At 55.2% G+C, this 57671-nt stretch carries 41 protein-coding genes (2 of these 41 cut by a window edge); 11 read left to right on the forward strand and 30 right to left on the reverse strand.

From position 1 onward, the window contains the following. Positions 1-527 carry the 3' portion of a TraB/GumN family protein gene (locus tag ACYVHB_RS19365; protein WP_461053430.1) on the forward strand. It extends 340 nt beyond the left edge of the window, so the window shows 527 of its 867 coding nt (coding positions 341-867); the start codon falls outside the window, past its left edge; the stop codon is at positions 525-527. Positions 528-600: 73 nt separating this feature from the next. On the opposite strand, the gene ACYVHB_RS19370 is transcribed toward ACYVHB_RS19365, so the two are convergent. Further along, entirely contained in the window at positions 601-1857 is a 1257-nt protein-coding gene (locus tag ACYVHB_RS19370) for an ABC transporter permease (protein ID WP_461053431.1), read from the reverse strand. Positions 1858-1970: 113 nt separating this feature from the next. Continuing rightward, positions 1971-3416: an alpha/beta hydrolase family protein gene (locus ACYVHB_RS19375; RefSeq protein WP_461053432.1), complete on the reverse strand. Its 1446-nt coding sequence runs from the start codon at positions 3414-3416 to the stop codon at positions 1971-1973. A gap of 140 nt (positions 3417-3556) precedes the next feature. Here ACYVHB_RS19375 and ACYVHB_RS19380 point away from each other — a divergent pair, with 140 nt between their 5' ends. Together ACYVHB_RS19380 and guaA are read left to right on the forward strand one after the other, a co-directional pair. Beyond that, positions 3557-4756, forward strand: a complete 1200-nt coding sequence (locus tag ACYVHB_RS19380) for an exo-beta-N-acetylmuramidase NamZ family protein (RefSeq protein WP_461053433.1) — start codon at positions 3557-3559, stop codon at positions 4754-4756. A gap of 172 nt (positions 4757-4928) precedes the next feature. Further along, positions 4929-6461, forward strand: a complete 1533-nt coding sequence (guaA, locus tag ACYVHB_RS19385; RefSeq protein ID WP_461053434.1) for a glutamine-hydrolyzing GMP synthase — start codon at positions 4929-4931, stop codon at positions 6459-6461. A gap of 104 nt (positions 6462-6565) precedes the next feature. On the opposite strand, the gene ACYVHB_RS19390 is transcribed toward guaA, so the two are convergent. The 13 genes from ACYVHB_RS19390 to ACYVHB_RS19450 form a co-directional block, all read right to left on the reverse strand. Next, positions 6566-8896: a S8 family peptidase gene (locus ACYVHB_RS19390; RefSeq protein WP_461053435.1), complete on the reverse strand. Its 2331-nt coding sequence runs from the start codon at positions 8894-8896 to the stop codon at positions 6566-6568. 322 nt (positions 8897-9218) lie between these two features. After that, positions 9219-9773, reverse strand: a complete 555-nt coding sequence (locus tag ACYVHB_RS19395; RefSeq protein ID WP_461053436.1) for a DinB family protein — start codon at positions 9771-9773, stop codon at positions 9219-9221. Between the two features lie 111 nt (positions 9774-9884). Next, positions 9885-10886, reverse strand: a complete 1002-nt coding sequence (locus tag ACYVHB_RS19400; protein ID WP_461053437.1) for a hypothetical protein — start codon at positions 10884-10886, stop codon at positions 9885-9887. 106 nt (positions 10887-10992) lie between these two features. Next, complete coding sequence (locus tag ACYVHB_RS19405) at positions 10993-13779, reverse strand: hypothetical protein (protein ID WP_461053438.1); 2787 nt, start codon at positions 13777-13779, stop codon at positions 10993-10995. A 118-nt stretch (positions 13780-13897) separates the two neighbouring features. Beyond that, positions 13898-15289 (reverse strand): protoporphyrinogen/coproporphyrinogen oxidase, encoded by a 1392-nt coding sequence (locus ACYVHB_RS19410; protein ID WP_461053439.1) that lies wholly within the window; start codon positions 15287-15289, stop codon positions 13898-13900. 95 nt (positions 15290-15384) lie between these two features. After that, positions 15385-16146 (reverse strand): glycosyltransferase family 2 protein, encoded by a 762-nt coding sequence (locus ACYVHB_RS19415; protein ID WP_461053440.1) that lies wholly within the window; start codon positions 16144-16146, stop codon positions 15385-15387. Positions 16147-16620: 474 nt separating this feature from the next. Beyond that, positions 16621-16800, reverse strand: coding sequence for a hypothetical protein (locus ACYVHB_RS19420; RefSeq protein WP_461053441.1), 180 nt, complete (start codon positions 16798-16800; stop codon positions 16621-16623). A gap of 303 nt (positions 16801-17103) precedes the next feature. Further along, positions 17104-18258, reverse strand: a complete 1155-nt coding sequence (locus tag ACYVHB_RS19425; RefSeq protein WP_461053442.1) for an acyltransferase family protein — start codon at positions 18256-18258, stop codon at positions 17104-17106. A gap of 57 nt (positions 18259-18315) precedes the next feature. Then, positions 18316-20208 (reverse strand): hypothetical protein, encoded by a 1893-nt coding sequence (locus tag ACYVHB_RS19430; protein WP_461053443.1) that lies wholly within the window; start codon positions 20206-20208, stop codon positions 18316-18318. Continuing rightward, positions 20205-21119 carry a transketolase family protein gene (locus tag ACYVHB_RS19435; RefSeq protein WP_461053444.1) on the reverse strand — a complete coding sequence of 305 codons (915 nt, stop codon included), beginning with the start codon at positions 21117-21119 and terminating at the stop codon, positions 20205-20207. Before ACYVHB_RS19435 ends, ACYVHB_RS19430 begins: the two co-directional genes overlap by 4 nt. 133 nt (positions 21120-21252) lie before the next feature. Continuing rightward, a complete protein-coding gene (locus ACYVHB_RS19440) occupies positions 21253-23250 on the reverse strand; it encodes an NAD-dependent epimerase/dehydratase family protein (RefSeq protein ID WP_461053445.1) in 1998 nt (665 codons plus the stop codon). Positions 23251-23402: 152 nt separating this feature from the next. After that, positions 23403-24227 carry a transketolase gene (locus ACYVHB_RS19445; RefSeq protein WP_461053446.1) on the reverse strand — a complete coding sequence of 275 codons (825 nt, stop codon included), beginning with the start codon at positions 24225-24227 and terminating at the stop codon, positions 23403-23405. Between the two features lie 44 nt (positions 24228-24271). Continuing rightward, positions 24272-26071 (reverse strand): glycosyltransferase family 39 protein, encoded by a 1800-nt coding sequence (locus ACYVHB_RS19450; protein ID WP_461053447.1) that lies wholly within the window; start codon positions 26069-26071, stop codon positions 24272-24274. 605 nt (positions 26072-26676) lie between these two features. Here ACYVHB_RS19450 and ACYVHB_RS19455 point away from each other — a divergent pair. The 3 genes from ACYVHB_RS19455 to ACYVHB_RS19465 all read left to right on the forward strand — a co-directional run bounded on the left by ACYVHB_RS19455 (position 26677) and on the right by ACYVHB_RS19465 (position 32652). Continuing rightward, a complete protein-coding gene (locus ACYVHB_RS19455) occupies positions 26677-29328 on the forward strand; it encodes an SGNH/GDSL hydrolase family protein (protein WP_461053448.1) in 2652 nt (883 codons plus the stop codon). A 500-nt stretch (positions 29329-29828) separates the two neighbouring features. Then, positions 29829-30191, forward strand: a complete 363-nt coding sequence (locus tag ACYVHB_RS19460; protein ID WP_461053449.1) for a hypothetical protein — start codon at positions 29829-29831, stop codon at positions 30189-30191. A gap of 25 nt (positions 30192-30216) precedes the next feature. Continuing rightward, on the forward strand, positions 30217-32652 hold the full coding sequence (locus ACYVHB_RS19465) for an ABC transporter permease (RefSeq protein ID WP_461053450.1): 2436 nt from the start codon (positions 30217-30219) through the stop codon (positions 32650-32652). A 196-nt stretch (positions 32653-32848) separates the two neighbouring features. Here the strand turns inward: ACYVHB_RS19465 and ACYVHB_RS19470 are convergent, their stop codons facing one another. Genes ACYVHB_RS19470 through rpe form a run of 3 tightly spaced genes read right to left on the reverse strand, consistent with a single transcriptional unit; the run spans position 32849 to position 37070 of the window. Further along, a complete protein-coding gene (locus ACYVHB_RS19470) occupies positions 32849-34867 on the reverse strand; it encodes an OmpA family protein (protein ID WP_461053568.1) in 2019 nt (672 codons plus the stop codon). 41 nt (positions 34868-34908) lie between these two features. Continuing rightward, entirely contained in the window at positions 34909-36318 is a 1410-nt protein-coding gene (locus tag ACYVHB_RS19475) for an alpha-amylase family glycosyl hydrolase (RefSeq protein WP_461053451.1), read from the reverse strand. A 59-nt stretch (positions 36319-36377) separates the two neighbouring features. Next, on the reverse strand, positions 36378-37070 hold the full coding sequence (gene rpe, locus ACYVHB_RS19480; RefSeq protein ID WP_461053452.1) for a ribulose-phosphate 3-epimerase: 693 nt from the start codon (positions 37068-37070) through the stop codon (positions 36378-36380). 193 nt (positions 37071-37263) lie between these two features. On the opposite strand from rpe, the gene ligA reads away from it, so the two are divergent. Next, a complete protein-coding gene (gene ligA, locus ACYVHB_RS19485; RefSeq protein WP_461053453.1) occupies positions 37264-39351 on the forward strand; it encodes an NAD-dependent DNA ligase LigA in 2088 nt (695 codons plus the stop codon). A 24-nt stretch (positions 39352-39375) separates the two neighbouring features. On the opposite strand, the gene ACYVHB_RS19490 is transcribed toward ligA, so the two are convergent. From ACYVHB_RS19490 to ACYVHB_RS19520, 7 genes are all read right to left on the reverse strand, one after another. Beyond that, positions 39376-40152, reverse strand: coding sequence for a DUF2490 domain-containing protein (locus ACYVHB_RS19490; protein WP_461053454.1), 777 nt, complete (start codon positions 40150-40152; stop codon positions 39376-39378). Between the two features lie 91 nt (positions 40153-40243). After that, entirely contained in the window at positions 40244-41173 is a 930-nt protein-coding gene (locus ACYVHB_RS19495) for an NAD-dependent epimerase/dehydratase family protein (RefSeq protein WP_461053455.1), read from the reverse strand. A gap of 151 nt (positions 41174-41324) precedes the next feature. Continuing rightward, positions 41325-42188, reverse strand: coding sequence for an NmrA family NAD(P)-binding protein (locus ACYVHB_RS19500; RefSeq protein WP_461053456.1), 864 nt, complete (start codon positions 42186-42188; stop codon positions 41325-41327). Positions 42189-42262: 74 nt separating this feature from the next. Beyond that, complete coding sequence (locus ACYVHB_RS19505) at positions 42263-42961, reverse strand: helix-turn-helix transcriptional regulator (protein WP_461053457.1); 699 nt, start codon at positions 42959-42961, stop codon at positions 42263-42265. 129 nt (positions 42962-43090) lie between these two features. Further along, the gene (locus ACYVHB_RS19510; RefSeq protein WP_461053458.1) at positions 43091-44230 is read right to left on the reverse strand and encodes a DUF3179 domain-containing (seleno)protein; all 1140 of its coding nucleotides are present in this window, start codon (positions 44228-44230) and stop codon (positions 43091-43093) included. Between the two features lie 3 nt (positions 44231-44233). Beyond that, the gene (locus tag ACYVHB_RS19515) at positions 44234-46384 is read right to left on the reverse strand and encodes an outer membrane protein assembly factor BamB family protein (protein ID WP_461053459.1); all 2151 of its coding nucleotides are present in this window, start codon (positions 46382-46384) and stop codon (positions 44234-44236) included. Positions 46385-46447: 63 nt separating this feature from the next. Next, positions 46448-47194, reverse strand: a complete 747-nt coding sequence (locus ACYVHB_RS19520; RefSeq protein WP_461053460.1) for a TIGR04283 family arsenosugar biosynthesis glycosyltransferase — start codon at positions 47192-47194, stop codon at positions 46448-46450. A gap of 126 nt (positions 47195-47320) precedes the next feature. On the opposite strand from ACYVHB_RS19520, the gene ACYVHB_RS19525 reads away from it, so the two are divergent. The 3 genes from ACYVHB_RS19525 to ACYVHB_RS19535 all read left to right on the forward strand — a co-directional run bounded on the left by ACYVHB_RS19525 (position 47321) and on the right by ACYVHB_RS19535 (position 49703). After that, positions 47321-48892 (forward strand): hydroxymethylglutaryl-CoA reductase, encoded by a 1572-nt coding sequence (locus ACYVHB_RS19525; protein ID WP_461053461.1) that lies wholly within the window; start codon positions 47321-47323, stop codon positions 48890-48892. A 179-nt stretch (positions 48893-49071) separates the two neighbouring features. Continuing rightward, on the forward strand, positions 49072-49293 hold the full coding sequence (locus tag ACYVHB_RS19530; RefSeq protein ID WP_461053462.1) for a hypothetical protein: 222 nt from the start codon (positions 49072-49074) through the stop codon (positions 49291-49293). 2 nt (positions 49294-49295) lie between these two features. Beyond that, on the forward strand, positions 49296-49703 hold the full coding sequence (locus ACYVHB_RS19535) for a putative toxin-antitoxin system toxin component, PIN family (RefSeq protein WP_461053463.1): 408 nt from the start codon (positions 49296-49298) through the stop codon (positions 49701-49703). Positions 49704-49732: 29 nt separating this feature from the next. Here ACYVHB_RS19535 and ACYVHB_RS19540 read toward each other — a convergent pair whose 3' ends face one another. Continuing rightward, positions 49733-52963 carry a WD40/YVTN/BNR-like repeat-containing protein gene (locus ACYVHB_RS19540; protein WP_461053464.1) on the reverse strand — a complete coding sequence of 1077 codons (3231 nt, stop codon included), beginning with the start codon at positions 52961-52963 and terminating at the stop codon, positions 49733-49735. Positions 52964-53258: 295 nt separating this feature from the next. On the opposite strand from ACYVHB_RS19540, the gene ACYVHB_RS19545 reads away from it, so the two are divergent. Beyond that, entirely contained in the window at positions 53259-55664 is a 2406-nt protein-coding gene (locus ACYVHB_RS19545) for a TonB-dependent receptor (RefSeq protein WP_461053465.1), read from the forward strand. 138 nt (positions 55665-55802) lie between these two features. Here the strand turns inward: ACYVHB_RS19545 and ACYVHB_RS19550 are convergent, their stop codons facing one another. The 4 genes from ACYVHB_RS19550 to ACYVHB_RS19565 all read right to left on the reverse strand — a co-directional run. Beyond that, positions 55803-56585: a phytanoyl-CoA dioxygenase family protein gene (locus ACYVHB_RS19550; RefSeq protein WP_461053466.1), complete on the reverse strand. Its 783-nt coding sequence runs from the start codon at positions 56583-56585 to the stop codon at positions 55803-55805. Between the two features lie 99 nt (positions 56586-56684). Then, positions 56685-56885: a DUF4177 domain-containing protein gene (locus ACYVHB_RS19555; protein ID WP_461053467.1), complete on the reverse strand. Its 201-nt coding sequence runs from the start codon at positions 56883-56885 to the stop codon at positions 56685-56687. A gap of 76 nt (positions 56886-56961) precedes the next feature. Next, the gene (gene arr / locus ACYVHB_RS19560) at positions 56962-57408 is read right to left on the reverse strand and encodes an NAD(+)--rifampin ADP-ribosyltransferase (protein WP_461053468.1); all 447 of its coding nucleotides are present in this window, start codon (positions 57406-57408) and stop codon (positions 56962-56964) included. 143 nt (positions 57409-57551) lie between these two features. Further along, a protein-coding gene (locus tag ACYVHB_RS19565) for a PepSY domain-containing protein (protein WP_461053469.1) crosses the window boundary here: on the reverse strand, positions 57552-57671 show its end. Its footprint extends 471 nt past the window's final position; only the last 120 of its 591 coding nucleotides appear in the window; its start codon lies beyond the right edge, outside the window; the stop codon is at positions 57552-57554.

A 57671-nucleotide genomic window follows, 5' to 3' on the forward strand; every position in this document is an offset into this window, starting at 1 on the left:
AGAAAATGAACATGAGCCTGGCGCAGCTTGGTATGATGAAACCCATTGGCCTGATGTCGATGATGTACATGACGGTGCTGCCCTGTCAGCCCGCTTCCTACGACATGACCTTCGCGCAAATGGCGGGTAAAGACCAGAAAGAAGTGCTGGGGCTGGAAACCATTGACGCGCAGTTAGCCGCTCTGGACAAGATTCCGATGGAAGAGCAACTGAAAGGATTGGTGGATATGGCCCGCAAACCCGACGAAGCCAAAAAAGAGTTCAATGAGCTGCTTACCGCTTACAAAGCGAAAGACCTGGCCAAACTGATGAACATGATGAAAACCAGTCAGTTCAGCGGGGGCGACTTTGCGCAGTACGAAGACGCGCTGCTCGGCGAACGCAACACCAATTGGATTCCGGTGATCGAAAAAGCCGCCAGCCAGAAACCCACGTTCTTCGCCTTCGGAGCCGGTCACCTCGGCAACGACAAAGGCGTCATTAATCTGCTGCGCAAGAAGGGGTACACGGTAAAGGCGGTAGAGTAACTCAGTCAGTCAGTTAGTCAGTGGCTGACGCATATAAATAAGACGCGTCAGCCACTGACTAACTGACTGACTTTTACTTCTTAAACGCCAGCGCTTTCACCGGCTGAATGCGGTTGATGATAATCGTTGGCAGCCACAACACCAGCGCGATGAGTCCAATCGTAGCCGCGTTCAGGGCCAGAATTGTCGGCCAGTTCCACGAGATTGGCACGTAGGTGACGAAGTAATTTTTAGGGTCGAGCGGAATGAGCCTAAACTGCCACTGAAGCCAGCAGAGCGTCAGGCCGACAACGTTGCCAATAAGCAGTCCCCAGCCCACCATATTCAGGCCGACGTAGAGGAATATACGCCGGATGAGCGGGTTAGGACCACCGAGGGCTTTGAGCAAACCAATCATCGGCGTCCGTTCCATCATCAGCACCAGCAGCACCGACACCATGTTGAACGACGCCACAAACGTGATCAGAGCCAGCAGAATAACCATGTTCCGGTCCAGCAACACCATCCAGTCGAACAGCGGGCGGTACTGATCCGTGACGCGGACCAGACGCATGTCGGGCGTCATCAGGTCGAAAACGGTGGCTGCCGTGGGTTCAAGCTGGTTGAAGTTATCCACGAAAATTTCGCAGCTCCCAACCGAATCCGGTCCCCAGTTGTTCAGCCGCTGAACGAGCCGGATGTCGCCTATCGCAATCGTCTTGTCAACCTCTTCTAAGCCGGTTTCATAAATGCCGACCACCGTCATTTTGCGGACACGGGGCGGATTGCCCAAAAAATACATGGGAAGGCTGTCACCAACCGTTACCTGCAATTGCTTCGCCATATACTGGCTGATGAGCAACTGCGTGGACCCCCGACTGACCAGGGTTTGGCTGGATGATGCATCAACCGAATCAGCGCCTACCACCGGTACCGTACCGGCCACGAGTGATTCGCGGAGCAGATTCCAGTCGTAGTCGCGCCCAACGCCTTTCAGCACCACGCCCATCAGTTCGTCTTTGGTCTTGAGAATGCCCGCTTTCAGCGCCACCGCCTGCACGTGCCGAACGCCGGGGGTGCGGTCCTGCTCCCGATACAGCTTGGTACTGAGTGGGATGGGTGACTCTTCGTAGGAGTAGTTATTGGTGAATTTACTTACCTGAAGGTGCGCCCCGAACAGAAAAATCTTTTGCTGAATGGTATCCTTATACCCGAACAGTACGGCAAAAGCCACGATCAGAATTGCCAGACCAAGCGCAATACTGGCCACACCAACGCGCGTAACGGTGGCCGAAAAAGAACCCTGGGGCGCGTGACGCACCTTGCGGGCCAAAAAAACAGGGACGTTCAAAGCAGTGAGCAGTTATTAGTAAACAGCCAACAGTACGTATGCATCAGCCACTGTTGGCTACCCGCTACTACCTGCTCACTGTTTTGTTCCGGTGCGTAAAAGTAAGGGTTTTGTCAACGCAGTCCATCGAACACCAGCCAGTCGCCAATGAGTCGCAGGGCTTCGGGCGCGAACGTTTCGGTGAGTTCGGCGTATTCAGTTACCGTACAGGTTTTGCAGTGCTGAAATAGATGGTTCAAACCGGGCATGACCTGAGTCGTTACCCGCTTGTTGTCGGCCCGGATTGCCCGGTCAATACCCGCCAGATTCAGGACCGCATCCACCTGAATATCTTTCTCACCGTTTAGTGCCAGAACAGGACACTTTATTTCGCTGATGTTGGCGGCTGGTGTGTAAGCTAAAATGTAGTTCATCCACGGACTGCGAAACGCCTTCATGAGCACGTCTATGAACTGCGGAATTAGTTTATCGTCTTTTGCGCCCGTTAGTTCAACCACTGTTGCGGGCGGCACGGATGACTGCCAGCTCACGAATGCAGCCGTTGCGTTTCGGTAAGCCGCTGCTGAGTCTGGAATCTTAATGGCTGCTTGGGCTATTGCTCCGCACAGCGAACCATACGACTGGGCTATTGACGAGTCGATACCGGTGGATTTGAGTATCGCTTCGTTCTGTTTCGCAATAAGGTCGACACCTGGTACGCCCGGCGCGGCCAGCAGGACCATAAACGCCACGTCGTCGGGACGCTGACTGGCTACCATCGGCGCAATCATACCGCCCTCGCTATGGCCAATCAGCCCAATTTTCTTCGGATTTATATCAGCGCGGCTCTTCAGGTAGTCGATACCCGCGACGACGTCCATCGCAAAATTGGCGGTGGTCAGGCCGTAGGTTTCGCCCGATGAGTTACCTGTTCCCCGGTCGTCGACGCGCAGCACGGCAATGCCGCGCCTGGTGAGGTAATCGGCCAGAACCGCGAATGGTTTGTGGTCGAACAGCGTCTCGTCGCGATCCTGCTGGCCACTGCCCGTAATCAGTAGGGCTACCGGAAACGGACCGCGACCGCTAGGTTTGGTGAGGGTTCCGCTGATATGAGCGCTGTACCGGGCAAGGGCGTGATCGTAGGCAATCTCCTCGCTGACGTACGGAAAAGGCGGTTTGGGCGTTTGTGGGCGGTCGGCTGGCTTCTCAACGGTGATCGTGTCGCTTTTCACTAAGTTCAGGGGGAGTACCATACCATTCTGCCGCCATGTTCCCGTGGTGCGGCTCCGGCTGGGATCAAGTTTACCAGCGTACGTACCGTTGATGGTGTTGATGGCAATCAGCATACTGTCGGCCTGCACGGTGATTTGGTCGCAGGCTATAGTACCGGGCATCTGGGCCGGAACGGCCAGTTTGGCGTCGAAACCGCCCCGTCCGTTGGGCGTTACCGCGAAAATAAGCTGGAGTTTCGTGCTCCCAACGGCCAAACTGCCTGACCAGTGACCCGACACAATGGGCTGGGAATGAGCACCGGTGAGCGTCAGCAATAAAAGCAGAATGAATAAGACAGGTCTTTCCATAATCCGTTGCGGGGTAATGAATGTTCGGTGGGCATGAAAAACCCGGTTGCTGCTGCGGCAACTTCATCACAAAGAATCATTTTTCCAATTGCCCCATCCGGTTAGTTTTGGCTATTTTTACCGATTCACAACGTACCATCATGCCCACCGCCCTCTGCCCGACCCGGCTATTGCTCTCCGGCGCTATTCTCCTCTTGACAATGAGCTGCTGCCCGGCGCAGTCCGCAACGAAAGATGCGTCCGTGCCGGTTATGCAAACCGGCGCGGCTCAAACCAACCTATACGTGAAAGACCTGAGGGGCAAGCGCGTTGGGATGGTTGTCAACCACACCTCCACCATTGGCCGGACGCATCTGGTTGACAGTCTGCTGGCTCTCGGCGTGACCGTCAAAACGATCTTCGCGCCCGAGCACGGTTTCCGGGGCGAAGCCACCGACGGCGAAAAAATTAGTGACAGCCGCGACCCGCGCACGGGCGTTCTGATTGCGACGCTCTACGGGCAGAACCGCAAGCCGTCGCCCGCGCAGATGGACTCGCTCGACATGGTTATTTTTGATATTCAGGACGTAGGAACCCGGTTCTACACCTACATCAGCACCATGCACTACGTAATGGAAGCCTGCGCCGAAACGAAAAAGCCGCTCCTCATCCTCGACCGGCCCAATCCCAATGGCCACTACATTGACGGCCCGGTGCTGGACCCCAAATTCAAATCTTTCGTAGGTATGCACCCGATCCCGGTCGTGCACGGCCTGACGGTGGGCGAACTGGCCCGGATGATTAACGGCGAAGGCTGGCTTGGACCGGGTAAGTCCTGCCCGCTGACGGTGGTGCCGGTTAAAAACTATACCCACCAGACGCCCTATGTGTTGCCCCTGCGCCCGTCGCCCAACATCCCCAATCAGCAGGCCGTCTTGCTGTATCCGTCCCTTTGTTTCTTTGAGGGAACCGTCGTGAGCGTTGGGCGCGGCACCGACAAGCAGTTTCAGGTAATTGGATCGTCCTACACCCAGTATGGTCCATATCAGTTTACGCCGGTCGACAAACCTGGCGCCGTGAACCCGCCCCAAGAAGGAAAGCGTTGCTACGGGCTGGACCTGTCCAAAATCAGTGTACCAAAACAGGGGCTGATGCTGACTTACTTCTTTGACTTCTTCCACCGCGCTTCCGATAAGGGCAAGTTCTTTCTGAGCACCAACTACATTGATAAACTGGCGGGTACGGACCAGCTCCGGCTGCAGATGCTGGCAGGCGTTCCAGCCGACAAAATCCGGGCAAGCTGGCAACCCGCGCTCAATGCCTACAAACAAACCCGGCAGAAGTATTTGCTGTATCGGTAAGAGAATGAATAATGAGTAACGAGTAATATAGAACGCATAATGAACCGTGCGGCTGACCCCAAATCAGTGCTCAACCCGCCCCGTTGCCATTATTCATTCTACATTATTCATTCGGGGTCGCCCGTGCGATCCATTCGCTTAAGGTCTTAACTTTGCATTTTAGAGACCCCTCATGGCCACCGAACAGATTCTGATTCTTGATTTTGGTTCGCAGTACACCCAACTCATTGCCCGCCGGGTGCGCGAACTGAACGTCTACTGCGAAATTCACCCCTACAATAAAATTCCCGATATCAGTCCCGACGTAAAGGGCGTCATTCTGTCCGGCAGCCCATCGTCGGTGCGCGACGCCGACTCGCCGGACGTGCACTTGGCCGCATTCCGGCACAAACTGCCCCTGCTGGGCGTGTGCTACGGAGCGCAACTGCTGGCCCACAGCAGCGGGGGCGAGGTGAAGGCTTCGGCTATTCGTGAGTATGGCCGCGCTAAACTCGGCACCGTCAATACCGATAGTCCGCTGATGCACGGTCTCGATCCGCACTCGCAGGTCTGGATGTCGCACGCCGACACGATCACGAGCGTTCCTGATAATTTTCGCATCATCGCTTCCACCGATACCGTTCAGGTGGCCGCTTTCGAGGTGGAGGGTGAACCAACGTACGGGATTCAGTTTCACCCCGAAGTGACGCATTCGCTACAGGGTAAGGTGCTGCTCCACAACTTCGTGGTCGACATCTGCGGTTGCTCCCAGAACTGGACCGGCGAGTCGTTCGCCGACACGACCATCGCGCAGTTGAAAGACAAATTGGGCGACGACCGGGTCGTGCTGGGGCTGTCGGGCGGGGTCGACTCGTCGGTGGCGGCTACGCTTATTCACCGGGCCATCGGCAAAAACCTGTACTGCATTTTCGTCGATAACGGGCTGCTGCGGAAGGACGAGTTCGAAGGCGTGCTGGAGTCGTATAAAACGCTGGGACTGAATGTAAAAGGCGTTGACGCTAAGGAACAGTTCTACACGGCACTTACCGGCCTGACCGATCCCGAAGCCAAGCGCAAAGCCATCGGCCGAACGTTTATTGAGGTGTTCGACCACGAAGCGCACCGCATCGAGGGCGTATCGTGGTTGGGGCAGGGGACCATCTACCCCGACGTGATCGAGTCGGTGTCGGTCAAAGGCCCGTCGGCTACCATCAAGTCGCACCACAACGTGGGTGGCCTGCCCGATTTTATGAAGCTGAAAGTTGTGGAGCCGCTCAACACGCTCTTTAAAGATGAGGTACGAGCCGTGGGCCGGACGCTTGGGTTGCCCGAAGCCATTCTGGGACGGCACCCGTTCCCCGGACCGGGCCTGGCGATCCGCATTCTGGGCGACATCACGCCCGAAAAGGTCGATATTCTGCAACAGGTGGACGCGCTGTTCATCGACGGCCTGAAACGCGAGGGCCTGTACGACAAAGTCTGGCAGGCGGGGGCTATGCTGCTGCCGGTGCAATCGGTAGGCGTTATGGGCGACGAGCGGACGTATGAACGTGTAGTAGCGCTACGCGCCGTCACGAGCGTCGACGGCATGACCGCCGACTGGGCGCACCTGCCCTACGAATTCTTAGCCGACGTATCGAACGAAATCATCAACCGCGTCAAAGGCGTCAACCGCGTGGTGTACGACATTTCCTCCAAACCCCCCGCCACCATTGAGTGGGAGTAAGGTAAGTCAAGCTATTCTTAACGTTGCGATGTGCGAATGTACTGAACGCAGAACGCCCGGTGTCATAAGTGACGCCGGGCGTTCTGTTGATTAAAGTAACACGATCACAACTTTCGGGCACCGGTCTGCCACGTAAGCCCACCCACCTGTAGGCCCCGATAAAACTGCCGGAGCACCACCTGGAACGCTTTTTTGCGTAGCGGTTCCGGAATATGTAGGAACAACTGGCATTTTCCTCGATACTTGGCAGGTAGTTTCATGCTCTTCAGCATCGTTTGCTGGAACGGATTCAGTTGAGCACGGGCCTCCTGTCGATTCACAAGCTCTGATTTGGGCAGAAACGGACGGGCCTGGCGGAACAGATCGAGCGGCATCTGGAACAGCAGCCGGGCACCTTCGGGGAGTCGGCCTTCAATGGCAATGTCGAACGCCCGCGCTTTGTCGGGAGCACCCACCAGCAGGAAGGGCAGAGCCACGAAGCCGTCGACTAAAGCATTGGGTTCCGGCTCTGCGTTGACGACATTGAAATTGCGCCAGGTGACGTTGTTATTGTTGCGGATGAACAGTTGAAAGTTGTTCCAGTCGTTGAAGTCGGCCGGGTCCGGGGCCGGGTCGAGCGCGTTGCCAACCAGACCCACAAAGCAGTAATGACCGGCGGGCGGCACATTCGCGGCTGGCCAAGTGATGGCGTCGGACACGGTGAGCTGATTGCCGTTTGGCACCGTAGCCAGCGTGGTTGATCCGGCCAGCGTCCAGAGGTCGGGCGTGACCAGCGACGCGGGTGGCGACCAGAACACCCTTGCCTGCACATTAGCAGCCGCCGAACCACCCCGGTTGCGCATCCGCACGTAAATAGAATGATCCACTGCGGCCACCACGCTACTGCCTAAGGTTGTGTCGTTTTCGGTGCCGCTGCCTTCGCCAAACGCCGTCTGTGGGTTCGCTTCGGGGGCCGGGCGCACAATAATGTCGGGGCTGGCCGAGATAGCGCCCGTGTGCGGGTTGCCCGTATCGCCAACGAAATCCCGGACGTAGAGGTCCGGCGTAACGTTGATGAGCGTGTCGATGATCTGGCGCAGGTTGGGCATAACGCTGATCTGCGTTGCTTCGGCGGGGGAGGGCGCGGTGCCGGTAGCCGGGTTTCGCAGCAGCGCCCGCATCTGGCGCGGCCCGAACCGAAATCCCAGCGACGCTTCGGCAATGCCGTTGATGGCTAAAGCCGCGCCCGTAATCATGGGCGACGCGCCCGACGTACCGCCAAAACTGGTTTGGTAGAGATTGGTGGCTCCCCCGTCGTTTGAACTGAGCGTATTGATGTCGTCTCCCCAGGCGTAGTTGTCGATTCGCTGCCCGTGGGGTGCCCATACCAGGCGGGTATGCGGTGCCGCCGACGTGGCCGCGCTGACGATGATCGCGCCCGAATCCCGAAAACCGGCACCTGCTGGATTCAGAATGGCGTTGCCGCCCGGCGCTACGTACGTATCCATTGCGAACGGGGGTGCGAAACCGTTGTCTGTGCCGTTGCCACCCGCTTCGACCACAATAATACCCAGGGCCGTTGCCAGCCGGATTACCTCAAACACACCGTCGAGTACTTCAATCGGACCCAACACACCGGGAAGTCCTGGTATTTCGATTTGCGCTTCGAGCAGGAGTACGTCGCCGAAGGACATAGCCGCCACGGCCGCTAAGATGGCGTCGGACAGTGTGCTGCCGTAGTACGAGGTGGCCCGGACGCTGGTTAACTTTGGCGTGATGCCCACGCAGCCGACGGTGTTGTCAACCGCGCATATTTCGCCGAATACGGCCGTGCCGTGGCTCCGGCTACCGTCGCGGATGGTGCCGTGGAGCAACGAAATGCCGTGGGCGTTGAGGTCTTCGTGCCCAAATGTCCAGCCCCTTTCCAGATCGACAAGGCGTTGTCCCTGTCCATCGCCCCCCACAAAATTCCAGGCGTAGCGGGCGTCGATACCACCCGGCGCTGCGTCTAAATAGGTCTGATTAGCCGCTCGCGGATCATTGGCCGCATTCACAAACGGGTCCGGTGCCGGAATGTACACCTGCGCCTGCTCCACTTCTTTCCAGTGCTGCACTTCTTTGGCAATAGCCAGCACCTGATCTGGGTCGTCGTGTTCAATCTTGAAGTAGCTGAACAGCGGACCGGGGCGGTAGGTGTCGTCGGCGGCCTGTGCCCGTTTAATTAGATCGGCTAATTTGTCGGCCGCCAGGGCTTTGTAAAGCCGCGTCATGCGCAGACCGGGAAACTTTGTCGTCAGCCGTTTCATGGGGGCAAACTCTTGCCGGGCCAACTGCCCGATGCCTTCGTCATCATAGGCTAATTTGACGTTCGGTCCGAACCGCACGGCGACGTAGGGCGGCTCATTCTTGAGAATGTCGGGATGATTCCGACGCATGAACTCCAGTGCCTGTTCCATACTTGACTTGGTTTAGAAATGAATAGATGAGTGCACACGGACTGGGTCGTGTGGATAGAGCCGTGTAATTGGTAAGTCGATACAGAAAAAGCCGTCGCAAACACGACGGCTTTTTCTTGAGGGAACGGTTAATGACCTTGTCAAAATCGCCTGGCAGGGCAGGTAACGGCTTCAGGGTTGACCTGACTCATTTTTTAGAGCTGATAGTCCTTGACATTCGCATGGCAAACGCGGGTGGGTAGTTTCTTAACCCCTCGCCCTCCATGATCCGGCTTTCATCGTTAATCAACCCTATGTACGCTGGTCGAGTGCCGATAATGGCCTAAAACAACTTCTCGTTGGGTGGTTTGACCCCCTTCATTCGGATATAGATCGTCGTTTGGCCGCGGTGGTGCGTCTGGTGCTCAAACTGTTTGGTGAACGCCGTCTCGCGGCTCATGTCCCGGCCAAATAGCTTGATCTGCTCGGCCAATTGCGCATCCGTTGTGCTTTTCAACGCGTCGATGGTGAAGTCGTAACTTTCCAGCACCACTTTCGACAGGGCCGCTTTTGTTTTGAACTCGTCCATTTTCTCTAAACTCTTGCCCTGGTACGGGTTCGCCTTGCCGCCAGCGGCCGACGCGAAATTGAAATTAGCGTTGGCTAAGTGAAGCATCTGTTCGGCGAAGCTGCGGATTTCGGGTGTCGGTTTGAAGTTCGTGCCGTCCTCGGGCATCGCGTCCAAATACTCCTTCGTGAACTCTTTGGCCCGTTGCCACTCGGTAATCATCTGGGCCGCACTGATGGTGGAGCCACGCCCGGCTGCCTGACTTCCGAGGAAACTAACAAGCAGGAATAGACCGGTGAACAGGAAATGGATGGGTGTCTTTGTGAACATGATTGGATGGATTTGGTGATTTATCCGCTAATCTAAAAATACACCGTCAATATGCCCGACGTACTATTGAATTAATTCCGTCGGGGCACAAAAAACGGCTCCTCATTTTCCTCACAAATTCGCCGTTTTACGCACTTCGTCGATCCAGATTGCCCGGCCGGTGCAGTTCCAGTGGGTGTCGCTGAGCAGATAGGGCGATGATTGGGTGCGTCGGTACGGGCCAAATGCGTCGATGGTCGGCACCCGCAATTTTGGCGACTGCTGTACCCGCTCCACCAGCCGGTTGTAGTCGCTCCGGCCGGTTTCCAGAATGCTGGCTTTGTTGGGAATGATGGACAGATACACTGCATCGAAACCAAGTTGCTTGTACCGGTCCGCTACGGCATTGACGCTGTCGACCAAGGTGTTGACTTCGCGGTCGGTCAGGCGCGAGAAGGAAGAATTCAGCGTTTTGGTGGTGTCGGTATCCGAGCGTAGAAATAGGTGCCGACCGTTGTTTGATACGCTGACGCTGGCGTATTCCCGGTCGAACCAGTCGAAGGTTAACCGCGCTTTCAACTCTTTGAACCAGAACGCCCAGTCCTGGCTGAACAGGACCGATTCGAGCCGTTCCTCCACGTCCGACCGGTGAAATTCCTGGCTCAGCCGCTTGCGCAACGGTAGCCGTTGAGTGGGTGGCTGGGTTGTGTCAGCCTCGACAACCAACTCGGTTACTGGAACGGCGAAGTGCTCTCGAAAGTGGCGTTCCACCGATTCCAGCACCAGTACGTTTCGTTTTGCCGGATCAAGCTGCGCCCGCTGCCGATGGTCCCACGCTACCCGCTGGTAGTGGCTGACCCGAAAATCTGTTTGGCCAATGCGTTGCTCCTCGGTGAAACTGTCGCCAATGATGTAGAGGTGCGTCGAAGCCGTGTCGCTCGATACCGTCGAAGGGGGGCAATCGGGTTGCGCCCTTTTAAATTGAGGCAAGGCCGACAGACGATACAAGTCGCCGAACCGGTAATCATCAGCAACGATGCCCGTTTGATAAAGCCAGTACAACACCGTAGTTGACAATCCACCGGCCCACAGCACCAGCGCAGTTGTAAGAATAAGGTAACGAAGGAAACGCATGTAAAAAGTCGTAAAAAGAGTCGTAAGTCGTAAGTCGCTGACCGCACTGGCGTCAACTGCTTACATGCGTTAGCCACTTACGACTTATGACTTACTGCACTACTCTTTATCTTAACCGAATACTAAATAACTGCACAGCCCGCTGTGCCCCGCTCAACACATATAATTCATTAGTCCGTTCATCGAATTGCAGGGCCACTGGAAAATCGCCGGGGATGGGACGGTCGCCAACGATGCGCCCGTTGAGGTCGTAGAGCGTTGTGAAACGGCCCGACTGCACACTGATTAACTCGACACCCGCGCCAAGCCGGTGGTAACGAACGTTGTTGCGTCCCGAACTGGAGGGTCCCGACTGTAGGGCACGCACCTCGAACTGCCGTTGCCCCTGCTGATCCAATACGGCTACTTCGGTGTCGGTCGTGAGCAGCAGCAGCCAGTTGGTTTGGTCCTCGTCGGGAAAGAGCCGGAACGAACCGCTCCGCACCGGCCGGAACAGTTGAGTTCGTTTGGTAATCTGCCCAGTGGTATTCAGCGTCAGCAACTGTCCCTCCTCGGTAATCGTCTGAATACCCGTCTGACCAAGAGGTAACAGGGCCGGTCCCACCATTTTTGTTTCGGGTTCTTCTTCCGTCCGGCGTTCGATCCGGGCTGGGAAGCGTGGGTACTGGGTGCCATTTTCGCGCCAGTAGTTCACCGTGCCGTCGGGCTGAACGGCCAGCACATCCATACCCGTTGGCGTATTGATAACCTGGAACGGCAGGAGGAGTGGCCCTTTGCGCGGGGCCGCCAGTAGCCGCACAAACGCCCGGCGCTGGCGGTCGAGGGCGTAGACGTGGCCATCCTGGTGGGCTGCGAGAGCGACTATATTCCGCTGACGCATTCCACGCGGCCGAACCAGAAAGGTAGGGTCAAGTCCGTTGGGCAGGCGAATGGCCAGCAGACTTACTTCCTTGGCATCTGGTTTGGATTGGTTGACTCTGGCCAAACCCGGATCGGCTACGTACAGCGTTCGGTCGGTCATGAACAGGTATTGCAACCGGCCGTTGTCGAGAAAATCGACGGCGAGCGCATTACTGCGGATGGGACCATCCGTGGGAGCCTGCCTGATTCTGTCACCTTCGGGGGGCACCAGCACGAATTGCACGGCTTCGGTTTGGGCGTAAAACTGCGTTCCCCCTGCGCTCAGGCTGCCCGTCACGACGGGCGCGGCAATGAGCGGAGCATCGAACTCCGTTTTTTTCTGTAACAGCACTTTGTTGAGCACGGCCTGACTGGCCCGGCGGGTGGTACGACCCAGTACAATTGTCGACAAAATCTTTTCGTTGCCGTAGCTGGCCTGGTACGCCATGTTTTCTAAGTTCGCCAATGCCGGGCCGTTACCCCCGGCCACTGGATTGGCCAGCGTACCATCGGTGGGGTCCTGGTGGTTGAGCAGATTTTGCCACGCTACCGGCCACGCTGCCGACACGGTGGTGGGGGTCCGGTTCATCCGAACGAAGGCCGTGAAATTAGCCGGACGCAGGGTACTGTTCAATAAATCGGTTTGCCGTTCGTCGGCCGACCAAACGGCCCCGCGCTGAACCTGCTGGAGGTAATCCTGCATGGCTTCTTCGCTGTTGGCGACCACTAAGGCCGAGTTGTGCTGCGTGATCCAGCTTTGTGGAAAGCCCGTGAACAAGCTGCTAAACAGCGATGCGGGCAGTTCGGGAACATTCAGCAGCAGGATTTTATGACCCAGGAAGGTTTTCGGCGGTGCAGACACTCCGGCCCCGGCGCGGTACGCTATTTGTTGATAGGCGTTGGCTAGTTGCCGGGCGTCACGGCCACTCAACACCAGCACCTGCCGGGGCGTACTCGTCGGCGACTCCATCCGGCACAGCAGAATGTCGGCGTCCAGCGCCTGGTATAACGCACTGGTGGCCGGGGCAATCTGGCTGAACCGGTCGCGCAGGAAATCGCTGGAAGCCGATCCCAGCAGGCCGCTCATCGACCGGCCAAAGCGGGCTGCATCGCTGATGCCGATGTGGTAGAGCGTGGCCGTTGTTTGTGGAATCAGGTCGGCGTGGGTGACGCGCCGGGGCGTCTGACCCGCGAACAGAGCCGCTACGTCGCGCCGGTTGCCAATCTCGCTGGCTGCATAGCCAATCAGGTGCGACCGCGACGCCGACGGACGAAACCGGAGCGTCAGTCGCTCCGGCAGAAACAGCCGGATGAGCGAGCCTGAATTGCTGAACAGCGACTGGAGCACTTCGGGCCGGACGGACAGCCCCGCCCCGTGGTCGGCGTCGATTTGGGAACCCGGATCGGGTTGCGACAGCTTCAGCGGCTGGTGCATCCGCTTCGCTACGTTTTCGATTAGAATACCCGACACGCTGCCCACTAAAACGTCGTCTGTCAAAATGAACGAGCCAACGGGTTCGTTACCCCGTGCCACTAAATCCAGGATCTTCTCACCGGCGAACGTATGATTCAGCACCCGGTACTGGCGCGGATCGGGATTGGTCAACCGGTTCAGAAACGACTGATCGTCGGGACCGATTGGCACATAGAAAATAAGATCGAGCGTGTTTCTAGAAAGCGCGTGAAGCGAATACCGGACGTTTTTACCCGTGATGAATTTCAGCACAGTGGCGGTGTCGGCCGTGGCGTACAGAAACCGGTCGAGCCGTTGCCGGGCTTCGTTGAAGATGGGTATCTGGCGGAGCGAGATTTCCGTCCGCAGCGTCCGCGCCGATACCGTATCCTGCAGGCGGTTGCTGGCCAGCACGAGCAGGGCACCCGGCGGCACCAGCGACCCAACCGCACGACCCGGTGCCCGCCACTGCCGGTAGCCCAGCCAGCCGCCCACCAGCAGCACGACTACGCCAATACCAATCCAGACGTTACGGTTCATAAATAGTCGTAGAACGGGGCCGCCCGTGCGGTCATAAGTCGTAAAAGTCGCAAGTGGCTGTCGCGAAAGCAATACTCGTGCGACAGCCACTTGCGACTTTTACGACTTATGACTATTTTCACTTGCCCCACATAGCGTTGGCCGTTTCGGGAAAGGGCATTGTTAGTTCGGGGACGTTGGTAGCCACGCGGTTGGCCCATTCAACGCCCTGCATGAGCGAGTGATCCTGATTGCTGACCTCGTACTTCCAGGCCCCAAACCGGCCCCGTGAGTAGATGCCGAACGGTTCGAGTTTAGGCAGTACGGCCTTCAAAATACCGTCTCGCTCCACCGATGGCGTTGGGTAACCGTACTCAAAGGCCATGTGCCAGGTGGATACAATCTCATCCTCCGGTTGAATCAACTGGTCCTCTTTCAGCGCCCGGATTGTGTCGTCAATCAGCGTTTCGCGGTTAACGAGCTTGGCGCTCGACTCACTCGTTTCGGTCATCAGCGACCAGTTTTGGGTGATGTCGGGCACGTTGTTGGGGCTATAGTTGGAGAACACCGTGACGCGGTAATACGGGCTGTTGTACTCCGGGAAGTACATCCAGCACATGGTTTTAAGGCTTTCTTTCGGCTGGCCTTTCAACCCAATGCCCACTACGTTCGTGGACGAGTGCTTCAACCCCTGCGCCGTTTCCACCGTTTGCGCATCGAGTCCCTCTACCTTACGGACAAACACGTCGAGCGGTACGGTACTCAGCAAATGGTCGTACTCGATGGTTGATCCATCGGACACAATGATCGTTTTTTCGGGGCCGATCACTTTTTCAACCGTGCAGTTCAGCTTGACGTACTCGGCACCAACTAAACGACCGACCGAATCCCAAACGCTGCCCGTACCGCCCTTTTTGGGGAATCGAAAGGTGCTGTTGGGTCCCCATGAGAAGTCGTCCTGATTGAAAATAATGTTTTTCGTCACCCGTTGCAGGTCCGTTACGGCTACGCGTTCGCCCACCCAAACGGCGTTCATTTCTTCGGTCGGATACGCCCAAACTTTGTAGTTGTAGGGGAACATGAATGTCTCGGCGAGACCCGGCCCGAACGTTGCCAAAATCCACTCGCGGAAGTTAGCGGGTTTAACGTTGGTGGGATGCTTGTAGTTGTGAATGATGCCTTCGAGGCATTTCCACATTGTTTCGGGCGTCAGGTACTTGATGTTGTTCTGGAACGGATAGGGCACAAAGCGATTCTCGATCCACACCCACGACTCGCGCTGGTGATTGAACCAGCCCTCTTCGCCGAGTGCTTCGTTCATCAGGTTATCGAAGTATTTGTAGTGCGAAAACTGCACGTGGCCCCCAATGTCCCAGGTAAACCCTTTTTCGTCGACGTAACTCTTGGAGAGACCGCCAATGCGATCTTCTTTTTCTAAAATGACAAAGTCGGTGATGCCTAATTCTTTCAGGCGGTAAGCGGCTCCGAGGCCCGTTGGCCCTGAGCCGATAATGACGTACTTATACTTCATGAGTTGAGTTTACAAATAATGTAGAATGCATAATGCGCAATGAATAATGTAGTTCATCGGCATTGTTCATTATGCATTCTACATTATGCATTTATTTATGCCGCTACCGGCTCTGGTTGTTTTAATGCGTTTACTTTACGGTCGAGGTCGAGCCGGAACTGCGCCAGTTCACCAAAACTCTGGATACACACTTTCAGGAGTTTCCACTTCAGAATAGACACCGTCCCAGTCAGGCGTTCTTTGTGCGTAATGGGAATGTCGAACGTGTTGTGACCGGCTTTTTTGGCCATGACGGCGAGAAAAATGTTCGGCGCAAACGGGGTTGGGGTGGGCAATTGAGCCAGCAGCTTCCGCAGAAACGTCCCCCGAATGAGCCGAAAGGGAATATTACTGTCCATGATGTAGGTGCCGTAGATCAGGGCAATGCTCATGCGCAGAATCCGGGTGATGACCAGCCGCGCCGGGGCATCGTAGCGTTCCTCGCGGTAGCCCAGAATAAACGGCGACTCGTTGCGCTTCGCCCAGAGTTTGCCGAAATCGTCGGTGACGAACTGATCGTCGCTGTCGGTTTGAAACACGTATTCCGAGTCGAGGGCGACGGCCTGCCGGTAACCATTGACCACCGCGTTGCCATGACCGCCGTTGGGCTGATGCACGACCACCAATTTCGGATAGCGTTCTTTGATTTGGTCTAAAATAGCGCCGGTTTTGTCGCGGGAACCATCGTTAACAACAATCAGGCGGGTGTTTTGGGTGGGGAACTGACGGGTCAGCAAGTCGGTCCACTGCTTGACAACAACTTCAATAACTTCTTCTTCGTTGTAAGCCGGCATTACGATTGACAGCAGGAGGCTCATGCAGTGTACTTTAGGTGGTTAGCGATAAGTCGGTCAGCAACCGATTCTCGGCGACATACCCGGCCGTTGAACGGTCCGGGTGTAGCTTATTTGTGCCTATAAACACCGCAAATATAAGAAAATGTTTGCGGGCGATGGCGGAACCCAACAGGACATTATTTAGCGGGAAATCAGGAAATGGCTCGTTGCTGGGTTCTCCTGTGCATGTAATTGACATTCTGGAACGAAGCTGACCAGAAACAAACGGGGGGCTATCTACGAATTGTGGCTGTACAACACCAGAGAATTTACCCGGTTATGTATCCAAAAGCCGCGTCAGTGAAAACTGAACGCGGCTTTTGGATGGGGTGATTATTAGCACCGTACGCTTACGGATTCGATAGCATGTATTTATTCGTAGTACCTCCCGATTTCTTGCTGGTTGTGGTGCGGGTCAGTCCAAGTTGTGTATGGTTCACCGTACTGATGATAAACTCAATTGTACCACCTGTTTCGCTGGGTTGGGGCGTCACTTAGCACTAAGCGGTTGTCGGACGGAACCGACCAGGTGCCCGTAAACGTGGTGTTGTCGAACTCGGTGTACCGCACAGTGGCCGGGCTGCTCAGGTCGAGCCGGAAGTTACAGCGATGCGCTGGCAGTGCATCATCGTGCACGAACCAACGGGGCGCTCTGTCGGTTGGTTTTAACCAACTGACTCAGGCTGGGTGACTTTTCTCGGGGTCTATACTGGGAGCTATAAGATAGGGTAAATCCGGGCACCAACGAATTTGCCGGAATCACAGGCAGGCAGGGATGAACCGTAAAAAGTTACGATAGGTCAAGGACTCCTAAAGCTAATAAGTGTTGACCTATTCTCTTATGTTCTCCCTTGAATTCAGTGAAATTATACAGCCTTTATTAGATTGTTGCTAAACGGCTACTGATTGCACACGGTACCACCGGCTTTCGGGCGTAGCTCAGTATGAAAACCGGTCCTTCAGGTTGTTGATAGGGCGTTCGATCAGGTACCAAGAAATTGTGGCCAGCGCGATGGTAAGGGTCAGAAAGAACGAAAACTGGAAGAAGTACGAACTGTTCAGGAATGGAAGCACGTCGGTAATGCGTCGCCAGGCCCGCACCGTGAAGTGGGTCGGCTGGGTGTGGTAAATGTTGAACACAAAGTTATGGTACAGGTACAATCCGTAGCTGATGCGGCCCATATACTGGCTGACGGGGTTTTCGAGCAGCCACTTCATCGGTCCGCCGAAGCCCAGCACCGCCCGCCCAATCAGGAAAAAACCGAAAAGTGAAGCCGCCAGCCGTTCCCACACGTCAGCCATAATGTTATGATAACCAATCGTTGACGTTTGGGCAATCCAGTTGGTTAGGACAACAACGGCCAAGAATCCTGCCAAGCTAACGAAGACCAGCGCTGATGATTGAAAGAGCTGGGTAAACCACTCGCGCCGGTAAAGCCAGCCGAACGCCATGAGCATTCCCAGACCAAAGGAATCCAGGCAAGTGGGCATTGAGACGTACCCAATAAACCACGGCATGTGTTTTCGGTACAAAACATACCGCAGGCCAACGCTTCCAATAATCATCAGAACAGCTACCGATGGTACCCACCGGCGTGGCACGAAGAACAGCAACAGGGGGAAAAATAAATACACCTGCTCCTCCACCGCCAAGGACCATAAATGATCGACGGTACCCATCCAGGTCGTGTTATAAGCCATGTAAATGTTGGTGGCGTAGAGGGCCAGCCAGCCGAACGTCCGGCGCACGGGCGGCTCATTGACGGCGTAGAGCACGAACAGCGTCAGGTAGTACACCGGAAAAATGCGTAGCGTCCGGCGGATGTAGAATGTCTTCAGGTACTTGCCCAGTCCCCCGTTTGGTTCCTTGCTGAGTTTGTCTTTGCTCGACAGCAGGATGCGCGTGATGAGGAAGCCGCTCAGTACAAAAAAGATCGTAACCCCCAACGCACCCAGTGCCAGTCCGTCTACGCGGCCAACCATCCAGTGGTCGAACAGGACCATGCCCACCGCTACGAACCGGATGCCGTCTAACTGCCGGAGGTGGTTCAGGGCCGGGCGGGCGGTGGTCGCAACTGTTGGCGTGTTCAGCATGGATAACGGGTTGGTTGGCGGTTTTTCGGTCGTCAGCGCAAAACTACGAAGAATGAGTTACCAGTTTTTCTTCAACGGCGTCTCGGCCGGTTTCACCCAGGTAATCGATTGGCCGGTAGGGTAGAGGGTTAACTGTCCGTTCGTTGCCACCGTCAGAATGAACAATTGGTAAGTCCCGGAATCAAGGTCAACGTCGCCCCGCGTCGCGGTAAACCCAACGGTGAACGGATTGGCGGGCCAGTACCGTTTTCGCCCGGCCAGATTCTGGTTCTGACGGGTTGGGAACAGGTACGTTCGTTTCGGTGACCGGGCAACAACGAAGGCCCGGCTGTCGCGCTGATCCTGCGCCGTCCCGTTTCCGTCCTGCACCAGAAAACCGTCGGGCGTTTGGGTAACGGCGACTGGCCAGACGGTCGGTTGCCCGGCTCCGTACAAAACGGCCGGGTCTGCGTCGTAAAACGCGGGTGCCTGCTTAATGTATTGTTTATTGATAGCGTCTAAGCGACGAACCGGCTGACTGGTGCTATACGTCCAGTTGAACTGGCTCGTCAGCATCCAGTGCCGCCACCAGATGGTATCATCCAGAAACAAATTGTAGGACAGCCAGGCAATGAACAAGCTTGCCACCGCACCCACCGCACCCACCGCGCCCATCCAGCGACCAGCGCGTTTGGGTAACCGGCCCACGACGTACACGTAAAGCAGGGCCAGCAGCGTCAGCGAATAGACTTTGTAGCGGCTGGTGATAATCAGATCAATACCGAAGCCCGTCCGGGTCCAGGCGACAAGGGCGGCCGTAGCGAGGATGAATAAGGCACAGCCCCAGAAAAACAAAACCATCGGCGGCAGCGCTTTTCCCGCATCAGAATGTAGTGCCACTGGTTTTTTCAGACCCGGCTTTTGGCGCCCCGCTTTTTCGTGTCCAGACTTTTCGGGAACCGGCTTTTCGTAGCCCGACCTAAAAACGAACCGCATTGCGTTGGTAATGGTGGGCCAGTAGGTTCGCACATCCCAGCTCACACGACCGAGCGTGGCCAATACCATCAGCATCCCGATCCAGGTGCTGACGCGCAGGGGCGACTCGGTCGAGAAGACTTCGGCCGCAGCACCCGTGAATGCCAGCCAGCCCTTGAGCAACTCGGTGATGGATGGCCGGTTGGCCGGGTTCCCCGCTGGTTTTTCAAACCCAATAAAATACAACGTAATGATAGCGGCCGCAGCAACGACCCAGGCCAGCAGGACAAGCTTCGGGCGGTCAACGGCTCCTTCACTACGTTGACGGTTGACGGTCGGCGTCCGCAGCATTAACAGAATCAAACCAATGGGCCATACCAACAGTCCGTTGCCGCTGGTGAGCGTTGCCAGCACGGCCGCTACCAGTGCCAGACCCCAGCGGTCGGTGTAACTCAGCAGGTAAATGGTGAGCACAACCCACAACACCACCGAGAAATTTTGCAGGGCAGCCATACCCCAAAACATATTTTCCCAGTGCGACAGGTTGAACAGCAGCAATGCCACCGGAAGAAGGTAGATCAGTGATTTTCCGGCCCGCAGCAGCACAGCGCCAAACACGGCCAGCAGGCCCACCAGACTTAGATTACCCGCCACCATCAGGTGAATGTGGCTCATTTTGCCGAAGAGCCGGTAGTCGAGGGTTGCGATGATGCGGTCGTAGACGATGCGGTGCTCGTTGTGCTGCCTGAAAAGCTGGTAAATTTTGCCCGACAGCGTCGTTTCCTGATCGGAGAAATACAGGTAAGCCCGCAGGGCGTGGTCGTCCCACTTGGGCACGTTGACGGCGTAATATTGCCACACCAGCGCGAACACAATCACGGGCAGCAACACAACGGCCCAGGCCCACAGCGGCTGCGCTAATGCACGGAACGGGGCAGACGGCTGATTAGCGGGCCGGGCGGGTAGGGGCTGCGTGAGCGGTTTGGGCGGGATCATCCGGCTATGAGCCAATTGCTTAACTGACGGGCGATGTTGGCCGGGTCCAGACCCGACAACTGCTGATGGTACTTCTGGTCGCCATACAGCCCGTTGGGATAGCCCTGCGCCGACAGGCTCACAAAATGGCTTGGTGCGGCTCCATGGGTCAATAGCTGTACGGATAGTTGCTGGGCCAGTCCACCAATGGATACGTGTTCTTCAACGACCAGCAGCGGTTTTCCGGCCCAGCGGTGCGCGAGGTCGGTAGGTAAATCGAGGGGCAGGTTCGTGGCGGTGAACACATCGAACTGACCGGTCAGCAGTTCATCCTGCAAGGCCGTCAGCACGTTGGCGGCCACCGGTCCGAGGGCTACAACTGTGCCAACCGGGGCGTCACTGCGGACGATGTGTTTGAACGTACCAAGTGTTTCGGCCCCGTCGGGTGTTTTCGGTCCCGCACCCAGCCGCAGGTACGCCGGACGCGCTTCGGCCACGATCTGGTCGAGCATTGGGTCTACTTCGTCGGCGAAAGCGGGAATGTATGTGTTCACGTTTTGCAGGCCGCTCAGGCAGGCCAGATCTTCGATGGCGTGGTGGGTGCTGCCCATAATTCCGTATCCATAGCCCCCGCCGTTACCGACCAGAAAAACCGGCATTTTATGCAGGCACACATCGTTGCGGAACTGCTCGAGACACCGGTACACGGCAAACGGCGCAATGCTGTAGCAGAACACTTTGTAGCCGCGATAGGCCATGCCAGCCGCCACGCCCACCATATTCTGCTCGGCCACGCCCGCGTTGATAAAGCGCGGCCCCAGCGCTTCCACCACGTTTTCGAGGGCGTTGTACCCCAGGTCGCCGGTGATGAACACGATCTTATCGTCGGTCTGCGCAATCCGCTCAATGGCGGCAGCAAATTCTTTTCGCATAACGGGTGAGTACCTTTTATGAAGATTAATCTGGCTTGAGCAGATTGGTCAGTGCATTGGATACTTGTTAGTAGTTCTCACAAATGTTGCCATGCCTGTTCTTCTGTTTCATATCGGGGTTAGCCAGGCAAAGTTACTTACTCCTCCGCTGTTCTACCAAGGTGCTGATCTCGGCGGCTGTTTTGTACACCCGCTCACCCTTGCGAACCATTGTGCGGATGAATTTCGGTCGTTTTTTGGTTTCCTCAAAAATCTTACCGATGTACTCACCCAGAAACGAAATGCCCAGCAAGTTGATGCCACCGAAAAACATAACCAGGACAATAACGGTCGACAACCCATACGGCGTGTTAGGGTCCAGATTAAACAGTTTTGACATGATCTGCCAGATGATGCCCAGCATGGACAGGCCCGTCAGTACGAAGCCCGCGTAGGTCATCAACTCCAGCGGAGCGAAACTGAATGAGAAAATGGCTTTCTTAGCCCAGCCGATGTTTTTGGTCCAGTTATTGGTCGACACGCCGAACATGCGCTCCGGCCGCACGTAGTCGACGCCCGTTTGCCGGAAGCCCACCCACGCCCGCAGGCCCCGCAGGAACTGCTCGGTTTCGGGCAGGTTGACCAACTCGCGCACCACTTTGCGGTCGATGATGGAAAAATCACCCGCGTCTACGGGAATGTCGATGTAGGCCGTGCGTTTGAAAAGCCGGTAAAACTGCTTGTAAAAAAAGTGAACGTGCGGGGCCATTTCGCGTTGCACCCGAACGCCATACACCACGTCGAAGCCCTGCTGCCATTTCTCGAAAAACTGGGGAATTACCTCGGGCGGGTCCTGCAAATCGCCGTCCATCAGCACCACCGCGTCGCCGGTCGCGATTTCCATGCCACTCAAAAACGCCGACTGCGACCCGAAATTCCGCGAGTGTTTGATGACAATCACGTTCGGGTCTTTGGCGCAGATGGCGTTCAGCACCTCGTCGGTATTGTCGGGTGAGTTGTCGTTGACGAAGATGATTTCGTAGCGGACTTTGATCTCGTTAAACATCGTCACCAGCCGCTCGTACATGTACGGAATGGCCTGGGCGTCCTTGTAACAGGCAATGATGGGCGAAATAACCGGGTTGAGCGTGGGCGTCTGAAACGCGGGAATTACCCGGCTTTCGTACTGGTGCGCCACCTGCCAGTCGGCGGTTTGGCGCAGGCCGTCGCCGAGGCTCGTCGTAGCCGTCCAGCCCAGATCAGTCTCAGCGGCCGTGGGGTCGCCGTACCAGTCGGCCAAGTCCCAGGCCCGGTTGCCCATGCTGCCCCAGACCGGCTCCTGCGCCAGCCCGAACGTTTGGCGGGCAACGTCGACCAGTTCGCGCATAGTGGTCTTTTTGCCCGTCGCAATGTTATAGGATCTCCCGCTAATCTGAGGATTCACCCGCAGAGCCGCCTGCACAAACGCGCCCACGCAGTCATCGACGTACACGAAGTCGCGGCTGATGTCGGGTGAAACAAGGGGCGGTAGTTGTCCCTTACGACTCTCTTCCACCAGCCGGGGAATGAGCCGGTCGGGTTCTTCCCAGCCCCCGTAAATCGAATACAGCCGTAAATTAAGCGTGTTGAGTTTGTGAACTTTCGCGTAGTATTCCAGCGTATAAGCCCCCGACACCTTCGAGACGGCGTAGTGGCTGTTGGGTTCCACCCGGTCGGTTTCTTTCGGCGCGGTGCAGTTGAAGCCGTACTCCGAACTGCTCCCGGCGTGGATATAGACCATGTTGGGCGTGCAGGTTTCGAGAATATTGACCGTGCCAAGTACGTTCGTCTCGTAGGTTAAGCCCACGTTTTTCTGCTTGCTGTAAGCGCCATAGGCCGCCAGATTAAAGACGGTTTTGGGCTTGATGCGCTCGAAAACGTCCTGAACCGACGTGCTGGACAGAATATCGCAGTGGATGATATTTTCGGCGGGGGCGTCGAGGAGTTTGAGCCGCCAGGCTTTGGTCGCGTCGTGGGTGAGGGCGTATACATCGGCGGAACCGTTGCGCTGCCGGACGCGGAAGAGTTGCTCGAACAGGTTGGCGCCGATGAAGCCGCTGGCACCGAAAACAACAATGGGACCGTTAAGCTGGGTAATTGTGGAAGATAGCAAAATGGAGCAGGCTGATTCAGGCCGCAAAAGTACAGGAATTGGGTGGAAGTTTTGGGTGTATAAGTTTTTAGGTGTGTAAGTGTGTGGGTTTGTGAGTTGTGGTTCTCCTTCAAAACTCATAAACCTACATCACTCATAAACTAACACACTCTTTACACTGCCTGCCCCATCAGATACGTGGCCGACACGTCGGTGCAGGCCTGCTCGTACTGCGCCGGGGTCATGGGCAGGTAGTGCCATTCGAGCCGATTCTCCATGTACGAAACGCCCTTGCCCTTCACCGTATTTGCGATGATCATCTTGGGCTTGCCTGCTCCGTTAGGGTTGTTTTGAAGCGTGTCGAGCGTTGCCATGACGATGTCTACGTCGTGCCCGTCGACGGCAACGGTCTCGAAACCAATGGCTTCCCAGGTGCGAACAGCGGCCGTATCGCCAAATACGTCGGCGGTTTTACCGAAGCCCTGCAAGCCGTTTTTATCGACCAGCACCACGAGGTTGTCTAATTTGTGCTGAAGAGCGAAATGAGCCGCTTCCCAGGTGGTGCCTTCGTTGGTTTCGCCGTCGGACATCAGCACATACACCCGCGAGTCGTCGCCGAGGAGTTTACCCGCGTGAGCGATGCCAACCCCAATGGGTAGGCCGTGGCCGAGCGAACCCGTCGCGAACGGGATACCCTTGTGCTGATTGGGCGCGGGATGGGCGGGCAGGGTTGTTCCGTTCTGGTAGAACGTGGCCAGCTCATCGTCCGAAATAGCGCCGAGGTAATTCAGGCAGGCGTAAAGCGCGGCTGCCGCGTGGCCTTTGGAGAGCAGAAACGTGTCCTGCGGGCGTTTGCGCAGCACGAGCGTGGCAATCATGAGGTCGATGCAGCTCAGCGAACAGCCAATGTGCCCGGCGTGAGCCTGGTTGTAGAGGTTCAGAATTCGGAGTCTGAGCTGCCCGCGTAAGGCTTGGGTGTCAATGGCTTCGGTCGTCATACGGGTCAATGAAGTAAGGAGGGGGCGATTAGTGGCTAAACCGGTCAATACCGGTATTTCGTGCCCTCAAAATCAAATACGGTTTGTTTTTTTCCGGTACTGCCCTTAACCAGCACAACCCGGTCGTAGTCCGTTGAGTCGATGCGCTGGACAAACAGCGCGTTGGGCGGCAAATAGATGTTCACCATCTGTGCGTCGAACACGCGATAGGGCAGCCTGTTGTCGTCCATGTCGGTGTCGGTCGAGAGCCGTTTTTTACGACCTGGATAAACAATCGTGTCGCCCGGCGCGTAGGACTGCTTCAGCCGCTGTGCCAGCAACCAGTACGGGTTTTCAAGGCGCGGACGATCAAAGTACGTATATTTTGGTTGATTTCCGGCGTAAATCTGGGTGATCACCTGACCAACGAACCCCAACTGGAGCAACAGTACAACCCCAATCGGCACGCTGAACCACCACGGCAGCCTGACGAATTGCCGCAACCCCATCGCAATCAGTATGCAAACGTACGGGAACGAAAAACCCGAATATCGCTGCGTGATACCGAACGTGTGCCCCGAACGCCAGGCCATGAACAGGAGGAAAAACGTCGGCACGAACGTCAGCAGGAGCAGCATGACGAGGAGCGGACGCGTACGGGCGTCATCGTGCCGGACAATGGCCCAACCCATCAGGTACACGAATGCCGGGGCTGCCGACAGCACCAGAAGTCGCAACGGCACCACCGTATACAGCGGTAACCCGGCCAGTAGCAGCACCGGTATGGCCCCATACACCCACTTCGGCGGGCGGGGGGTGTGCCGGTACGTGTACATGATGAATACCACCAGCGTCCCCAACCCCAGCGCCAGGGCCGAATTGCGCAGCCCGGTCAGCACCAGCCCAAGGCCGTTGGTAACCATAAATAAATCGGTGAACAGGGGCAGGGACCGCTTCGCGATGTTGGGAATCGTGGCCGGTAAAATCGTGCCGAACGAGGTGCCGACGGGATTCGTCAGCGCAATGGTTCGGTAAAATTCAGCCTGGTAAGCCAGCGTCCGAAACGTGTACTGACCACCACCGAACACAAACCACAGGGCTACCACACCAACGCCGACCGCAGCGGTCAGCGCCAGCGTGAGCCAGGTGCGCGGTTGGCGCACGTACAGCAGGGCGTATAAGCCATGACACAAAAACACCGTAACCGTTAGGTAATGCGATAGCAGCGACACCATAATGACCAGCCCGTAAGCAACATGCAGGCCCGGCGATGAGCGTTGACTGCCTTCGTTCGCTGATGCCAGCCGCCCGGCCTGACTCCGTTCGCAGATGAGCAGGAACAGGTGCGTGGCCAGCAGCGTCAGGAAAAACGTCATCGAGTAATTGCGGGCCATCTGGGCGTAGGCCACAAAAAACGGCTCGATAGCGGCAATGCCCGCGCTGATGAGCGCCAGCGTGGTCGAGCCGAAGTGGCGACGGACAAAAATGAATAGTAGTCCCACGATCAGCGTACTGAAGAGCACGGAGAGGAACCGCATCGACAAATCGCTGAGACCGAACAGGGCCAGCCAGCCGTGCAGCAGTACGTAGTAGGCGGGGCTGTTGCCAATGTCGCTTCGGGTGTTGGCTTCGATGTAATCTGCTATCGTTTTGGGACGCCAGAAGTCCGCTGGGGTGAAGGTGGGCTGGGTAAAAACGGCGCGTTGGTTGGAGCCTTCCACGCAGATTCCCTGGCTAACGAGCAGGGTAGTTTTCTCGTCGAAAAAGATGCCATGCGCACCGGCGCGGTACAGACGCAGACCAAAGGCTAAGAGCAGAATGGCACCGATGAAGAGTACTATAGTGCGGGGTGACAAGGTGGACATGACGGCAAAACTACGGGCAAATCCTGGTTCTTACCGATTGGCGCCGTTAAATTCTGTCCGATAATGCATCCGGTACTTTGCCAAAGGACGACGTATCAAGCCGTCTCCCCGAGCGGATCGTCCCGACTGAGGGCGGTACGTTGGTCCACAAATTCAATAAGTTTATCGTTTTCATATTCGGTATACTCTGATCCATTTCATGAAAATTGAACGTAAAAATTTGGTTAAGTAGATGCTCACTCGCTAAATTTTCAACGTTTCCTACCGTATAATAAATATAGTTGCAAGATTCTCATTATAAGCAGTGTACAAATTTCCAAGCCTGATTGCCGGGTATGATTATAGTTTCGTATGTAAGGAATAGGCTTACAGTTAGGTTGGGATACTCTACTTTATTGGTTTACTTTCCCAATTGCTGCCCTATAAAATTGAAGAATGCGGGTTGAGACAATCATTTCACCCAGCAACCACCTCATTACTCCTGCCTGCGAATCATTACCGGAACAAGCTGCATTGAGCCTGCCTCGTACAGGTTGGTACATCATTTATCAACCAACTATCTCCACTTGAATTTTCTACTATTTTACCTTTTTACCCCGTGCTTTATGACCAACTTCTTAACCGTGCCGTTGAAATTAATGCTGTTGTTCGGCTTACTTTTACCCGTACTCAGCAGCCAATCCGTTTACAATCATTCCGATCATTCCTTTGTTTTCTCCTCGTCGGCTACTGTGCCAGATCACTCTTCTGTTAGGCGCACGCCCCCGGTCAAAAAGCTGACAAACAGTTTCTTTACCCAACGGACTTCCGTCAATGAACCCGCTAAACAGGGGCCCGATCCAATCCGGTTTTCGATTCAGTGCGACAAGCAGCAAATCAGGATCGGCGAAGAAGTCAACCTGACCGTAACGGCTCAACTGCTCAGTATATCGCCCAGCCAGTTGTTTTTCTTGTCCGGTGCAAACGACTACACCCTCAAAATGCTCCTGCCGCCCGGATTTGAGCAGACGGGGGGCGATTTCACCGATTACGTGTCGGGCCGCCTTTCGGCCGAGTCGCAGCCGGTGGTAACGTACCATGTTAAAGGCCGCTTTCGGACGGTGACGTCCGGCACAAGTTTCCGGCTCCTGCGCAGCCACGGGCAGGCCAGCGACCAAAGCCTGTTTGCCGAAAAATCGACCCTTACCCTCCAGACGGGCTTACCTAAGGCCGTTTCGTGGCTCCGGAAAGCAGGAGCCGGGCCAACGAACTCCACCGACGCAACGCTGTACGTACAAGTGGAAAACAGCGCCACCGGAACCGCCCGCGCTGCCGCTCCCAACTACACCGGTTTTCTTGATCAGCCTGATTACAACGTGATATCGGGCAAGACCATGTTCGTAACCGAAACGGTCACCAGCACGGGAAGTCCGTTGACGGTGCTGGCTCCGACCTATAACTGCCAAACGGGAGCCATTACTTTCAACACCAGCGGGGGGAACGGTTCGCCCATCCGCTACCAGGCAAACGGAATTACCGGCTGGACGACCGACTCAAATCAGTACTTAGACGCCGGGTCGCGGGTCAACGCTGACACGCCTTTGTTTACCATCAATGTGGAGCAGTCGGGACAGACCATCACCTACACATGGTCACGGCAAGCCACTTGCAATGGTACTCCTCCGCCCGTTACTACGCCACCCGTCACGACCCCTCCGGCACCGCCGACGCCCCCAACGGGGAACGCGTTGACGGTGCTGGCCCCGACCTATAACTGCCAAACGGGAGCCATTACCTTCAACACCAGCGGGGGCGATGGTACTCCCATTCGCTACCGATCGCCGGGTATTACGGGCTGGACGACCGATCCCAATCAATACTTAGACGCCGGATCGCGGGTTAATGCCGATACGCCCCCGTTCACAATTTACGTGGAGCAATCGAGCCGTGAAATTACGTATACCTGGTCGCGGCAGGCCACCTGTACTGGCACTACGCCACCACCAACCACGCCCCCCGCACCGCCCACGCCCCCTACACCACCGGTTGCCAACGGAGCCTGCGCGCCGGGAATCAACACGATTAATTACGCCTGGGACGGCGGCAACAACTCCATCAGTATCCGAATAAACGCGTCGGCGGGCAACCCGGAGCTTACACTCAGCGGCCCGACCAGCGCAGGCTGGACCAATACGTTCAATCTTGGGAATTCAGTCTGGTACTGGGATAAGCAGGGCATGAGCGCCGGTACCTACACGCTCTCGGTGCGTCCGGCGGGCGATGGGGGTGCGGGCTGTTCGTTCAGTTTAAGCCTGCCCAGTGCGGGCAAACAATTGTATCCCACGGGCGGTGGCGATCCCCCCAGCCCTCCTAACTGCACACCCCCGTCGGCCCCGGTTTTGAGCGCTTCGGGTGGAACGCAGGTGTGCAATAACTCGACCGTTACGCTGACCGCAGCCGGGTGCAGCGGCACAGTCACCTGGTCGGGCGGGCAGAGCGGCTCCAGCATCGGCGTCAGTGCCGCGGGTACGTATTCGGCAACGTGCACCCTCAATGGTTGCACCAGTGCTCCATCGAACCAGGTAACGGTTACGGCCTGCTCCAACACCGGAAATGGCCGCTACAACCGGGTGCTGTACGTGGGCAATTCGATCACGCTGCACGGCGGCAGTCCGTTTTTTATCGTTAATGCGCAAAATCCCAAGCGGGGCATGGCCGCTACGTCGCCCGAGAAAGACTACGTTCACCTGATGTCGGCCAAACATCGGGAGTTAAATCAGGGTGTCGATAACCGTACCTTCGCAAGCTGGAACATGGGTGGTCAGCTCGACGAAGCAACCGGACCGTATTGGGAGGGTAACAGCACGAAAGACGGCATCGACCTTAGCCGCTTCGATCCGGTGGCGGCCTGGAAACCCGATCTGGTCTACATCCGGCTGGGCGAAAACGTGACCGACTGGGAGATTACGAATCAACCGTTGTACCAAAGCCGGTTGAAAGCCCTGATCGACAAACTGATTTCCCAATCGCCGGGGGCTAAAGTCGTGCTGTCGACGTCGGTCTGGGGCAACCCCAACTACGATACGGCCATTCGCGCCGTTGGGGCCGAACGCAATTACCCCATCGCCGACTTCTCCGATATGTGGCCCAATCGCCTGACCAACGGCTATTACGCCCTTAATCCCAGCATCTACGGCGACGCCGGAACTGACAACCACCCCGACGATGACGGCATGGCACACATGGCTAACAAGCTGTGGGACGCCACGCCGAAGTGATACACATCAGGAAACGTAAAAAAGCCAGCCGGGCGAATTGCCCGGCTGGCTTTTTATTATGAAACGCTGTATGTTAAAGCCGTTACGCTGTTTTAACTTATTGGTGGGAATTGTATTGCTCTTCAGTTTCTGAAAAAACGTAGGTCAACTGAATAACTGTTGGCCAACTCCTCGCAACTTCTATTGTACAAAATCAAGAGATTAGGCGATCCGGTAAGGTAACTGTTTTCTGAGATTGGTTTTATCATATAATGATTGTTACGTAAAAATCCTCAAAAAGTACAACGCTTGTCTACCCCGTGAAAGATAGACAAGCGTTGTACTTTACCACTTCGAAATTCACCGAGGCTTATCACTACTGCAAGCGGACACCTTCGGTCAACACTGTCCAAAATCGGACAGTGTTGACCAACTAAATGCTCTTTAGAGCGTTTCAGGCTGGTTCTACCAGTCTGGTATGATAGTTGACCGTAACGAACCAGAACAAATCTTGGCTGACTTTGAAAAAGTTAATCGCTGCATTGGCACTGACGCTGTTTCTCGCCAATTGCCGTTCCCTTAGTTTCGTTGGCTCAGTTACGACAATTCCTCCTGGTAAAGAATTTGAATTAGGGGGTAATAGCAATGGTGCATTCTCAGCACAAGTGCGAAATATTGGTGCTGTTTCAGTAACGATCAGTCAACGGCGGTCTGACGGTCAAGCGACAGCATTGGGCCAACTCCGACCTGGTGACCAACAGAGTTTACAGTTTTTAGCTGGGGCTACGGCTGTATTTGTCAATGCATCTGTCCAATCTGCTGAACTGAGTTTGAGCTTGACAGGGGATACAAATCTACGGATGGGGTACGCAAAGGAAAAATAGAACAGTTTCATAAATTGATCTTTCTATGTTTCAGAACTATCTTAAAACTACTTTACGCCAATTTTGGAGAAACAAGATTGCTGCGGCTGTTAACATTGTCGGATTAGCGTTGGGTATCACCGCCTTCGTATTCATTTTAGAGTACGTTAGTTTTGAAAATAGCTATAACAGTTTCCAACAAAATTTACCTGTGCTCTACCGCTTACTGACCCGAACTGGTCAGGGAAAAATCCAAACCGATATAGCACCGGCAGTGGCACCACTGGCCAAGCAGCAGTTTCCGGAAGTACAAGACTTCTGCCGCTTGGCTGAACACTCGGCTAACGGTATTGTTACGTACACTCTTGATAAAAATGACCGTTCTCAGCAGTCATTTCGCGAAGGGAAGTTGGCCTACGCCGATGGCAATTTCTTTTCCATGTTCACTTTCCCCCTATTGGAGGGCAATGTAGATTTGGCATTGATACGACCAAACACTGTAGCGTTATCACAATCGCAGGCCCACAAATATTTCGGCAATTCAAAAGCGGTTGGCAGAACGTTGACGCTCAATAATCAATTTGGCAAGATACTTTACACCGTTACCGCCGTGTACGCCAATATGCCCCAGCACTCTGACTTGAATTTCGACGCGATATTTTCGTTAGAGACGTTAGCTAATCCGGCCAATCTCAACGGTAATAAGTGGGCCGATCTGACCAGCTTTGACGGGAGCTACTTAACCACATTTTTACAACTGTCTAAAGATACTGATTACGGGGGAGTGGAAAGTAAATTCAACGAGCTTGTTAAAAAGCTCAATCCTAGCGATGAAACTCTGTTTCTGCTCCAACCGGCCACTACCATGCACTTGGGTGCTGCCTTAGGTGACCCTTATCCAACTAATGGAAGTTTAGGATTGATGTACCTGCTCAGTGCTATTGCCGGGTTGATAGTACTGATTGCCTGGTTCAATTATGTCAATTTATCGACGGCGGGAGCACTGAAGCGAGCCAAGGAAGTAAGTGTTCGCAAAGTAACCGGAGCCAATTCACGGCAACTGATGGCGCAATTTTTGGGCGAATCCTTACTACTCAATCTACTTGGTTTTGGGCTGGCTTTTATACTCGTCGCACTACTACAAAGCGTTTTCAACGAGTTCATCAAAAAAGACCTATCGCTACTGGTACTCACTACGAGCGGCTATTGCTTAATAGGATTATTGATGTTGGTTGTTGGTGCGCTGGCTTCTGGCGGCTACGTGGCTTATACACTACTATCATTTCAGCCAGTACAAACCTTGAAAGGAGCGGTCAAAACGGGTAAAGGTCACTGGCTACGCCAGACGCTGGTAGTAACTCAGTTCAGTGCGTCAGTTATATTAGTCATTGCGACATTGATTGTATACCGACAGTTAGACTATATGCAGCGTAAAGACCTCGGTGTTAACTTAGATCAGCGGATTGTAATTGGGGGGCCATCAGTGGGGGACGCGCAATCAATAACCAATCGAACAACGGCCTTGGAGCAAGAGCTTTCTCAGCTACCTTATGTAAAAAACTTTTGTCAGACAGGCATGGTGCCGGGGGAGTACTATAATGGTACGACGAACCAAGTTACGAAGCAAAATCCTCGCCCCGACGATGGCAAGCAAACGTACTCAATGGGTGTGGTGGATGATCGTTATTTAACGACTTATACTATTAAATTGGCAGCCGGTCGAAACTTTACCCCCCGTGAAGCCGAATTAGGTTGGGAGAAGAGTGGTAAGCTGTTAGTTAATGAAACGGCAGCGCGGCAATTAGGATTCGGATCAGCCAAGGCGGCTGTGGGACAAACCATCCACTGGACACAGGATTATGAGATTGTTGGCGTAGTTCGTGATTATCACCATAAAGGTCTGCGGCAGGTCATTGAACCAGTTATTTTCTTACCAAGTCGCTCGGCTAACAACTTGACAGTGCATCTCACTACAGATCGGATTCATACTAAAATTGCCCAGTTAGAACGACTTTACAAAGCCAGCTACCCCGGTAATCCGTTCGAGTTTTTCTTTGTCGAAGAGCGTTACAATAAGCAATATCAGAGTGAACAGCAATACGGTAAGCTACTCACAATTGCTTCTGCATTGGCTATTTTCATTGCTTGTCTTGGTTTATTCGGACTTACCTCTTTTACAATGGAACAACGTATTAAAGAAATTGGTATTCGTAAAGTGCTTGGTGCCAGTGTTATCAGTATTGTAAGGCTACTTTCTCAAGACTTCCTCAAGCTGGTATTAATAAGCATCGTCATTGCTTCTCCCATTGCTTGGTGGGCCATGAGTTGGTGGCTGCGGGATTTTGCTTATAAGGTTAACATTGAGTGGTGGGTATTTGTAGTAGCGGCATCTTTGGCCGTCGGTATTGCCCTGTTAACCGTCAGTTTTCAAAGTGTTAAAGCTGCACTTACAAATCCAATAAGTTCACTAAGGAGCGAATAGCATCACAAACAAGGGGTCGACGAAGGCATTTGTATTGATGGTTCGTTATGAATTATGGTTTATTAAATTTACACCAAAATTCTTTGTCGTCGTAGGCTGGAAACTACTGGGCGTACGTTGAATTATCGCGCCTGTAATCTTAAATTTGGCATAAGTAGCTGGGATATAAAAGCCCATAAGGATGACGTCCATCCGCTTATAGGTTTAAAATTGTAAATTCGACCCGGCGGTTGAGTTTGCGCCGTTCGTCGGTTTCGTTGCTGGCAATGGGCTTGCTGGGTCCCCAGGCTTTGGTTTGGATGCGGGTCTCAGCAATACCTTTTCCCGTCAGGTACGCTTTTACCACCCGGACGCGGTCTTCGGAGAGTTTCATGTTGGGTTCCCAATCGCCCTGGTTGTCGGTGTGTCCTTCCACCAGAAGGGCCATATTCGGGTAGCTGGTCAGCATCTCGGCAACGCGGTCCAGTTCGGCACTGGCTCCCGGCTCAAGGGTAAACTGCCCCTGCTCAAATAGCACCTCGCGCATCGTGATCTTCTCGCCCGACTCAATCTTCACCAAGTACAGGTTGCGCCGGATGTCGCGGAAACGCTTGTCTTTGCTCAGGTCGAGCGTTTCGGTTGTGGGAAAGTACCCTTCCTTCCGGGCCGTCAGATTATAAACCTTCTGCGTGGGCAGAATAAGCTTGAACTCGCCCATTTCGGGACTGTAGTCGACTTTAGCCACGTCTTTGGTATCGTTGAACAGGCTCGAGACTACCTCCGATGCGATGGGCTTTTTAGTTTTGGCGTCGAGCACCTGCCCCGATATGATAGCCACCGGATCGGGCTTGATGGCGGGGTAGAGTTTAAGCCGGAAAATGTCGTCCTCACCCATCGACCCCGCCCGCGAACTCAGGTACGCGAAGTCGCCCGACGCCGGAATGGTAAAATACCCGTCCCATTCGTCGGTGTTGATGGCCGGGCCGAGGTTTTCGGGTTCGCTCCAGTTGCCCCAGGAGTCATCGAGCCGACGCGCCACAAAAATGTCGCCGTCACCGTAGCCCGGATGACCCGCCGACGTGAAATACAGCGTACGGCCGTCGGCGGCCAGAAACGGGGAGCTTTCAAACTCAGCCGTGTTCACTACCGCCCCCAGCGATACCGGTTCCGACCAGCTACGGTCGGAACGCAGCAGCGACACGTACAAGTCACGGTCACCGCGCGTGTCTTTGCGCTGCACGGCCAGAATAATGGCCCGCCCGTCGGGGGAGACGCAGAACTCCAACTGGTTCTTTTCGTGCAGGTTGTAGTTGTTGGCAATTTTGCACTCCACCGGCTGCGACCAGCCCGCTTTGGTTCGGATGGACTTGGAGATGCCAAATGATAACCCGCCGTCAGGCCGGTAAATATTGATGAGGTAGGCCGTGCGCCCGTCGGGACCCATGCCGCTAATGGCGTTGTCGCCCGTGTTATTGATGGGTGCGCCGATGTTGATGGCCTCGCCCCAGGTTGGCGTAGTACCACTGGCGCCCGATTCGAGCGTCGAGTACCAGACATCCTGCCGGTCGGCCCCGCCAATGTTGGCCTTGTTAAAGTTACGGGTGAAATACAGCGTCCGGCCGTCGGGCGAGATCACCGGCGCCACCTCCTGACCGGGCGAATTAACGGTTTTACCGAGGTTTTCTTTTTGGATGTCTTTCGGCGTCTCGGCCGATACGTTGATGCCGACCGTCACGGGTTTGGTTTCTTCTGAGATACCAATGGCGTCAATCTGGTTGATACCTTTCAGGGCGGCCCCGTTGATGAAAACCTTGACCTGGTGGCAAACGAAGGCAGAATCGGCCACAAAAATGCGCAGTAGCGGGTCGGTGCGGGGCTGCGGGCTGGTAACTCGATAAACCGGGTGTTCGATGCCTTTTTCGTCAATGACCAGTACGCGCACCACCGCTCCCGGATTTACGTTTTCGGCCACCACAATCTGCCGGGCGCGGATGGGTTTATCGAAGCCAACCTGAATCCATTCGTCGGCTGTGCCATCGGGGTAGAACGGCGCCCAGGCGCAGGGACTCTGCCCCAGCTCCGGCACTTTGCTGGGTCGGCCCAGTGCCTGCGAGGCCTTGTACTGCTCGCCGGAGGGTACGCCCGATTCAACGGTCCGATTTTTCTCCGACGACACCCCAACAACGCGACTCGCCCACTGCATGGTTTGCGCAGGGCCGACAACCGCTATGCTCATGAAACCAACAAAAAACAAGATGTAGAGCCTGTTCATAAAATCTAATTCGTCAGTACCCGGTATTCCCAGGGTTTAAGGGTAACGGTTACGTTGGGTTTCAGATTCATTGGCTGGCGGGTGAATACTTCGGTGTACATACCTTCATAGCCGTCGCCCCCCAGCTGAGCCGTTTGTGGCTGCCCACTCAGATTCAGCACGACGACAACGCGGTCGGTGTCGCGTTGCCGCTGAAACGCGTATACTTTCGTGTCGCGGTCGGTTGGTATTTTTACCACTTTGCCGCCCGCATTTCCGTTCCACAAGGCCCGGTTGCGGTGTTTGAGCGTCAGTAATGTTCCGTAGAAATTGCTCTTCGCATACGTTCCCCAGGCAATGGAATCTTTCTCAAAAAAAGCCAGCCGTTTGTTTAGGTTCGACTCCATCCCGTTGTACACTAATGGCATTCCTTCCAGGGTGCTGCTCAGAACAACGAACGTGTTGGCGGCCGGACCGAACGACTCGGCTAATGTGCCATTCCAGGTGTTTTCGTCGTGATTCTGCGTAAACAGCATCTGGTAGTACCAGCTCGGAAAACGCGTCTGGTTATTTTCGCGGAGCGAGTCGATCTTGTCGGCCGAGCGCTCCCCTTTGGCCACGGCCTTCATCAGGCTGTGCATGGCCCACCCGTAGTTCATGTTGAAACAACTTTTGAACTGGTCCGGCTCATCTTCCCACTCCGACAGCATAAATACCGTTTTGATTTTATCTAATTGCGGGCGCAGTTCGGCCCAGAAATCGTTGGGAACGAACCCCGCCACGTCGCAACGGTAGCCGTCGATGTCGCATTCCCGGACCCAGTACTGCATGGCTTCAATCATGCCCTTGCGAAGGTCCGGGTTATCGTAGTTGAGGTCAATAACGTCAGTCCAGTCGGTTGGCTTGTTGGTCTTCGGGTCGATGGGCGCAATCATCTTGCCATTCACCAGGGTGTACCAATCGGGATGTTGCTTCACCCAAACGTGGTCCCAGCCGGTGTGGTTGGGTACCCAATCCAGAATAAGGCGCATGCCCAGCGCGTGGGTGCGCTTGACCAGTGCTTTGAAATCGGCGAGTGTGCCGTAGGCGGGGTTAACGGCTTTGTAATCGGCAACGGCGTAGGGGCTTCCCAGCGATCCTTTTTTATTCTTTTGGCTAATCGGGTAAATGGGCATAAGCCAGATAATGTCCACGCCCATTTCTTTCAGCCGGGGTAGCTGCGCTTCAACTGCCTTAAAATCACCGGCAGCCGAAAACTGACGCGTGTTAACTTCGTAGATCGTGGCATTTTTGGCCCAGTCCGGGGCCGGAGGAGCGGTTGACGCGGTTGTGTCGGAAGTAGAAGTGGTGGTTTGAGCTTTATCTTTTGGGGTATTCCAGCAGGCCGTTGTCAGTAGGCATACACTGAAAACAAGGGCCAGGTGAGATTTCTTCATAGGAACGGGGTATCGCTTTAATAATGTAAACCAGCAGCACCTGCTATCGACCAGACCAATCAGGCCAGCATCGGTTGAGAACTGTTTTTAAGTTGCCGGATTGCCTCCAGCGGATCACCGGCCTTGAATATCGAGTTACCCGCCACCAGGATGTCGGCTCCGGCGCTGAGCAAAACCGACGCGTTGCCCGTGCTGACGCCCCCGTCGATCTCGATCAGGGCTGATGACTGATTAGCCAGCAACATCTGCTTTAGTTTAGCCACTTTCTGGATCGTGTGCGGAATGAACGACTGCCCGCCAAAACCCGGATTGACCGACATCACCAGCACCACGTCGATTTGTTCCAGCACGTCTTCCAGCCCGGCAATGGGCGTATGGGGGTTGATCGCCACCCCCGCCCGGCACCCTAACTCGCGGATACGCGTTAGTGTTCGGTGCAGGTGCGGGCAGGCTTCGAGGTGCACATGAATCACGGCCGCGCCCCCTTCGGCAAAGGCGTCGAGGTAGCGGTCGGGCTGGGTAATCATCAGGTGAACGTCGAGGGGCTTGCGGCAGTGCTTCCGGGCCGCTTCCAGAAGGGGAAACCCAAACGAAATATTAGGAACAAATACCCCGTCCATCACGTCGAAGTGCAGGTAATCGGCCTCGCTGCGGTTAATCAGCTCCAGATCCCGTTGCAGGTTGGCAAAGTCAGCCGCCAGGAGCGAGGGAGCAATCAGGGCCGGGTTGCTAATGCGGGTGGTTGAGGTCATGGCTGATCGCTGGTGGCTTTTTTAGCTTGTAAAAGTACCTTTTTTTGGTCGAATGAAGAAACAAAACCAACATTGCCAGCACAGTGAGCAGCCATCAATGAACAGTCCCGGTAGAGAACCGCATCAGTTCATTGTCTATTGCTAACATCCACCGCCTGCTGGCTGTTTACTGTTCTCTGATACCTGTTAAACTATGACGCCCCAGCAACAAATTGCCGAATTAACGGACCGCCTGAATTACTATAACTATCAATATTACCAGAACAGTGTGTCTGAGGTGGATGATTTCACCTTCGACCAATTGCTTCAGAAACTGACCGATCTGGAAAAGCAATACCCCCAATTCGTCCGTCCCGACTCGCCCACGGCGCGAGTCGGTGGCACCATCAGCAAGGAATTCGCTATCGTCTACCACCGGTTTCCGATGCTGTCGCTGGGTAATACATACTCCGAAGAAGACTTGGTGGATTTTGATAACCGCGTTCGTAGAGGCCTGCGCGACGAACCTTATGAGTACGTTTGCGAGCTGAAATTCGACGGCGTGGCCCTCAGCATGACCTACGAAAACGGCGTACTGGTGCAGGGCGCGACGCGGGGCGACGGCGTTCGGGGCGATGATATCACCAACAACATCCGTACCATTCGTACGATACCCCTCCGCATACAGGCCGAAAATGTACCCCGGAATGCCATACCATCCCTCTTTGAGGTGCGGGGCGAAGGATTTTTGCCGCTGGCCGAGTTCGAGCGCATCAACAAAGAGCGCGAGGACATTGGCGAACCGCTGCTGGCGAACCCCCGCAATGCTGCGTCCGGTACGTTTAAGCAGCAGAATTCGGCGGCTGTGGCCCAACGGCGGTTAGACTGTTACTTATACTCGTTCTTGTCGGGGGAAGCCTTTTTTCAAACCCACGAGGAAAGCCTGGTAGCCATGAAAAACTGGGGCTTTAACGTGTCGCCGACCTGGCGGAAATGCGCCGACATCCGCGCCGTAATGGAGTACATTAACGAGTGGGAAACCAAACGATTTGAGTTGCCATTGGGTACCGACGGCATTGTGCTGAAAGTGAACCGCTACGACCAGCAGGAGGAACTGGGCTTCACGGCAAAAAGTCCGCGCTGGGCCATTGCATTCAAGTACAAAGCACTGGGTGCCAGCACGACGCTCAACGCAATCAACTACCAGGTGGGCCGCACGGGGGCCGTTACGCCCGTAGCGTTGCTGACGCCGGTGCTGCTGGCGGGCACGGTTGTCAAGCGGGCGTCATTGCACAACGCCAACGAGATTGAGCGGCTCGGCGTGATGCTGCACGACACAGTATTCGTGGAAAAAGGGGGCGAAATTATTCCCAAAATTACGGGTGTCGACCTGAGCAAACGCACGGGTCAAACCGTCCCGATCAGCTACCCAACCGAGTGCCCCGCCTGCGGAACGCCCCTGATTCGCCGGGAGAAAGAAGCCCATTTCTACTGTCCCAACGAGAAAGGCTGTCCACCGCAGCGGCAGGCCCGGTTCGAGCACTTCATTCAGCGCCGGGCCATGAACATCGAAAGCCTGGGCGAAGGGAAGATCGAACTACTCATTGACCGGGGCCTCGTGCAAACCCCAGCCGACCTCTACGACCTCACAACGGAACAGTTGCTGGGTTTGGAAAAAACGTACCCCGCCACACCCGTTATCAACGACGATGGCTCCGAAACGCCCGGCAAAGCCCGTACGGTGAAGTTTGGTCCGAAAACCGTCGACAACATCCTGACGGCCATTGAGCGCTCCAAAGCGCAGCCACTGCCAAACGTGTTGTTTGCGCTGGGCATCCGGTACGTGGGCAACACCACCGCCGAGCGGGTGGCCGATTACTTTGGGTCGGTGGATGCGTTGATGGACGCCCCGTTCGAGATTCTGGCCAACGTGCCCGACGTAGGGCCGCGCATTGCCCAGAGCCTGGCTGCCTGGTTCACTGACGCCGACAACCGGGTTTACGTAGAGCGGCTGCGAACGGCCGGTTTGCAGATGGTCATGGACCGGCAGGAGGTGATCCGCGAGGGCGACGCGCTGACGGGCAAGACGTTTCTGTATTCGGGTACGTTTGCCAATTTCAGCCGTGAGGAACTCGAAGCCAAGATTGCGGCCCACGGCGGGCGGCTGCTGAGCGGTATCTCCAAGAAACTAAACTACCTGATCGTCGGTGAAAACGCGGGACCGTCGAAAGTTGCCAACGCGCAAAAACTGAACGTGCCCATGATTAGCGAGACCGAATTCATGGCTATGCTGGGAGAGTAAGTTTATGGCCCTTTAGTGTCTGGTTCACCGCCTGCTGAAATCCAGATCATAACTCACGTTGAGCCGAAATCCGTTGTCCAGGTCGAAGATAGGCTTTTGGGTGATGGGGTCCGGGTCGCCGTGCTGCAATACCCGGTTGAAATAGTTGAGTTCCAGCTTAAAGTTGTCGCGAACCTGGTAGCCTATGCCGCCCGACAGCCGGTTCTGGTTGAACACGTTGTTGCCCACGTTCTGGCCGAAGCTAATGAACAGTTCATCGAAGGCATTCAGGTAAAATTCGCCGGTGTCGATGGTGGGACCGCTGAGCGGGAACGTGCCGGAGATCTGATACCGAATCCGGTGCTGGTATTCCCAGTCTGCTATCCGCCTGGGATTTGCATCAGACGGCTGACCAAGCCACCGCTGCTCCAGCCGAAACCGGTGCGATAGTTCCATCCGCCCGAACTGGTCGCTGAGTTGAATATCCTCGTAAATCCGGTGTTCGGGAACGGGTACGCCCGCGTCGGCGGAGGGGTAATTGCCGTAGGGATAGGTCGTAAACAGCGTGTAGCCGCCCGACACGTTTACCCGGTCGGTGAGTTTGTGAACCAGTCCAACCCGCGCCAGCGACTGCTGCCAGGTGCGGATGAAGTCGATCCGACGCCACTGGTACTCGGTGTGAAGCTCCCAGCGATTGGCGAGTTTGTGATCGCCATTGTAGGTGTACCAGCCAATCGCGTTTCGGTCAATCACCCGGTTTTCCTGGCTAAAGCCACTGATGGTGAACAGATTGAAGACAACAATAAGGGCGATTTGCTTCATCAAGCACTGTAGCTAAGGTTTGGCAGTAATCACCTGAATCGTTGATCGTGAATCAGCAATGATGTAACTGTTTGTTGGATATGATGCCCTCTTAAACGGCAACCTTGTTAAGCTCAAGCAAAACGCCTTTGATCCCCTCGGCAAAGGAACGGTACTGCGGTTGCCAGGCTAATTCGCGTTTGGCTTTCTCATTGCTTACCCGGAATGAGCTGGTCAGCGACTTCACCAAAGGGCTACCAATCAGCCAGCCAATCAACCAGGGGGGGATGGTGCCCACGGACTTGACCCCCTGGGCCGACGTTATTGCATCAATCAGTTGACGTAACGGGATAGGGGTGTCGTCCACAATATTGTACACTTCACCGTAGCGGCCACGCGTCAGGGCGGCATGATAAGCCCGCGCTAAGTCATCGACCTGGATGGGACTCCAATAATTTTGCCCTTTGCCAAAAACGCGCAGTTGTCCTTTCTTCAGGGTATCATAGAACGAGGTTTTGAATAATCCACCGGGTCCATAAACAAAGCCAGGGCTGAGAACGAGCAGTTTGAGACCTTCGTTCTGGTGCAAACGCATCAACTCGGTGACGACCTGAGCGTGGCCTTCGCCCAGAGGAGAAGGATCAGCCCGTGTTTGCTCATCAATCCAGTTGGTTCCATGATCGCCGTAGTTGAAACAACCGCTGGTATAGATCAGTACTTTGTCATGCTGAATACACGCGTTAGCCAGCGCCAGTGTCATGGCTTCGTCAGCCTCGTTTATTTTGGCTTTGTTGGCATTGGTAAAGCGGCCTTTGGTGCTTAGTTGAGCCGTTTGGATCACGGCATCAACCGTAGGTACAATGGGTACGTACGTTTGGGGTGAGGTCATCTCCCCAACTTGGGGGGTCATTCCCTGCTGGATGAGCGATGTTGCTTTTGCCGGATCTCGTATCAATCCGACCACCTGATGGCCCTGGGTAAGCAATTCTCTAACGACCGCTTTACCTACAAAACCGGTTGCCCCTGTTACAAACACGTTCATAATCGCTGTTTTTTGTAAATCCCCGTTAGCCAGTTCCGCCCGCAACTCAGGCCGTCAGGCGCGTGCGCAGGTAAAGCTGATGCAAAACACGTTCTTCCGGTGCCAGGAACATGATGGTCAGCGCAAAGCTACGAAACGGGAGCCAACCCGTCTATGGCTGTTTGCGAACCAACTGATTAATATATGACTGAAGTGTGGTGTGGCCCCGAACCGGCGAATCGGGCGATTTGTATTCTTTTTTCAACGTAACTTCCGTCATCGCGGCCATTGATTCAGCCCCTTTCAGCGAAAAACCCATACTTATCAGCACCGATACCCACTGCTCCTGGGGTGTCTCCAGAGCGACAACGGATTTGTTGAGTGCGTCGGCAAAGGCCTCACCCACGTCAGCCGATGAATACGGTGCTGGTCCTTCCACGTAATAGAGACCCGTTTTGTCCATTGGCTCCATCAGCAGCCGGGCCGCAAGCTGACCAATGTCGTCGGGACTCACCATCGGTAAGCGTAGATCCATTGGATAAAGTGTATGGACCACGCCTTCCTGCCGGGCTGTCGCCAAAGCCATGTCCCAGTTACTCATATAATAAGCCGCCCGGATGATGCTGACCGAAAGGTCTTTGCCCGCCAGCTCTTGCTCCATCTCGTAGAGCACCCCCAGATCACCAACGCCCTCGCCCGGTTGCGCACCGTAGGTCGATTCGGCCACCACCTTTCTGATGCCTGATCCGTCTAAGGCATTCAGGATGGCCGTCAATGACTTCCGTTCTTCGGCCACGGTATCGGTCGATGGGGCGGCTGGTGGGTTGAGCAGAAATAGCCGGGTGCCCGTCTGAAAAACGGCCCTTAGTGCGTCCGTGTCGTGTACGTCGGCGATGGCAACTGTAGCCCCCCGGCGTTGCCAGGCATCTACTTTTTTAGGGTCTCTGGAAATAATCGTGACCGGTTGATTGTGGTCGAGTAATGTCCGGGCTACTGCCGAGCCGACATGGCCTGTGCCGCCTAAGATAATGTGCATTGTGTTGATCCGTTGTGAGTGACGGGGCAAACGTAACCCGGTCCTGCGACAACGGTATGTCAGGGGTGGGACAATTAATTTTTAAGCGTATTGAAACACTCCTGAAGCGTTAGTGTATGGGGCGCAAACGTTTCCGGCAAGGACGTTACCTGCTCAATATGGTCGACCCGGAAAATACGGTAAGCCTCGCGCAGGCGGCACCAGGCCACTAACAACCAATCCGCTTCGCTGCTCAACAGCAACGCAAACGGCTCCACCTCGCGCACCGTCTGCTGCTGGGAAAGGGCGCGGTAGGCCAGCCGGACAAGGGTGTGGTTGGTGAGTGCTTTTTGCAGGGTGATGAGGCAGGTGCTGGTGTGTTCACGCTGGCTGTTGCCATACACTTTCAGCCGGTCGGTGAGTAAATTAGCTTTGTCGCGGATGTCAGTTTGCAACACCGCCTTCACTTTTTGCACCGCGTCGCTATAGTGGCGGGCCAGCAAGCCGTCTTTGTTATGCAACGTAAGCTGCTCGGCCGTTATAAGGGCGTTGGCTTCCTCTTCGGTAAACTGAACCGGTGGCAGGCGGTAGCCATCCGTCAAGAAGTAACCTTTTCCTTCTTCCATTCCAATCGGCACGCCCGCCTGTTCCAGCGCCCGAATGTCCCGATAGATCGTTCGGACACTGACTGAAAATCGTTGCGCCAGTTCCGGCGCAGTGACCATGCGTTTGGTTTGCAGATGGGTCAGCATGGTCAGCAGCCGGGTAAGGCGTTTGCCGTCGTTATCATTCATTGGTATGGTTATTAATTCATAGGTTCGCCCACTATGCATGCACGGGATAGCAGCCGGTGTCGCACCGGCCGGAGCAGGCTGACTGTCGGCGACCCGGTCAAAGTCTGAAAATAAATCGTTAACGGGAACTCAATACCGACTCGTTCCGGGGTGAAACGTGCGCCAGCTATGCCAGAACTCCTGATGCGCCGGTACGCGCACGAGGGCCGCTCCGTCCGACAGCGATTTGCCCGACAGCGCGTAGGCTTGCCCGTCGGTGGTCAGCGTGTCGTGCCGGAGGACAAAGCGATTAGTAGGCGACGGGCGATGGTAGGCGAAAAAACTGCGGTTGTCATGCGCCAGCACGAGCAAAACGGGTTGCCCATTGAGCGTGTCGTGAATGAGCCGTTCGCGTTGCAGGCGGTTCCAGTCGTAGGCTTTGGCTCCGTTCCCGACAGAAAGGCCCACCACCCACGATTTGTCGCGCCACGACAGGCTGTCCCGCTTCGTCAGCTCGCTCTTGCCTTTGCCGCGTTCGTACTGGCTCATGTTGGCGTATATCTCTTTATACACTGTGTCGGGTTGCATCACCAGTGTGTTGGGGTGCAACGCCGTCCACTGCTTCAAGGTCATCTGCTCGCTGAATAGTTCGGGCAGGGTGTCGCCTTTGAGCGGTCCGGCAATGGCCTCGCCGTTGGCCTGCCGCCACCAACTGCCGGTCGTGGCATCCTCGAACATCGCGTTGAAATGATCCATTCCTACCAACCGAAACGTTTCGGAATGGCCGTTTACCACCGGCCGGAAAACCCGTCCCGTGCGGCAAACGGTGCAGTACGTAACCATAGCGGGTTGCCCATCCAACGTGTCCAGCACCTGATGGTGGTAGCCAATGTACTGAATCGGATACGCTTTTGCCTGCCCATCCAACTCGACGCCCAGCACTTCCCGATCTGGTTTGACCACGTTTTTGCCGACGGGTTTGAGTTGCAGCGTACCGGGTTGGTAAAACATGTGGTCGGCGGCCATTCTGAAATTGAACGCGTAGCTAACGCCCGCCACCACGAGCAGCGCAAGTAAGGCAAGCCACCGCGACTGCCGGATGGCGGGCAGCAGACCAACGACGATCAGCACCCCAAAAAACACTCGGAATGCCCACCGCCACGAGTGCATAAAATAAGCCGCGTCGATGCTGTTCATCCGCTGACTACCCGGCATGGGCATGATGAAATACACGTTCGCAATCTCGAATAGAATCAAGCCCGCGACGCCGAGGTAAAAAAGATTTCTCATGCGTTATGGCAGCGCAAACGCCACGTACTGATTTCCTTTTTGGGTACCTAATTTCGCGCCCCCACAGGCAACAACGACGTACTGCTTGCCGCCCACCTGATACGTCGCGGGCGTGGCGAAACCAGCGGCCGGGAGTTGGATTTCCCACAGCAGCTTGCCCGTCTTTTTATCAAACGCCCGAAATTTTCCGTCTTTGGTGGCGGCAATAAACAGCAGTCCGCTGGCGGTCACAACGGGGCCACCGTAATTTTCGGTGCCCGTATTCCGGACGCCTTTGGCCGCCATCTCCGGGTCTTCGCCGAGTGGAATTTTCCACAGGTACTCGCCCGTGTTGAGATCAATGGCGTTGAGCGTTCCCCAGGGCGGAGCCACCGCCGGGAAGCCTTTACTATCCTGAAATTTGTTGTATCCCGTTACTTTATACGGCAAATACGGCTGCTTAGCTGGTTTAACGACGGCTTTTGCGTTGGCTACTTTATACGGGTCGTTGCCCGATACCTCCTGCTTCTCGTCGTTGAACAGGAACGACACCAACGATTGCTTATCTTCGGCGGAGAGCGCCGTGAAGCCTGGCATCATGCCCTTGCCGTGGCTGACGATCTGTGTTACGTAAGCACGATCCCGCCGTTTGTTGATGTTCACCAACGACGGGTAGCCGCTGGTCGTGTTGCCTTTCAACTCGGGGCCGTGGCAACTGATGCAGTTCTGGGTATAAATACGCTGACCGGGACTGAGGTGGGCCAGTTCGTCCTCTCTGGGCGCGTCGACCATGGTAAAGATCCACGGCACGTCGTTGGCGTTCACGTACAGAATACCGTCGGGGTCGGCCGCGGCCCCGCCCCATTCGCCCCCGCCATCGCAGCCGGGAAACAGCAGGCTGCCCCGTTTGCTGATGGGTTCGTAGAGCCGGGTACCAATTTTGCGAAACGTAGTCAGCAGCGAATCCCGGTCGGTAGAATGAGGATTGATATCGGCTTCGGTCATCTTTTGCCGGGCAAACGCGGCTGGTTTCTGCGGAATGGGCTGCGTGGGCCAGGCCGATTCACCGGGGATATCGGACTTGGGCACGGGCGTTTCGTCAATCGGGAACAGCGGCTTGCCCGTCACCCGGTCGAAGACGAAGACGTGGCCCGACTTGGTTATCTGCGCCACAGCATCGACTTTTTTACCGTTGTGCGTCACCGTCAGCAGGTTGGGCGGAGCGGGAAAGTCGCGGTCCCAGAGGTCGTGGTGCACCGCCTGAAAGTGCCAGAGCCGCTTGCCGGTGCGGGCGTCGAGGGCCAGCAGGCAGTTGGCAAACAGGTTTTGGCCTTTGCGGTTGCCGCCGTAAAAATCGTAGGACGCTGAGCCGGTGGGTACGTAAAGAATGCCGCGCGGCCGGTCGATGGCCATACCCGCCCAGTTGTTGGCCGCACCCACATCGACATTTTTGTGTGCTTCCTTGGGCCAGGTGTCGTAACCGTAGTCGCCGGGCTTGGGAATGGTGCGGAACGTCCAGGCTAATTTGCCCGTGCGCACGTTAAACGCACGAATGTAGCCCGGTGCGGCATCGGGCCCTTCGGACACCCGCACGGGCATCACAATCAGATCCTCGAACAGCGTGCCGGGCGTGTTGGAAATAATGAATTTGTCTTTGGCCTGTTCGCCGAGACCCTCGTGCAGATCGGCGGTGCCATTTTCGCCAAAACTCGGAATCGGCTTACCCGTTGTTGCATCGAGCGCGTGAAGTTTCGGCCCAACGGTGTACAGAATGCGCTTGTCTTCACCGGATTGCCAGTACGTAACACCCCGGCTGGTGCTGTGCCAAACTTTGAGCGGATCACCGAATTTCCAGATCTCCTTACCCGTGGCGGCATCGAGCGCAAACGCCTGGACGGTGGGCGTGACGCCGTACAGCACCCCATCAACAATAATCGGATTGGTCTGAATCTGGCCGCTGTCGGGCGACGCGTACGTCCAGGCGACTTTCAGTTGCGCCACATTATTGGGCGCGATCTGAGTCAGGGCGGAGTAATGACTGCGGTCGGGGCCACCGAGGTATTCGCCCCAGTTGGTGTAATCGTTGGGTTTGTCGTCGGTGGTATTTTGGCGAAACCGGGACCAGCCGATGACCACAATGGTCAATACACCAAGGAGTAACAACAGTCGTTTCATAAGAGTAGGAGAATAGGACAAATCTACGAAAAATAAGGTCTCCACCGTTTTAAACGGGATACCTCAGCGAATATCCGCAAACCAGCGCTTCAACTTCTCTGGGGAATAGCCAACGCCCCACAGAATGCCAATGGCTAAATAAATACCGTTGGCTTTCCAGAAACCCCACGCAGCCACGCGCCGATCCGACGACTCGACCACGCGGTTTACCTGCCGCACCCGCCCAAACCTGACGAGCTTAATCAATAAATCGGCTTCCTCCATAATGGGCAAATCGCCATTGTAACCGCCCACGGCCGCGAACTGCTCCCGTCGGCAAAAAATCACCTGGTCACCGAAGAGTAGCCGCCCACCCCGGAAGAACAAATGCGGTCGGAACAGGAGCGGGGCGTAGTAGGTCTTGATATAATTGTGCAGCGATGTCAGCCAGCGCGTGGTCGATGAGCCGCGCATGATGGAAATAAAGCCCCCGGCTACGGTTTTAGGATCGGCGAGGGTGTGTTGCATCACGCGCAAGGCATCGTCGGGCAGGGCCGTGTCGGCGTGCAGAAAGCACAGAATGTCGCCCGTGGCTTTGTCGGCTCCGGCATTCATCTGACTGGCGCGGCTTGCTTTGGCACAACGAATAATATGGAGTGACCGGAAGCAGGGCCTGGTCGCGTTGGCGAGTTGAAGGGTCCGGTCGGTGCTGCCCCCGTCGACAATAATGATTTCGAGCGGTTCGGGGCACAGCCGCTGCAGCAGGCGCAGCGTCCGGGGCAGGCTTTGTTCCTCGTTGAGCGCGGGAATAATAATGGAGACGCTGGGCATACGGGGTGTAAACCAATTCGCCGGGGGAGGGTTTGTAGGAATGATGAATGATAAATGATGAATGCGCTGTAAGGCCTATCATTCATCCGCGTCGGCGGACCGATTCATCATTCATCATTCAACGCCGTGTTTCGATTTCTGCCCAATCTTCTTCTCCGGCAACTCTACACCCGCAACAGCCTGCGCAATACGCCCGATGGCTTTGTGTTCTCGCTGAAAAATCGCCTGTCTGATGCCCGTTTTACGGGACTGCAACGCGCCCGCATTGACGGGTATGAGTATCCCGCCAGCGCGTTTACGCTCGAACCAGATGGGGGAGAAGCCGTTGCCCTCAGCGCTGTATCGACAGAAAACCCGCTGGCGTTTCCGCTACGCCGGTCGGTGCGGGTTCGGGTGACTGTGCTACCGCTGAAACCGGGCAAACACACGCTGGAAATCACTCTCCATACCCAACCGTTCGGCACCATCACGCTGACGGTTGAGGACGAATTGCAGACGGACTTGCCGGACCAGACGCTACGGGAACAACCGGTTATTCCGCGCGACGCGGTCGACGATTATTCGTCTGATGTGGTAGCGAGTCGGCGGGCGTTTATGCAGGATTTTACGAAAACGGAGCCGCAGCACCTGACGCAAAACTCGTTCGACCCGGCCGTGATGCGGGGCAAGTGCGAGAATTTTGTGGGTGTGGCACAGGTGCCCATCGGACTGGCCGGGCCGTTGCGCGTCAACGGTGAACACGCCCAGGGTGACTTTTTGATTCCGATGGCAACCACCGAAGGCACGCTCGTGGCCAGCTACAACCGGGGCATTAAACTCATCAACGCGAGCGGGGGTGTGCTCTGTACCGTGCAGGACGACGCCATGCAACGTGCTCCCGTTTTTCAATTCGCCGACGCCCGTCAGGCCCGCGCGTTCGTTCAGTGGATCGAAGCGCACCAGCCTGAATTAGCCGCTGAAGCCGAACTCACCTCCCGATTTGCCAAACTCCGCTACGTCGATACGTACCTCACCGGTCGGCTGGCTTTTCTGCGCTTCGGCTACTCAACGGGCGACGCGGCCGGACAAAACATGGTCAGCAAAGCGACACTCGCAGCCTGCAACTACATTCTGGAGAAGTATCCGGCCGAGGTATCGGGACGGATTGAACATTTCTTTTTGGAGTCGAACATGGCGACCGACAAGAAACCCTCGCAGCTCAACATACTCCGAACGCGGGGCAAACGGGTGACGGCCGAAGTGCGCATCCCGCGCGATCTGCTGATTCGGGAGTTGCAGGTGGAACCGGAGCAACTGGCGCGTCACGCCCGCATCGGCGACGTGGGGGCGCGGTTAGCCGGAACCAACAACAACGGGCTGCACTCGGTCAATGGGCTGGCCGCGCTGTTCATCGCCACCGGTCAGGATGTGGCCTGTCTGGCTGAATCGTCGGCCGCGATCACGTTCTCGGAAATTACACTCGAAGGAGATTTATATGGGTTCATTACCCTGCCGTCGCTCATTGTGGGTACGGTTGGGGGCGGAACGGGCCTGCCCACCCAACGCGAATGCTTAGAATTGATGGACTGCTACGGCGATGGGAAAGTCGATAAACTCGCCGAGATCATGGCTGGGGTCGTTGTCGCCGGAGAACTGTCGCTGGCTGCGGCCATCTCCTCCCTCGACTGGGTATCGAGCCACGACGCCACGCGGCCGTAAGTTACTGTTTCCAGAATGACAACACGAGTGAAATGCCCGCCACTACCAAAACCGGCTTGCAAAAAAGCCGCGCCCGGACAGTGCCGAACGCGACTTTTCTTGTGAGAGGATTAACGAAGTTGGTCAGCGAACACGGGTTACCCGTTTTTTGTTAGCTTTGGCAAAAACGGTATATCCAAATGGTAACTTCAGCAGACCGACCCAATTCCGTTCAGATTTCGTTGATGCGTCTCTTCGACCGGCCGATGGCACCCGATGAGTTGGATGCAGTTCATCAATTATTAATGAACCATTATAGCCAGTTGATCGCTCAAGAGGCCGATGAGATTATTGTCCGGAAAGGGTATACGCAGGCCGATTTTGATCGCGCACTCAATACATCCCAACGCAGCAGTCATTAATCATGCGCGTTGTTATTGATACAAACTGCTTGATTGCTGCAATTCCGCGCTCCAGCGAACACTATTGGCTTTACCGGGCATTTATGGATCGCCGATTTGAATGGGTTGTCAGTCAGGAAATTCTAACTGAATACGAAGAGAAACTGGGTGACTTCTACGCCCCTTCGTTAGCCCAGAACGTCTTAAAATTACTGGCGGTGGCTCCCCACGTTATTCATATTGAGGCCAGCTTCAAGTGGTTGCTCATCAGGAACGACCCTGACGACGACAAGTTTGCGGAAGTTGCTTTTGCATCAGGAGCTGATTATTTAGTCAGTAATGACAGCGATTTCAACGTGCTAAAGGAGTACGAGTACCCTCGAATACACGTAATCCGCTTAGAAAAATTTCGCGAACGAATGGGTTACTGACAACTCTGTCAGTTATCGTTTCGTTACCCTTACGGCGTAATAGCCGGAATACGTTGCTCGGTGACCAGTTGGTTGAACGCAGGGACCTGCTGATTAACAATATCTTTGAGCTTGCCCAACGCGGTGTTCACCTGCTTTTCGAGGGCTTCGTAGACGACGTACGACGCTTTAGTTGGCTTCGTTTCGGCGGAAGCAACCACCGAGGCAACGCCCGATAATTTGTCGTTCAGCCGGATGGGGTAAGCCAGCGCGTCCTGCATCGCTTTCGACTTGGGCTGCATCAGCGTCGATTCCAGTTCGTCTAGCGACTCCAGCACGGGCTTGGTCACTTTCTTGAATTTCTCGACCGTTGCCGGGTCCTTTACCTCTTTCATGTACCCGTTGACCTGCGTCCGGATCTGACGAATCTGGTTGATGCCCTTGTGCGTCTCGGTAAGTTTGTTGTTGATGCGCATCATCAGGTCAAACTGCTCCTTATAATCCGCTTCGGTGAGCTTCAGGCGCGGGTCCTTTAGGATTTCGATGGGTTGCTCCGCCAGTAGCGAGTCGCCCAGCAGCAGCCGGACTTTGTACTGACCCGGAATGACTTTGGCCCCCGTTCCCCGACCCGTCCACATCACGTTGGTGCCCTCAACGGGCGTCACGTCGGGGTAGCGCATGTCCCAGACGAACACGTTCATGCCCGCCTGGATGGGGACGGTGCCGGGTCGTTTTAGCGCAGCATCCTCGTAGAACTCTTTAGCTATTTTGAGGGGTTGACCCTTCCGGTCTTTCGTACTGGAGTAGCTGATGATGCTGTCCCCCGCACTGGTCGTGAACATCAGTTTTAACTCTTTGGTGGGTTTGTTCTTGAGGAAATACCGTACGATAACGCCATTGGGGGCATTTTCGCCCTGATCGGCCGGTCCTTCCGCAGCGCCTGCGCTGCCGCCATCCATCCGGTACGCCGGGCGGGGCTTATACAGGTGAGCCATTTTTCCCGCCAGTGCCGTCTGCTGATCAGCGATCTCGTGCAGGGGCGAGATGTCGTCCATGATCCAGAACGACCGGCCGTGCGTCGCCACGATCAGGTCCTTCTCGCGCTTGTGAATCTGCAGGTCGCGGATGGGCGTAATGGGCAGGTTCAGGTTCAGCTTCTGCCACGATGCGCCATCCGTAAACGATACGTAAATGCCCCGTTCGGTACCGGCGTAGAGCAGGCCGGGCTTGTTGGGGTCCTCCCGGATAACGTGGGTGTACTCGTCCGCCGGGATGCCCGCCGTAATCGCCGTCCAGGTTTTTCCGTAATCCGTCGTCTTGAACAAATAAGGTTTCCGGTCGCCCGACATGTACCGTTTCGCGGCCAGATATGCCTTGCCGGTGGTATGGTCGGACGGGTGCACAATGCTCATGATCGCCCAGTCGGGGAGCATGGATGCGGGGGGCGTGATTTTTTGCCAGGTTTTGGCCCCGTCGCGGCTGATGTGCATCAGGCCATCGTCGGAACCGGCCCAGAAAACGCCTTTCTCCAGAGGTGATTCGGCCAGCGTAAACACCGTCGGGAAGGTTTCGGCTCCGGTATTGTCTTTCGTGATCGGCCCACCCGTATCGCCCTGCGTTTTGGGGTCGTTGCGGGTTAGGTCGGGGCTGAGGTCTTCCCACGAATGGCCGTAATCCATGCTCCGGTGTACGTGCTGCGAGGTGACGTATAAGGCTTTGGGGTCGTGGGGCGAGAACACAATTGGGAACGTCCACTGAAACCGGTATTTCCGGTCGGCTGAGGGTGCGCCCATGCTGTAATCGGGAAACACGTTGATGCGCTGATTCTGGTCCGTTGCCTTGTCGTAGCGGGTAATCAGGCCGTCGTAGCTGCCGCCGAACGTCACGAGTGGGTTGTTGGGATCGGCGGTGATGTAGCCTGACTCGCCCCCGGCCACCTGATACCAGGCCGCCGGTCCGATGACGTTGTCCGTGGTCCGGCTCGCAATCCGAATGGCGGAGTTGTCCTGCTGCGCCCCGTAGAGGTTATACGGAAAGTCGTTATCCACCGACACGTGGTAAAATTGCGACGTTGGAATGTCAACGTCCGAAAAGGTAGCCCCGCCGTTGTAGGTCACTTCAGCCCCGCCATCGTCGGCGATAATGTAGTTCTGCGGATTTTTTGGGTTCCACCAGATGTCGTGCGTATCGCCATGATGCACGGGTAAGCTCTTGAAGGTTTTGCCGCCATCGTACGACTTCAGTGCGTTCACATTCAGGACAATCAGCCCATTTTCGTTCTGCGGGTCGGCGGCCAGCATCATGTAGTACCAGGGCCGCTGCCACAGGTTTTTGTCGTCGTTAATCAGTTGCCAGTTGCTCCCTGCGTCGTCGGAGCGGTACAGGCCGCCTTTGGCGTTTTCGACCATCGCATATAGCCGGTTCGAGTTCACCGGCGATACGGTAATGCCAATCTTGCCGAGCAGTCCTTTGGGCATTCCCGGCCGGTCGTGCAGGCTGGTCCAGGTGTCGCCCCCGTCGGTCGATTTGTAGAGGCCGCAGCCGGGTCCACCGCTGCTCATCTTGTAACTGTTGCGGTACGCCTGCCACATAGACGCGTATACGATGGACGGATTGTTGGGGTCCAGTTCCACCACGGCCGCGCCGGTGCTGTCGTTTTTAGCCAGAATGTGTTTCCAGGATTTGCCGCCATCGGTGGTGCGGAAAACGCCCCGTTCTTTGTTGGGCGCGAACGGATTGCCCAGCGCGGCCACGTAGGCCACGTCGGGATTGGTCGGGTGCACTTCGATGGTACCAATGGCATCGGCTGCTTTGAGGCCCATGTGTTTCCAGGTTTTTCCGGCATCTGTCGACTTGTAGACTCCGTCGCCGTAGGAAATATTACTGCGGATGTCGGCCTCGCCCATGCCGACATAAATCGTGTTGGGGTCCGACGGAGCCACGGTGATGGCTCCTACCGAGCTGGAGGTAAACGTGCTGTCGGAGACGAGCATCCAGTTGGCCCCGCCGTCAACGGTTTTCCAGACGCCCCCGCCCGTTGCGCCGAAGTAATAGGTCAGGGGTTGATCGGCGTGTCCGGCTGCGGCCAGCGACCGCCCCCCCCGAAACGGACCAATGTTGCGCCACCGGAGTCCGTTGAACAGGTTGTCGGGCGTTTGATTGACGGCGGAAAGAATCGTCTTCGGTTTGCGTTGGGTCCGGCCCGGCTGGGCCAGTGCGGGCGTGAGTAGCAACAGCGTAGTGGCCAGTACTCCGGCAAGAGACGTAAACGAGTTGAACATAGGGTTGCGTAAAATTGGGCTTTCCGGTATATTAGCAGGTAAAAATCTTACGAAATTTCTCGTCAGCCAAATAGTATTTCAAACTTTCTAAGAATAATAGAACGCTGATTTTTATGATTAATATGATTTAGGCTGATTCTTGAGCAAATCAGTCGACTCTACTGACCGCTGATTCCGCTATCTGAGCCGAAAATTAATCTGAAATTATAACTGGTCTTAATTATCATAAAAATCAGCGTTCTATTATTCTTAGAAAGTTTCTTGTGGTGAGGGACACAGCGTGAATCGAGAAATTATGGAAAAATTTATACCGCTCTGGTTGCTCTTGTTTGCCTGCTTGCCGGGCTACGGTCAAGAGCTAATGGTGCGCGACCAGGAAGACAATCAGCCGGTTGAAGGAATGACGCTGTCGAGCGAAAATCCCCGCGCGTCGGCCGTTACGAATGCGGGCGGAAAGGTGGTTATTTCTCCGTTTAAGGGGGCGGCCACAATTCAACTCCGAACAATTGGCTACCAAACCCAGACAATCAGCTACGACGAACTGCTGACCAAAGGCCCGGCCTTATTCGTAAAACAATCACCAATTTCGCTGGAGCAGGTCGTGGTAACGGCTAACCGATGGGGGCAATCGAGCCGGGATATTCCGGCTAAAATCACTACCATCTCGGCGAAAGACATCGCGTTTGAAAATCCGCAGACGGCGGCCGACCTGCTGGGCATCTCCGGAGAGGTCTTTATCCAGAAAAGTCAGCAGGGGGGGGGCAGTCCCATGATTCGGGGATTTTCGACTAATCGCCTGCTCATCGCGGTCGATGGGGTGCGGATGAATACAGCTATTTTTCGGAGCGGTAATCTACAGAATGTTATCTCGTTAGACCCCTTCGCCATTGCCCGTACGGAGGTACTTTTCGGGCCGGGATCGGTCATGTACGGCAGCGACGCCATTGCCGGGGTAATGAGTTTTCAGACCCTGACGCCCAGATTAGCCAGCGGTGCCAAACCCCTCGTATCGGGAAATGGAGCCACGCGGTATTCGTCGGCCAACAGTGAACTCACGGGTCATGCCGATGTCAATTTGGGCTGGCAAAAGTGGGCACTCGTCACCAGCGTTTCGCACAACCACTTCGGCGACCTGCGCATGGGAAGCCACGGCCCCAGCGAATACCTGCGGCCGGAATACGTCGAACGCAGTGGGGAAGAGGACCGGGTTATTCCCAACGCTGACCCGCACGTGCAGCGCCCAACGGGTTACTCGCAGCTCAACCTGACCCAGAAAGTGCGGTTTAAACCGAATGAGCGGTGGGACTTCACCTACGGATTTCATTACTCGGCCACCTCCGACTACGCCCGCTACGACCGGCTGCTGCGCTACCGTCGGGGGCTTCCGCGCTCGGCCGAGTGGAACTACGGGCCGCAAATCTGGCGGATGAACAACCTGTCTGCGACGCATACCGCACCGGGCGGTGCGTACGACCGGATGACCGTTCGACTGGCTCATCAGTTCTTTGCCGAAAGCCGCATTGACCGCGACCTGAACGACGCCCAACGGCGAACAACGCGGGAAACCGTGCAGGCGTTTTCGGCCACGGTTGATTTCGATAAACGCCTTGCCGACAAGCAACGGGTGTTCTACGGACTGGAAGCGATCTATAACGATGTCGTGTCCACGGCTACCAATCTGGACATCAGCACGGCCGTATCATCGCCGGGTGCTCCGCGTTACCCCAAGTCGAACTGGGCGTCTTATGCCGCTTATATGACGTATCAGCTAAAAGCGACCGACCAGCTGACGGTGCAGGCGGGTGCGCGATACAATCAGTTTGCGCTGAATTCACGATTTGAAACGACGTTTTACCCATTCCCATTTACCTCCGCCAATCTTAACAACGGCGCGTTGACCGGTAGCCTGGGCGCGGTGTACAATCCAACCGAGTCCTGGGCGTTGAGCGCTAATCTATCGACGGGTTTCCGGTCGCCCAATGTCGATGACGTGGGTAAAGTGTTTGATTCGGCACCCGGCTCGGTCGTGGTTCCGAACCCGGCACTGAACTTAGAATACGCTTACAACGCCGAAGTTGGTGTTGCCAAACTGATTGGCAATGCGTTGAAAGTGGACGTGACGGCCTACTATACCCTGCTGGACAATGCATTGGTTCGGCGCAATTTCAGACTGAATAACCGTGACAGTATCGTGTACAATGGCGAGTTGAGTCAGGTACAGGCCATTCAAAATGCGGCCCATGCCAGGGTCTACGGGTTGCAGGCGGGGCTTGCGCTTACCTTACCGGTCGGGTTTGGGTTATCGTCGCAGTTCACGTACCAGAAAGGCGACGAGGAACTCGACGATGGCAGCACCAGTCCGTTGCGGCACGCGGCTCCGTGGTTTGGCATCACGCGGCTCAGCTACACCGCCAAAAAGTTACGCGTGGAGCTATACGGCGTTTACAATGGCGAAGTGACCAACCGGCAATTAGCTCAGGAAGAGCAGGGTAAAGACTACATCTACGCCGTCGATGCGGATGGAAAACCGTATTCACCCGGCTGGTACACGCTGAATGCAAAAGCGCAGTACCATATAGCTACTTATCTGTCCATCAACGCGGGCGTAGAGAACCTGAGTGATCAGCGGTATCGTCCGTATAGTTCGGGAATTGTGGCACCGGGCCGGAATGTTGTGCTTACGCTAAGGGGTAGGTTTTGAGTGATTGAGTGTGTACGTGGTTGGGTGTTTGAGTCTGGGTGCTGCTCGTAACACACTCGAACATTATTTCCTCGGCCTGTGTCCTCACAGGCCGCTTACTTACTCGGTGGCGACAACGCCGGGCGCCAAAGGCGTTTCTCAAGTTCGTGTCAATCCGTTTAGAATAGCCACTTCTACCGGGCAAAACTCATCGTCTACCCGGTGAAGATTAAACGGTTGAGCCGCAAGTAAAGGAGGTTGGGCCATAAATTTTGGGGCGGTGCCCTGATGATCCTGTGCCGCATGGGCAATGAAAGGATGACACAAATACACGGTTCCTGCTTTCCCCGTGGCAACTATTTCCCTTCTGTCTTTAGTGACATCCAGCTTGTGAGCCAGTTCCATAAACGACAATCCATGCTCGCCTTCGGGTTCCAATAGCCTGGCCACGTCAAGATGGGAGCCAACCCTGATTCGGGTGGGCGCATCCTGTTCGCCCACGTCCGAAAAAAGAAACAACATCAGTAAAGCCCGCCCTTTTGAGTGGATGTTTATCCGCCAGTCGAGGTAGTCATCGGGGTTTGCCCCCGGAAAGCTGGCATCGACATGCCATCCGGTATCTACCGCTTTTTCTTTACCAGGAAAACGGATTGGAAACGAACCAAGCGTTGATCGGGGAAGCCAGTTCCCTTTTCCTGCCAGTTGGTCGAAGGCATTGAGCAGTAGAGTGGTGTTGGCTACTTTTCTGAACGGTTCAAGCCCTATTTCTCCGATTCGAATAACGGGCTGCACCCACGTATCCGGCCGGTCGGGGTCACATTGAGACGCTTTCCATAAAATGGCCCGGCATTCGTCGGCAAGTGCCGTGGGGAAGGCATTATCGAGTCTGATAAATCCTTCGTCAACAAAACGTTCTATCTGACTTTCAGTTAGTTGATCCATCGTCTACTCTATCCGATTCTGGTCAGTAATTGTTAAACGGGGCATTTACCTTGCCGCTTGGTTTGGTTGCTGCATGTCGCCAGCGTGGCTATTTTTTCGTTAACTATCTTTTTCAAAAAACAGATAAATATACACAGCGGATTCAAAACCAGTGGACGTTGTAGACGTTAACCGGTAACCTTGAGAAGCGTATTCATCAAGCTTCGCCTGAATTCCTTCTTTAGATTTCTTTACTATGCGTTCTGAGTCAAGCGTTATTCCTGAGTGGTAAAATAGGGCTTCAACTTTGTACTCTTTCATTGTTTTACGAGTTTATTTTTCAACATAATTTGACTTCTACACTCCGGATTGCTCTGTTTTTTTTAAGATTTGAAATTCAGTCGTTCAGTGAATCAATGCCTTGTTCTTTAAGTCGTTCAAGGCGTTCTTTCATTACTTTAACTTGTTCGGTTGGATGCCCCTGCCAATTCGTAACTTCTCCCACAACTCTAAATGGGTGTGTCGAACGATATGATTTTGTTGGATTACCTGGGAATTTTTTATCTGTCAAGTCGGGGTCATCTTCAATTGGTCCTGATGGTTCTACCAAATAAATCCGTTCACGTCTTTCCCCAAAAGCAAGTTCTGCACCCCAGATAGCGGCATCCAATGTCGCAGTCAGAAAAATGTATTTGGCATTTTTTCTTTGTCCATAGTTCGAGTTGAAACCAACTCCGATTAGGTCACCAACTTTTAAGTCAGCCTTTGTCCCGTGAAAATAAGTCTGAGCGAAGGGTATTGCACCTTGTACGTTTGATTTGTATTCGTCTTTGGTTTGTTCCATTGTCAAAGTCTATAGTTAATCAGGTCGATATCTACAAGCGAAATGACTAAGCGGTATGCACAGTTTTGGTGCAATAGGTTTAGTTCACTGAGGGATATAGTCCGGTATGTATTGTTCGCCCGAACCCATCCATAAACCAGTTATTACTGAGTAATCGCCCTGGCTGACCGGGCCTGCTTTTGTTTGCGAATTCGTTTGGGTCCGTAGTACAGGTAAAAGCCGGTGATTGAGAAAATCAGCAGCGCAATGCCCATCACGGTCGT

Source organism: Spirosoma arcticum (assembly GCF_054779955.1).

Bases quoted from the DNA above. Each gene is read 5' to 3' on its own strand.
- ACYVHB_RS19475 (WP_461053451.1), bottom strand. From the start codon at position 36,318: ATGAAGAAATCTCACCTGGCCCTTGTTTTCAGTGTATGCCTACTGACA.
- ACYVHB_RS19410 (WP_461053439.1), bottom strand. From the start codon at position 15,289: ATGAAGTATAAGTACGTCATTATCGGCTCAGGGCCAACGGGCCTCGGA.
- ACYVHB_RS19405 (WP_461053438.1), bottom strand. From the start codon at position 13,779: ATGAACCGTAACGTCTGGATTGGTATTGGCGTAGTCGTGCTGCTGGTG.
- ACYVHB_RS19550 (WP_461053466.1), bottom strand. From the start codon at position 56,585: ATGGATCAACTAACTGAAAGTCAGATAGAACGTTTTGTTGACGAAGGA.
- ACYVHB_RS19520 (WP_461053460.1), bottom strand. From the start codon at position 47,194: ATGCCCAGCGTCTCCATTATTATTCCCGCGCTCAACGAGGAACAAAGC.
- ACYVHB_RS19395 (WP_461053436.1), bottom strand. From the start codon at position 9,773: ATGTTCACAAAGACACCCATCCATTTCCTGTTCACCGGTCTATTCCTG.
- ACYVHB_RS19540 (WP_461053464.1), bottom strand. From the start codon at position 52,963: ATGTTCAACTCGTTTACGTCTCTTGCCGGAGTACTGGCCACTACGCTG.
- ACYVHB_RS19505 (WP_461053457.1), bottom strand. From the start codon at position 42,961: ATGAATGATAACGACGGCAAACGCCTTACCCGGCTGCTGACCATGCTG.
- ACYVHB_RS19425 (WP_461053442.1), bottom strand. From the start codon at position 18,258: ATGCTGAACACGCCAACAGTTGCGACCACCGCCCGCCCGGCCCTGAAC.
- ACYVHB_RS19450 (WP_461053447.1), bottom strand. From the start codon at position 26,071: ATGTCCACCTTGTCACCCCGCACTATAGTACTCTTCATCGGTGCCATT.
- ACYVHB_RS19455 (WP_461053448.1), top strand. From the start codon at position 26,677: ATGACCAACTTCTTAACCGTGCCGTTGAAATTAATGCTGTTGTTCGGC.
- guaA (WP_461053434.1), top strand. From the start codon at position 4,929: ATGGCCACCGAACAGATTCTGATTCTTGATTTTGGTTCGCAGTACACC.
- ACYVHB_RS19375 (WP_461053432.1), bottom strand. From the start codon at position 3,416: ATGGAAAGACCTGTCTTATTCATTCTGCTTTTATTGCTGACGCTCACC.
- ACYVHB_RS19445 (WP_461053446.1), bottom strand. From the start codon at position 24,227: ATGACGACCGAAGCCATTGACACCCAAGCCTTACGCGGGCAGCTCAGA.
- ACYVHB_RS19465 (WP_461053450.1), top strand. From the start codon at position 30,217: ATGTTTCAGAACTATCTTAAAACTACTTTACGCCAATTTTGGAGAAAC.
- arr (WP_461053468.1), bottom strand. From the start codon at position 57,408: ATGGAACAAACCAAAGACGAATACAAATCAAACGTACAAGGTGCAATA.
- ACYVHB_RS19390 (WP_461053435.1), bottom strand. From the start codon at position 8,896: ATGGAACAGGCACTGGAGTTCATGCGTCGGAATCATCCCGACATTCTC.
- ACYVHB_RS19515 (WP_461053459.1), bottom strand. From the start codon at position 46,384: ATGAAACGACTGTTGTTACTCCTTGGTGTATTGACCATTGTGGTCATC.
- ACYVHB_RS19400 (WP_461053437.1), bottom strand. From the start codon at position 10,886: ATGCGTTTCCTTCGTTACCTTATTCTTACAACTGCGCTGGTGCTGTGG.
- ligA (WP_461053453.1), top strand. From the start codon at position 37,264: ATGACGCCCCAGCAACAAATTGCCGAATTAACGGACCGCCTGAATTAC.
- ACYVHB_RS19490 (WP_461053454.1), bottom strand. From the start codon at position 40,152: ATGAAGCAAATCGCCCTTATTGTTGTCTTCAATCTGTTCACCATCAGT.
- ACYVHB_RS19530 (WP_461053462.1), top strand. From the start codon at position 49,072: ATGGTAACTTCAGCAGACCGACCCAATTCCGTTCAGATTTCGTTGATG.
- ACYVHB_RS19430 (WP_461053443.1), bottom strand. From the start codon at position 20,208: ATGATCCCGCCCAAACCGCTCACGCAGCCCCTACCCGCCCGGCCCGCT.
- ACYVHB_RS19555 (WP_461053467.1), bottom strand. From the start codon at position 56,885: ATGAAAGAGTACAAAGTTGAAGCCCTATTTTACCACTCAGGAATAACG.
- ACYVHB_RS19470 (WP_461053568.1), bottom strand. From the start codon at position 34,867: ATGAGCATAGCGGTTGTCGGCCCTGCGCAAACCATGCAGTGGGCGAGT.
- ACYVHB_RS19500 (WP_461053456.1), bottom strand. From the start codon at position 42,188: ATGCACATTATCTTAGGCGGCACAGGCCATGTCGGCTCGGCAGTAGCC.
- ACYVHB_RS19435 (WP_461053444.1), bottom strand. From the start codon at position 21,119: ATGCGAAAAGAATTTGCTGCCGCCATTGAGCGGATTGCGCAGACCGAC.
- ACYVHB_RS19495 (WP_461053455.1), bottom strand. From the start codon at position 41,173: ATGAACGTGTTTGTAACAGGGGCAACCGGTTTTGTAGGTAAAGCGGTC.
- ACYVHB_RS19545 (WP_461053465.1), top strand. From the start codon at position 53,259: ATGGAAAAATTTATACCGCTCTGGTTGCTCTTGTTTGCCTGCTTGCCG.
- ACYVHB_RS19510 (WP_461053458.1), bottom strand. From the start codon at position 44,230: ATGAGAAATCTTTTTTACCTCGGCGTCGCGGGCTTGATTCTATTCGAG.
- ACYVHB_RS19415 (WP_461053440.1), bottom strand. From the start codon at position 16,146: ATGAGCCTCCTGCTGTCAATCGTAATGCCGGCTTACAACGAAGAAGAA.
- ACYVHB_RS19380 (WP_461053433.1), top strand. From the start codon at position 3,557: ATGCCCACCGCCCTCTGCCCGACCCGGCTATTGCTCTCCGGCGCTATT.
- ACYVHB_RS19535 (WP_461053463.1), top strand. From the start codon at position 49,296: ATGCGCGTTGTTATTGATACAAACTGCTTGATTGCTGCAATTCCGCGC.
- rpe (WP_461053452.1), bottom strand. From the start codon at position 37,070: ATGACCTCAACCACCCGCATTAGCAACCCGGCCCTGATTGCTCCCTCG.